The sequence below is a fragment of the Hyphomonas polymorpha PS728 genome (assembly GCF_000685315.1).
GTDB classification, from domain to species: domain Bacteria; phylum Pseudomonadota; class Alphaproteobacteria; order Caulobacterales; family Hyphomonadaceae; genus Hyphomonas; species Hyphomonas polymorpha.
This window is the reverse complement of record NZ_ARYM01000013.1, coordinates 1-56,655: the sequence shown is the minus strand read 5'-3', so window position 1 is coordinate 56,655 and position 56,655 is coordinate 1. Positions and strand designations below refer to the sequence as shown.

The 56,655-nt window shown below is 62.1% G+C and carries 51 protein-coding genes and 2 pseudogenes (1 of these 53 only partly in view); 18 read left to right on the top strand and 35 right to left on the bottom strand.

From position 1 onward, the window contains the following. Positions 1–307: the end of a TrmH family RNA methyltransferase gene (locus HPO_RS12000; protein WP_035599013.1), read on the top strand. 518 nt of this gene lie to the left of the window's left edge; only the last 307 of its 825 coding nucleotides appear in the window; its start codon lies off the left edge, out of view; its stop codon occupies positions 305–307. 123 nt (positions 308–430) lie between these two features. Here the strand turns inward: HPO_RS12000 and HPO_RS11995 are convergent, their stop codons facing one another. The 6 genes from HPO_RS11995 to cysG are packed head-to-tail and all read right to left on the bottom strand — an operon-like array spanning position 431 to position 5,713. Continuing rightward, a complete protein-coding gene (locus HPO_RS11995) occupies positions 431–1,165 on the bottom strand; it encodes a phosphoadenylyl-sulfate reductase (RefSeq protein WP_035599011.1) in 735 nt (244 codons plus the stop codon). A 22-nt stretch (positions 1,166–1,187) separates the two neighbouring features. Continuing rightward, positions 1,188–1,670, bottom strand: coding sequence for a DUF934 domain-containing protein (locus HPO_RS11990; RefSeq protein WP_035599008.1), 483 nt, complete (start codon positions 1,668–1,670; stop codon positions 1,188–1,190). Beyond that, a complete protein-coding gene (locus HPO_RS11985; RefSeq protein ID WP_035599005.1) occupies positions 1,657–3,315 on the bottom strand; it encodes a nitrite/sulfite reductase in 1,659 nt (552 codons plus the stop codon). The genes HPO_RS11990 and HPO_RS11985 overlap by 14 nt, the downstream gene beginning before the upstream one ends. Continuing rightward, on the bottom strand, positions 3,315–3,941 hold the full coding sequence (locus HPO_RS11980; RefSeq protein WP_035599003.1) for a glutathione S-transferase family protein: 627 nt from the start codon (positions 3,939–3,941) through the stop codon (positions 3,315–3,317). The genes HPO_RS11985 and HPO_RS11980 overlap by 1 nt, the downstream gene beginning before the upstream one ends. A 12-nt stretch (positions 3,942–3,953) precedes the next feature. Further along, on the bottom strand, positions 3,954–4,265 hold the full coding sequence (locus HPO_RS11975; protein ID WP_035599000.1) for a DUF2849 domain-containing protein: 312 nt from the start codon (positions 4,263–4,265) through the stop codon (positions 3,954–3,956). Next, on the bottom strand, positions 4,262–5,713 hold the full coding sequence (cysG, locus tag HPO_RS11970; RefSeq protein WP_035598995.1) for a siroheme synthase CysG: 1,452 nt from the start codon (positions 5,711–5,713) through the stop codon (positions 4,262–4,264). The genes HPO_RS11975 and cysG overlap by 4 nt, the downstream gene beginning before the upstream one ends. A gap of 109 nt (positions 5,714–5,822) precedes the next feature. Between cysG and gcvA the strand changes: the two genes are divergently transcribed. After that, positions 5,823–6,755, top strand: a complete 933-nt coding sequence (gene gcvA / locus HPO_RS11965; RefSeq protein ID WP_035598992.1) for a transcriptional regulator GcvA — start codon at positions 5,823–5,825, stop codon at positions 6,753–6,755. A gap of 9 nt (positions 6,756–6,764) precedes the next feature. Here the strand turns inward: gcvA and HPO_RS11960 are convergent, their stop codons facing one another. Together HPO_RS11960 and HPO_RS20540 are read right to left on the bottom strand one after the other, a co-directional pair. Continuing rightward, positions 6,765–8,780, bottom strand: a complete 2,016-nt coding sequence (locus HPO_RS11960; RefSeq protein ID WP_035598989.1) for a hypothetical protein — start codon at positions 8,778–8,780, stop codon at positions 6,765–6,767. Between the two features lie 81 nt (positions 8,781–8,861). Next, positions 8,862–9,005 carry a hypothetical protein gene (locus tag HPO_RS20540; RefSeq protein ID WP_157532803.1) on the bottom strand — a complete coding sequence of 48 codons (144 nt, stop codon included), beginning with the start codon at positions 9,003–9,005 and terminating at the stop codon, positions 8,862–8,864. 167 nt (positions 9,006–9,172) lie between these two features. Here HPO_RS20540 and HPO_RS11955 point away from each other — a divergent pair, with 167 nt between their 5' ends. Beyond that, positions 9,173–9,559 (top strand): Hpt domain-containing protein, encoded by a 387-nt coding sequence (locus HPO_RS11955; protein WP_035598987.1) that lies wholly within the window; start codon positions 9,173–9,175, stop codon positions 9,557–9,559. On the opposite strand, the gene HPO_RS11950 is transcribed toward HPO_RS11955, so the two are convergent. The 3 genes from HPO_RS11950 to yghU form a co-directional block, all read right to left on the bottom strand. Further along, a complete protein-coding gene (locus HPO_RS11950; protein WP_051612563.1) occupies positions 9,520–9,864 on the bottom strand; it encodes a chorismate mutase in 345 nt (114 codons plus the stop codon). The two genes, HPO_RS11955 and HPO_RS11950, sit on opposite strands and share 40 nt — an antisense overlap. Positions 9,865–9,941: 77 nt before the next feature. Beyond that, complete coding sequence (locus tag HPO_RS11945) at positions 9,942–10,919, bottom strand: hypothetical protein (protein WP_035598982.1); 978 nt, start codon at positions 10,917–10,919, stop codon at positions 9,942–9,944. 3 nt (positions 10,920–10,922) lie between these two features. Continuing rightward, a complete protein-coding gene (yghU, locus tag HPO_RS11940; RefSeq protein WP_035598979.1) occupies positions 10,923–11,795 on the bottom strand; it encodes a glutathione-dependent disulfide-bond oxidoreductase in 873 nt (290 codons plus the stop codon). A 155-nt stretch (positions 11,796–11,950) separates the two neighbouring features. Here yghU and HPO_RS11935 point away from each other — a divergent pair, with 155 nt between their 5' ends. Beyond that, entirely contained in the window at positions 11,951–12,658 is a 708-nt protein-coding gene (locus HPO_RS11935) for a class I SAM-dependent methyltransferase (RefSeq protein ID WP_051612562.1), read from the top strand. Here HPO_RS11935 and odhB read toward each other — a convergent pair. The 7 genes from odhB to HPO_RS11900 all read right to left on the bottom strand — a co-directional run bounded on the left by odhB (position 12,655) and on the right by HPO_RS11900 (position 22,747). Then, positions 12,655–14,196 carry a 2-oxoglutarate dehydrogenase complex dihydrolipoyllysine-residue succinyltransferase gene (gene odhB / locus HPO_RS11930; protein ID WP_035598976.1) on the bottom strand — a complete coding sequence of 514 codons (1,542 nt, stop codon included), beginning with the start codon at positions 14,194–14,196 and terminating at the stop codon, positions 12,655–12,657. The genes HPO_RS11935 and odhB overlap by 4 nt on opposite strands. A 29-nt stretch (positions 14,197–14,225) precedes the next feature. After that, on the bottom strand, positions 14,226–17,234 hold the full coding sequence (locus HPO_RS11925) for a 2-oxoglutarate dehydrogenase E1 component (RefSeq protein WP_035598973.1): 3,009 nt from the start codon (positions 17,232–17,234) through the stop codon (positions 14,226–14,228). A 154-nt stretch (positions 17,235–17,388) separates the two neighbouring features. Next, on the bottom strand, positions 17,389–18,291 hold the full coding sequence (sucD, locus tag HPO_RS11920; RefSeq protein ID WP_035598970.1) for a succinate--CoA ligase subunit alpha: 903 nt from the start codon (positions 18,289–18,291) through the stop codon (positions 17,389–17,391). A gap of 5 nt (positions 18,292–18,296) precedes the next feature. Continuing rightward, positions 18,297–19,490 (bottom strand): ADP-forming succinate--CoA ligase subunit beta, encoded by a 1,194-nt coding sequence (sucC, locus tag HPO_RS11915; protein ID WP_035599218.1) that lies wholly within the window; start codon positions 19,488–19,490, stop codon positions 18,297–18,299. A gap of 131 nt (positions 19,491–19,621) precedes the next feature. Beyond that, a complete protein-coding gene (locus HPO_RS11910; RefSeq protein WP_035598967.1) occupies positions 19,622–20,872 on the bottom strand; it encodes an MFS transporter in 1,251 nt (416 codons plus the stop codon). Positions 20,873–20,908: 36 nt separating this feature from the next. Beyond that, positions 20,909–22,132, bottom strand: coding sequence for an alkaline phosphatase D family protein (locus tag HPO_RS11905; RefSeq protein WP_035598965.1), 1,224 nt, complete (start codon positions 22,130–22,132; stop codon positions 20,909–20,911). Positions 22,133–22,201: 69 nt separating this feature from the next. Further along, positions 22,202–22,747 (bottom strand): DUF2306 domain-containing protein, encoded by a 546-nt coding sequence (locus tag HPO_RS11900; RefSeq protein WP_241767911.1) that lies wholly within the window; start codon positions 22,745–22,747, stop codon positions 22,202–22,204. A gap of 188 nt (positions 22,748–22,935) precedes the next feature. On the opposite strand from HPO_RS11900, the gene HPO_RS11895 reads away from it, so the two are divergent. Beyond that, complete coding sequence (locus HPO_RS11895) at positions 22,936–23,691, top strand: LytTR family DNA-binding domain-containing protein (RefSeq protein ID WP_051612561.1); 756 nt, start codon at positions 22,936–22,938, stop codon at positions 23,689–23,691. 2 nt (positions 23,692–23,693) lie between these two features. On the opposite strand, the gene HPO_RS11890 is transcribed toward HPO_RS11895, so the two are convergent. The 3 genes from HPO_RS11890 to rsfS all read right to left on the bottom strand — a co-directional run bounded on the left by HPO_RS11890 (position 23,694) and on the right by rsfS (position 25,913). Then, the gene (locus tag HPO_RS11890) at positions 23,694–24,989 is read right to left on the bottom strand and encodes a TAXI family TRAP transporter solute-binding subunit (RefSeq protein ID WP_241767910.1); all 1,296 of its coding nucleotides are present in this window, start codon (positions 24,987–24,989) and stop codon (positions 23,694–23,696) included. Between the two features lie 102 nt (positions 24,990–25,091). After that, positions 25,092–25,556, bottom strand: a complete 465-nt coding sequence (gene rlmH / locus HPO_RS11885; RefSeq protein WP_035598961.1) for a 23S rRNA (pseudouridine(1915)-N(3))-methyltransferase RlmH — start codon at positions 25,554–25,556, stop codon at positions 25,092–25,094. 3 nt (positions 25,557–25,559) lie between these two features. Further along, positions 25,560–25,913: a ribosome silencing factor gene (gene rsfS, locus HPO_RS11880; protein ID WP_114104676.1), complete on the bottom strand. Its 354-nt coding sequence runs from the start codon at positions 25,911–25,913 to the stop codon at positions 25,560–25,562. 281 nt (positions 25,914–26,194) lie between these two features. Here rsfS and HPO_RS11875 point away from each other — a divergent pair, with 281 nt between their 5' ends. From HPO_RS11875 to HPO_RS11865, 3 genes are all read left to right on the top strand, one after another. Beyond that, complete coding sequence (locus HPO_RS11875) at positions 26,195–26,890, top strand: BON domain-containing protein (protein WP_035598957.1); 696 nt, start codon at positions 26,195–26,197, stop codon at positions 26,888–26,890. Between the two features lie 67 nt (positions 26,891–26,957). After that, the gene (gene gshB / locus HPO_RS11870) at positions 26,958–27,908 is read left to right on the top strand and encodes a glutathione synthase (protein ID WP_035598953.1); all 951 of its coding nucleotides are present in this window, start codon (positions 26,958–26,960) and stop codon (positions 27,906–27,908) included. Between the two features lie 27 nt (positions 27,909–27,935). Continuing rightward, the gene (locus tag HPO_RS11865) at positions 27,936–28,349 is read left to right on the top strand and encodes a hypothetical protein (RefSeq protein WP_157532799.1); all 414 of its coding nucleotides are present in this window, start codon (positions 27,936–27,938) and stop codon (positions 28,347–28,349) included. A 12-nt stretch (positions 28,350–28,361) separates the two neighbouring features. Here HPO_RS11865 and mutS read toward each other — a convergent pair whose 3' ends face one another. Further along, on the bottom strand, positions 28,362–31,034 hold the full coding sequence (mutS, locus tag HPO_RS11860; RefSeq protein ID WP_035598948.1) for a DNA mismatch repair protein MutS: 2,673 nt from the start codon (positions 31,032–31,034) through the stop codon (positions 28,362–28,364). Between the two features lie 149 nt (positions 31,035–31,183). Between mutS and HPO_RS11855 the strand changes: the two genes are divergently transcribed. Next, positions 31,184–33,451 (top strand): NADP-dependent malic enzyme, encoded by a 2,268-nt coding sequence (locus HPO_RS11855; protein WP_035598945.1) that lies wholly within the window; start codon positions 31,184–31,186, stop codon positions 33,449–33,451. A 22-nt stretch (positions 33,452–33,473) separates the two neighbouring features. On the opposite strand, the gene HPO_RS11850 is transcribed toward HPO_RS11855, so the two are convergent. The 4 genes and pseudogenes from HPO_RS11850 to dusA all read right to left on the bottom strand — a co-directional run bounded on the left by HPO_RS11850 (position 33,474) and on the right by dusA (position 38,038). Further along, positions 33,474–35,210, bottom strand: coding sequence for an MFS transporter (locus HPO_RS11850; protein WP_051612560.1), 1,737 nt, complete (start codon positions 35,208–35,210; stop codon positions 33,474–33,476). Further along, on the bottom strand, positions 35,207–36,697 hold the full coding sequence (locus HPO_RS11845; protein ID WP_035598942.1) for an ATP-binding protein: 1,491 nt from the start codon (positions 36,695–36,697) through the stop codon (positions 35,207–35,209). The genes HPO_RS11850 and HPO_RS11845 overlap by 4 nt, the downstream gene beginning before the upstream one ends. 82 nt (positions 36,698–36,779) lie before the next feature. Further along, positions 36,780–36,935 (bottom strand): annotated as a pseudogene (locus HPO_RS21230) (magnesium chelatase subunit ChlI family protein); the annotation flags it as partial. Positions 36,936–37,051: 116 nt separating this feature from the next. Beyond that, positions 37,052–38,038 carry a tRNA dihydrouridine(20/20a) synthase DusA gene (gene dusA, locus HPO_RS11835; RefSeq protein WP_035598936.1) on the bottom strand — a complete coding sequence of 329 codons (987 nt, stop codon included), beginning with the start codon at positions 38,036–38,038 and terminating at the stop codon, positions 37,052–37,054. A 110-nt stretch (positions 38,039–38,148) separates the two neighbouring features. Here dusA and HPO_RS11830 point away from each other — a divergent pair, with 110 nt between their 5' ends. The 3 genes from HPO_RS11830 to HPO_RS11820 all read left to right on the top strand — a co-directional run bounded on the left by HPO_RS11830 (position 38,149) and on the right by HPO_RS11820 (position 40,440). Further along, positions 38,149–39,210 carry a site-specific integrase gene (locus tag HPO_RS11830; RefSeq protein WP_035598934.1) on the top strand — a complete coding sequence of 354 codons (1,062 nt, stop codon included), beginning with the start codon at positions 38,149–38,151 and terminating at the stop codon, positions 39,208–39,210. 163 nt (positions 39,211–39,373) lie between these two features. Further along, positions 39,374–39,838, top strand: coding sequence for a mobile mystery protein A (locus HPO_RS11825; protein WP_035598932.1), 465 nt, complete (start codon positions 39,374–39,376; stop codon positions 39,836–39,838). Positions 39,839–39,840: 2 nt separating this feature from the next. After that, positions 39,841–40,440: a mobile mystery protein B gene (locus HPO_RS11820; protein WP_035598930.1), complete on the top strand. Its 600-nt coding sequence runs from the start codon at positions 39,841–39,843 to the stop codon at positions 40,438–40,440. Between the two features lie 453 nt (positions 40,441–40,893). Here HPO_RS11820 and HPO_RS11815 read toward each other — a convergent pair whose 3' ends face one another. Further along, entirely contained in the window at positions 40,894–41,184 is a 291-nt protein-coding gene (locus tag HPO_RS11815) for a helix-turn-helix domain-containing protein (RefSeq protein ID WP_241767906.1), read from the bottom strand. A gap of 199 nt (positions 41,185–41,383) precedes the next feature. Here HPO_RS11815 and HPO_RS11810 point away from each other — a divergent pair, with 199 nt between their 5' ends. Continuing rightward, positions 41,384–41,668: a hypothetical protein gene (locus HPO_RS11810; protein WP_035598924.1), complete on the top strand. Its 285-nt coding sequence runs from the start codon at positions 41,384–41,386 to the stop codon at positions 41,666–41,668. Between the two features lie 193 nt (positions 41,669–41,861). Here HPO_RS11810 and HPO_RS11805 read toward each other — a convergent pair whose 3' ends face one another. From HPO_RS11805 to HPO_RS19790, 7 genes are all read right to left on the bottom strand, one after another. Then, positions 41,862–43,850 (bottom strand): heavy metal translocating P-type ATPase, encoded by a 1,989-nt coding sequence (locus HPO_RS11805; RefSeq protein WP_035598921.1) that lies wholly within the window; start codon positions 43,848–43,850, stop codon positions 41,862–41,864. 79 nt (positions 43,851–43,929) lie between these two features. Next, positions 43,930–44,343, bottom strand: coding sequence for a hypothetical protein (locus tag HPO_RS11800; protein WP_035598918.1), 414 nt, complete (start codon positions 44,341–44,343; stop codon positions 43,930–43,932). A gap of 121 nt (positions 44,344–44,464) precedes the next feature. Then, on the bottom strand, positions 44,465–47,686 hold the full coding sequence (locus tag HPO_RS11795) for an efflux RND transporter permease subunit (RefSeq protein WP_035598915.1): 3,222 nt from the start codon (positions 47,684–47,686) through the stop codon (positions 44,465–44,467). Between the two features lie 9 nt (positions 47,687–47,695). Then, entirely contained in the window at positions 47,696–49,027 is a 1,332-nt protein-coding gene (locus HPO_RS11790) for an efflux RND transporter periplasmic adaptor subunit (protein ID WP_035598912.1), read from the bottom strand. Beyond that, positions 49,024–50,280, bottom strand: a complete 1,257-nt coding sequence (locus HPO_RS11785) for a TolC family protein (RefSeq protein WP_035598909.1) — start codon at positions 50,278–50,280, stop codon at positions 49,024–49,026. The genes HPO_RS11790 and HPO_RS11785 overlap by 4 nt, the downstream gene beginning before the upstream one ends. A gap of 65 nt (positions 50,281–50,345) precedes the next feature. Continuing rightward, positions 50,346–50,711, bottom strand: a complete 366-nt coding sequence (locus HPO_RS20535) for a hypothetical protein (protein WP_157532797.1) — start codon at positions 50,709–50,711, stop codon at positions 50,346–50,348. 125 nt (positions 50,712–50,836) lie between these two features. Continuing rightward, entirely contained in the window at positions 50,837–51,430 is a 594-nt protein-coding gene (locus tag HPO_RS19790; RefSeq protein ID WP_051612558.1) for a methyltransferase family protein, read from the bottom strand. Between the two features lie 263 nt (positions 51,431–51,693). Here HPO_RS19790 and HPO_RS20285 point away from each other — a divergent pair, with 263 nt between their 5' ends. After that, positions 51,694–52,110, top strand: coding sequence for a MerR family transcriptional regulator (locus tag HPO_RS20285; RefSeq protein WP_084324291.1), 417 nt, complete (start codon positions 51,694–51,696; stop codon positions 52,108–52,110). Positions 52,111–53,062: 952 nt separating this feature from the next. Here HPO_RS20285 and arsH read toward each other — a convergent pair. Next, entirely contained in the window at positions 53,063–53,806 is a 744-nt protein-coding gene (gene arsH / locus HPO_RS11775) for an arsenical resistance protein ArsH (protein WP_277813435.1), read from the bottom strand. A 20-nt stretch (positions 53,807–53,826) separates the two neighbouring features. Between arsH and HPO_RS20280 the strand changes: the two genes are divergently transcribed. The 4 genes and pseudogenes from HPO_RS20280 to HPO_RS20995 form a co-directional block, all read left to right on the top strand. Continuing rightward, the gene (locus HPO_RS20280) at positions 53,827–54,189 is read left to right on the top strand and encodes an ArsR/SmtB family transcription factor (protein WP_084324290.1); all 363 of its coding nucleotides are present in this window, start codon (positions 53,827–53,829) and stop codon (positions 54,187–54,189) included. Continuing rightward, positions 54,186–54,905: an aquaporin gene (locus tag HPO_RS11770; RefSeq protein WP_084324289.1), complete on the top strand. Its 720-nt coding sequence runs from the start codon at positions 54,186–54,188 to the stop codon at positions 54,903–54,905. Before HPO_RS20280 ends, HPO_RS11770 begins: the two co-directional genes overlap by 4 nt. Continuing rightward, on the top strand, positions 54,902–55,321 hold the full coding sequence (arsC, locus tag HPO_RS11765; protein ID WP_035598907.1) for an arsenate reductase (glutaredoxin): 420 nt from the start codon (positions 54,902–54,904) through the stop codon (positions 55,319–55,321). The genes HPO_RS11770 and arsC overlap by 4 nt, the downstream gene beginning before the upstream one ends. Before the next feature lie 509 nt (positions 55,322–55,830). Continuing rightward, positions 55,831–56,639, top strand: a pseudogene (locus HPO_RS20995) (IS3 family transposase); the annotation flags it as partial. Positions 56,640–56,655: the final 16 nt, after the last annotated feature.

The following is a 56,655-nucleotide window of genomic DNA, read 5'->3' as shown; positions in this document are numbered from 1 at the left end:
TTCCGGCGCGGCGCTGTGGCTGCCCTTCAGCCAGGGCGGCACGGGCGGCGGACTGATCGAGGCGGCCGAAGCGGCCGATTATGAGGTGTGGGCACTGACGCCGCGCGCGAATGCCGCGCCCCTGCCCTCGCTGAAAGTACCGGCGCGCGTGGCGCTGCTGATGGGCGCAGAGGGACCGGGCCTGCCGGCGGAGATGATCGCGCGGGCGCGGCCGGTGCGCATTCCGATGACGGATGGGTTTGACAGCGTGAACGTGGCGACGGCCGCGGCGATTGCGCTGAGCCATGTGTTTGCGGCGCGGGGGTAAAGCTCACCCACTCTTATCCTTCGGCTTCGTTCAGGATGAGCTCAAATACGGAGCGCCCCACAAGCAAGGCGCAGGCGCAGCGGCGCTGAGCCCGAAGGGCTCAGCAATAGCGGCGAGCAATAATCAGAAAACCCTTGGCCGTTCGTTGCGGTCTACGTGGAGGCCGCATTCGGTTTTCTGCTGGCCGGCCCAGCGGCCGGAACGGGGATCGCTCGGGTCTGCGGCGGGTTTGGTGCAGGGCCAACAGCCGATGGAGGGATAGCCCTGGGAGACCAGCGGGTGGCGCGGCAGGTTTTTCTCGGCGAGGTAAGCGTCGACATCGGCCTGCGTCCAGCTGGCGAGCGGGTTCACCTTGTAGCGGCCATCGGCATATTCAAACACCGGCAGGCTCATCCGGGCGCCGCCATGGAAGCGTTTGCGGCCCGTGATCCAGGCGCCGAAGCCTTCCAGCGCCGGCTCCAGCGGGCGCACCTTGCGCAGGGCGCAGCAGGCGTCCGCATCGGACTTCCAGAGCATGTTCTTGGGATCGAGCACCTTGCGCTCGGTCTCGTTGGGCGTGATCTCGCGCACGCCGGTGAGGCCGAGGCCTTCGATGACCTCATCCTTATAGTCCAGCGTCTGGGGGAAATGCATGCCAGTGTCGATGAAGACGATCGGCAGGGAGGGGTCTACCTCGGCAATGAGGGAGAGCATGACGACGCTTTCGGCGCCGAAGCTGGACACATAGGTGAGCTCGCCCGGCCATTCGCGGGAAATGGCCGCGCGGAGGATTTCCTGGGCCGACGCCGTGCGCAGCTCTGCATTGAGGCGCGCGAGCCGGGCTGCGGGCTGCTCGGGAATCTCGGTTTCAAATGCCATGGGCCGGGGCCCTTCCTGGGGATCAACTGCGTCTGCGGAAGGCCGGGACCGAAGGGTCTGCTGCGGGCTGGTAGACCACGCTGTATTCGTTCAAGGCTTCCAGCACTTCAGATAGGCCAGCGCGGGCGGTCTCGTAAGCATCGAACCCTGAACGGTGCATGTAGAATATCTGATCCCTCAGCACATGGCCGACCGCGCGCAGCTCGCCCGTATACTGATAGCGGCGGCGCAAGAGCTGGGCATGGCTGTAGCCGCGCCCATCGGTGTATTTGGGAAAATCGATCTCGATGAGGGCGAGTTCCGCGAGGTAAGGCTCCAGATCCTCGGCCTTGTCTGCCGGGGAAAGGCGCACGCCATCGGGCAGCGGGCCGTTCTCCTGCCCCTGTTTCAGGGCGAGGAAACGGCCAAGAGATACAGAAAACCTACCGGTTTCCGGAAGTGGCTCGCCCTCGGCGACGAAAGCCCAGTCATTGGCGATCTCGGCGCCGTTCTTAATCAGCGGCATAGAGCGCCTCCTGGAAAGGCTGGTGGCCGAGGCGTTCCAGCGTGTCGATGAACTTCTCGTCCTTGGACGTGCGCTGGGCCCGGTAGAACTCCACGACGCGGTGGATGGCGCCGGGCACCTCTTCTGCCCTGAGGCCGGGGCCGACGATATTGCCGAGGGCGGCTTTTTCATCGGCGCGGCCGCCGAGGAGGATCTGGTAGAATTCCTCGCCTTTCTTGTCGACGCCGAGGATGCCGATATGGCCGACATGGTGGTGGCCGCAGGCATTGATGCAGCCCGACACGTTGATGTGCAGGCGGCCGATATCTTCCTCATAGGCGGGGTCTGCGAAGAGTTTCGAGACTTCCAGCGAGACCGGGATCGACCGGGCGTTGGCGAGGTTGCAATAATCGAGGCCGGGGCAGACGATCATGTCGGTGATGCGGCTTTCATTCGCCGTGCCAAGGCCGGCGGCGTCCAGCGCGGCGTAGATTTCCGGCAGGTCATCGAGCGCGACATGCGGCAGGATGAGGTTCTGCGCATGGCTGACGCGGATGTCTCCGTGGCCGAACTTTTCGGCGAGGTCTGCGACGAGTTCCATCTGGGTGTCGGTCGCGTCGCCCGGCGCGATGCCCTGCGGTTTCAGGCTGACGGTGACGGAGGCATAGCCCGGCGCCTTATGGGGGTGCAGGTTTACCCGCGTCCAGCGCGCAAAGGCCGGGTCTGCAGCCTTGGCCGCTTCCAGGCGTTCGGAGACGGCAGGTTTTGCGGCCAGCGCCGGCGGGGCAAAATAGGCATGAATGCGGGCGATTTCGTCCGCCGTCAGCGCAATTTTCTCGTGCGGGCGCTGGGCGGCAAACTCTTCCTCGACCTGGCGGATGTATTCGGTTTCGCCCAGCTCGGTGACGAGGATCTTGATGCGGGCCTTGTACTTGTTATCGCGGCGGCCATAGCGGTTATAGACCCGCATGATGGCTTCGAGATAGTCGAGGATCTCGCTTTCCGGCACGAAGGAGTTGACCAGCGTGGCAATGACGGGCGTGCGCCCCTGCCCGCCGCCGACCCAGACTTCAAAGCCGGTGACGCCATCTTTCTGGAGAATATGCAGGCCGACATCATGCACGCGAATGGCGGCGCGGTCATGCTCGGCCGCGGTGACAGCGATCTTGAACTTGCGCGGCAGGGCAGCGAATTCGGGATGGAAGGTGGACCATTGGCGGATGATCTCGCACCAGGGGCGCGGATCGAGCAGTTCATCCTGAGCGGCGCCGGCGAAATGATCCGTGGTCGTATTACGGATGCAGTTGCCCGAGGTCTGGATGGCGTGCATCTCCACCTCGGCGAGCTTTTCCAGCACGTCCGGAATGTCTTTCAGGGCGACCCAGTTGAACTGGATGTTCTGGCGCGTGGTGAAGTGGCCGAAGCCCCGGTCATAGTCGCGGGCGACCTCTGCCAGGCGGCGCAGCTGGCGGGGGGAAAGCTGGCCATAGGGAATGGCGATGCGCAGCATATAGGCGTGCAGCTGGAGGTAGACGCCGTTCTGCAGACGCAGGGGCTTGAACTCGTCTTCCAGAAGCTCTCCCGAAAGGCGGCGGGCTACCTGACCCCGGAACTGGGCGACGCGCTCGGCAACGATGCGGGCGTCGAACTGGTCGTATCTGTACATTAGACTAACAACTCCTGCGCATGGGGAATGCCCAGCGCATCTTCGGTGCGGGATACCCAGCGCGCGACTGCCGGGTAAAGTCGGATATCGAAGCCGCCCTCATGCGCCACGCGCGTGTAGGCGACAAGGGCAATATCAGCGATGCTGAGATCATTTCCGGCAAACCAGTCGCGCCCTTGGAGGCGCTGCTGCATCACGCCGAGGGCGTTGTTGCCGCGCACCAGCAGAGCGGGGTCGATCTCGGTGTCTGATTTCTTGAGATAATGCTTCTGGAACCGGCGGACGGCGATGGCGGTTTCATGGGAATATTGTTCCCAGAAGAGCCAGCTGAATGCCTCGGCGCGGGCAAAGCGGTCTTCCGGGATGAGGCGCGTGCCTTCAGCGAGATAGAGCATGATGGCGTTGGATTGGGGCAGCACGCGGCCATCGGGCCAGCGCGCCACGGGCACCTGGCCGGCCGGGTTGATGGCCAGGAATTCCAGCGTGCGGGTTTCCCCCTTCACCACATCCACATTCACCCAGGTGTAGGGAATGCCGAGCAGATCGGCGGTCCATTTGGGTTTGAGGCAGTTGCCGGAGACAGGGTCTCCATAGAGCGTGAAACCGCCGAGATCAGACGCTGACATGTGGCCCGTGCCTTATGCGTTTTCAGACGCGGCGAGGCCGCCTGCGGAGAACTGCGCGCGCAGCGACTCGCGCAGCGTTTCCCGGCCGGTGATTGCGCCCGTCTCGCTGACCTCCATGAAATAGGGATCGGTGACGAGGCCTTCCTGTTTCAGCGCGGCAGCAAGGGCGGCCTCAGCCGCCTCGCCGGTGAAGACGCCAAGCTGGGTGACATCCTCCGTCCACGATCCATCGGCTTTCAGCCAGACGGTGCGGCCCGTGGCGGTTTCCCAGGCGGTGATGGATTTGGGAGTTTCGGGCTTGAGCTTGGGGCGAACGGAGGTCATGCGGCGGACTCCTTGAAGGTGTGCTGGCGGGCGTCGGGGCTGAACCAGGCGAGGCCCGAGGCTTCGGTAACGATGGAGGCGATACGGCCCTGCTCTGCGGGCAGGCCGGCCACCTCCCCGATGATCAGCAGCGCCGGGCCGGCAATGCCTTCTTCCTCGACCAGGAATGGCAACTCGGCCAGCGTGCCGAAGACGCGCAGCTCGTCGGGGCGTGTCCCATTCTCGATGACGGCGACGGGCGTGGTGGGAGCGCGGCCGGCAGCGACGAGTTTTTCGGCAATCGCCGGCGCCGTGTCGACGCCCATGAAGACCACGACCGTCTGCGCGGGTCGCGCGAGGGCCTGCCAGTCAAGATCGGGCACGCCGCCTGCCTTGGCATGGCCGGTTACGAAGGTCAGCGTCTGTGCATGGTCGCGGTGGGTGAGCGGCACGCCGGCAGACGCGGCACATCCGAGGGCGGAGGAAATGCCCGGCACGACATGCACTTCAATGCCTTCGGCGCGGACGGCTTCAAGCTCTTCCCCGCCCCGGCCAAAAATGAACGGGTCGCCGCCCTTGAGGCGCACGACGCGCAGACCTTCGCGGGCCGAAGCGATGAGGCGCTCATGGATTTCGGTCTGCGGGACGGAATGATCGCCCTTGGATTTGCCGACGGGCACGCGGGCCGCGTCACGCCGGATGAGGCCGATGATCTCCGGGCTGACGAGACGGTCATAATAAACCACATCGGCTTCCTGGATGAGGCGCAAGGCTTTCAGCGTGAGGAGTTCCGGATCGCCGGGGCCGGCGCCAACGATATGCACGACGCCGCGGGCGCGTCCAGCGGCGCGGGCCTGCTGGCGCAGCAGGGCTTCGGCGCGTTCAAGGTCTCCGGCATAGGCAGCCTCTGCGGCGGGGCCGGAGAGGGCGCGCTCCCAATAGCGGCGGCGGGCGGATTTGTCGGGGATGGTCTCGCCCACGAAACCGCGCAGGGAGCGGGCAAGCGCGGCAAGGTCGCCGATGCGCTGGGGGAGCAGGGCCTCCAGCTTGGCGCGGATCGACTTGGCGAGCACGGGCGCGGCCCCGCCCGAACCGATGGCGGCGACAATCTCGCCCCGGTCGAGGATCGACGGGACGGTGAAATCGCAATCCTCGGGCTGGTCGACGACATTGACCGGAATATTGCGGGCGCGGACAGCGGCGAGCGCTTCGGCCCGGTGGGCGGGGCTTTCCTCCGCGATGATGGCGAGGCGGGCGCCTTCGAGGGCAGACGCGATCTGGCTGCGCGCGCGCGTATCCACCCAGTCGTCAAACTCGGCGGCCAGGGCGGCCTCGTCAAAGCCGCCAACAAGCACGACCTCTGCGCCCGAGGCATGGAAGAGGCGCAGCTTGCGCGCCGCTTCTTCGCCGCCGCCAAAGACGACGATCCGGGCACCTTCAAGGTTAAAGAAGGCCGGGAACTGGCGCATGGGCGCTATCTTTCTTATTAGTGACACTACAAGGACGGATATAGAAAACCTCCTTGACGCTTCAGACGCAACGGGCAACCCCTACAGCGATCATTTAGAGAAACTATTCATGTCCGACGCCTCAGATCGCCTCCCCCCGCTCAACGCGCTGCGCGCTTTCGAGGCAGCTGCGCGCCGCCTCTCCTTCACGCAGGCGGCCGAAGAATTGAATGTCACACCCGGCGCCATTTCCCAGCAGATTCGCCAGCTGGAGGACTTTGCCGGCACGCCTCTGTTCAAGCGTACGGGGCGTTCCGTTCTGCTGACCGATGCCGCGCAGGCGAGCCTGCCGCTGGTGCGCGAGGCGTTCGAGAAGATTGCCGAAGCGGGCCGCGTGATGCAGGCCCCTGCCCGCAAGGGGCGGGTGATGATCTCGTCTGCCCCCTCCTTTGCCGCCAAATGGCTGGCGCCGCGCCTGGAGAGCTTCCACCGCGCCAATGAAGGCATCGAGGCCTGGATTTCGGCGGACATGTCGCTGACCGATTTCAACACCGCCGATGCCGACATCGCCATCCGCTATGGCCGGGGCAATTATGAGGGGCTGAAATCGGAAAAGCTGCTCGACGAGATGGTGCTGCCGGTCTGCTCGCCGCGCCTGCTGGAAGGCCCGAACGCCATCCGCAAGCCCGAAGATTTGCGCCACCATACACTGCTGCATGATGAAAGCTCGGAGAATGACCCCTCCTGCCCGGACTGGGCAAGCTGGCTGAGGGCGCATGGCGTCAGCGGTGTGGATGGCAATCGGGGGCCGCGCTTCAATCAGGGCATTCTGGTGATCGAGTCGGCCGCTGCTGGCCGGGGCGTGGCGCTGGCCAAGCAGGCGATTGCGGCGGCAGACCTGGAAGCGGGCCGGCTGGTGGCACCCTTTGCCAATGGATCGATCCCGATCGATTTCGGCTACTGGCTGGTCTGGCCGAAGGGCCGGCATCTTTCGCCGGATGTGCGCGCCTTCATCAAATGGATCAAGGAAGAAGCCGCCGGCACGGAAGTCGTCGGCGTATAGCCTTCGCGCCTAGAGGGCGGCGTCCAGCATCAGGAAGGCAGCGAGGCGCGGGCTGGCATTGCGGCTGGTGCTCTGGGTCTGCTCGAGCGCGGCCAGGGCGTCTGTCCGCTCGAAGCGGACGAACTGTTTTGCCATGTCCATCAGGCGCGGATCGCCGCGCAGGCGCTGGACGACGCGGTCAAACTGCTTGCCGCCCTGCTCGATGGTGGCGGCGTGTCGGTCCTTCTCGCCGCGCTGGGCGGCTTCGGCGATGCGGCGCTTGGCCTTGGGCTTGAAAGCGTCCGACAGCGGAATACCGGAATTCTGCAGGCGCTCCACCACCGCTTCGGCGATGGTTTCCCGGTCTGCCTGGGGCGGAGCCTGATCCTTGCTGATATCGGAAATGATCTCGCGCCAGGGGGCCGGGCCGCCGCCATTGCCGGAGCTGTGGCCGTTGCCGTTATGGCCGTTGTTGTATCCACCTGCGCCATTGCCATTGCTGCCCTGGGAGGGCGGCGTGGGCGCATAGTCAGAGGCGCGGCGGCGCGGCGTTTCGGGCGGGGCATCATCGTGCCGGCGCCGCAGGGAAACCGGCGGGTCCGTATCCCGTTCCCGCGCGGGCGGGGCCTGGGATGGGCGGGCCGCGATGGAGGGGACAGGATCGAGGATATCGTGATCCTCATGGCCGCGCGCAGCGGCGATCATGGCTTCGGCGCTGGCCTCGAAGAGGTCATCATCCATGCTGGGGCGCGGCGGCGTGGCCGGCGGAGTGATCGCGGCATTTCCGTAGGCGGAGGGACGCGCTGACTGGGCCGGGCCATTCTGGAAGGGCTGAGCCTGCTGGAAAGGCTGGGGCGGCGCCGACGCAGAAATCGGTGTGCGGACGGCCGGCGGCGTCAGCGGGGCTGCGGCGGCGGCAGAGCCTGCCGGCATGTACGGCCCGGCCAGACGGTCGAGCGCTTCGCTTTCGAGACGGGCGGCAAGGCCGGCTGCGCGCAGGGCGTAAGCGGCCTGCTCACCGGTTTCACGCAGCTTGGTCAGCGAGCGGGCGGCCTCTTCGGCGGCGGCGCGGGTGGCGGCATTGATCTCGGCATTGGCATGGCGGGCGCCCTCGATGGCGGAGGAGACCGCATTCTTCAGCGCGTCGCCCGTGGTCGCCGCAGCCGCGGCCGCCACTTCGCTGGCGCGGACGGCCGCGTCCACCGTGCGGCGGGAGTGTTCGAGCTTGTCTTCCACGCGGCTGATCGAGAAGGTCAGCGCTTCGGTGCGGCCAGAGGCATCGCGCGCGAGATCATCCAGGGATTCCATCCGGCGGGTGAGTTCCTCACCGGCATGATGCATGGCGATCAGGCGCTGCTCCAGGGCCGCATCCGCGCGGCCGACTTCCTCGCTGGCGACACGGGCAGCCGACACCATCAGCTGGGCCTGGCGCGGAATGGCTTCATTCATCGCGGTGACCTGCGCGCGCAGATCCCGGGCCAGGGTTTCGAGGGCGTGACGCTCCTCACCCAGACGTTCTGCCAGGTCGCGCGCATTGTCTGCCGCCGCATAGGAAACAGATTCGAGCCGCAGCCGCTCATCCCCGATCTCGCCGGCCATGGCCTTCATGGCGGAGAGGGCGTGGGCCATCGCGTGATCGATCTCGGCGGCAGACTGTTTCATCTGCTCGGCAAAGGTGATGCCTTCATGGCCGGCTTCGCGCGCGGGGGCCATCAGGCGGGCGGCCGCTTCGAGCACCAGCGCATTGGCCGCAGCGGCGCGGCGATTGGCGCGGGCCATCTGGCCAGCCGTCACCATCAGCAGCGCGGGGACCACGGCGCCAATGGCGGCCGCGACAATCAGGGCGGGATGATACTGGCTGACAAAGCCGATGCCGCCGAGCCCGATCAGGGCTGCGCCGAGACCTGCGAGCCAGAGAAAAGCCGAGACATAAGCGAGCGTGACCATCCAGCCGCCACCATGTTGCGCAGTTTCAAAATTCTGCGAGGCCTCGTGTCGGACGAGGTCGTCCCGGCCGGACCGGCGCGCAGAGGGGGCTTCCGTCATAATATCTGTATAACCCGCCTTGCGGGTTCCTGCGAGTGCTGATTGCACGCCGACGGAGGGCTAATGCCCTGTTTTTTCGAGTCAGGGCAGCAGGGAGAGCGTTACCGATGAGTCACCCTTGTCCTCGGGTGCCTTTTCGGGCGTCTGCGGAGCAAACTGGAGACCGATCAGAGCGAAGATCGCGGCCAGCACAAGATTGCGGACGAAAATCAGAAATTCGGTCATGATCGTAAAACCCAATGGCGCGCGGCCGTTTTAACCCGTGCGGCGCTATTATCAGAAAGAGACAGGCCGGGCAATCTGCCCGGGTTGAAAGAAACTGCCCCAGCAAGCGAGGTTAACGCCCTGCTAACCGCGCCCGATCAGGTTGACCCGGCCCATAGGAGCCCCTGATGCCCGCTGACACGCCCCTGCCCGTTCTGGACCTTGCCCATCTGGCCGCGATGACGGGGAATGATACCGATCTCTCATTGGAGGTGATCGGCATCTTCCGGGAACAGGCCCAGCTCTGGTCGCGCCTGCTGGACCCGATGAGCGAGACGCGGCAATGGGCCGATGCGGCCCATACCCTGAAAGGCGCAAGCCTGGGCATCGGCGCGCTGAAGCTGGCAGCGGCCTGCGAGCGGGCAGAGAAGGCAGGGCGGGCAGAAGCCGCGCCCAGCAAAGCGCATGCAGCCGTGCTGCTCAGCGATGTGAAGGAAGCCCTTGGCGAGACGCTGGAAGCGGCCGCGCGCGCGGCTTACGATTTGGCCTCTGCCGCCAGACGCAGCGCGTCATAGCTTTCAAATTCATAGGCGATGCAGCGGTCGATCAGGGTGCGCCAGACCGGCTCTGCAATCGCAGGAGAAAGGCCGTGTCTTGCGCATTCGGCCTTCACCTTGGCCACAACATCCTCAATCCGCGCCCGGTCGTGCACGGCGGCGCGGGCGCCCTTGATGCGGGCAGCAGCGTCCATCATCGCCTGGCGCTCGGCCAGGATCTCGACCAGCAGGCGGTCGATCCGGTCGACCTCATAGCGAACATCCGCCATTGTCTCGGCGGTGTCGGATGTGTGCTTGCGCGCGTCGGAAGTATAGGTCGTCATGCGGCCTCTCAGTTCTTTCGCCCTGCCCTATATGGGCATCGGCCCCGCCGCAAGGGAACGGGGCGCTGCGCCGCAGCTCAGGCCTTGAGCTTTGGCAGGCCGGTTTCCGCGCGCAGCCGCGCAATCATGGCAGGTACATTGCGCCCGGCGATATAGCCCCAGGGCGTCTGGAAGGCCGTGGCGCCGATCGCCGAAAGGTGGGGCTTGAGGCGTGCCGTGTCCTTGAACAGGGCGAGCAGCACGGCGAAATTATTGTGCGCAAACCCGGCCTCGGCGAAGGACAGCTCCGGCCCCGCAGTAAAGCGCTGCCGGAAATGATCGTCGAGTTCGGCAATCTCCGCCCGGAAAGCAGCTGACTTCACCTTCTCTCGGAAGGCGGCGATTTCGGCCCCATCGTCATTCATGGCAGTCTGGTAGAGCCATTCCTCGATCCAGGCACGGGCCTTCAGCGCCAGAAAAGATGCATTCGGCGCCCCGTCCATGGCGTTTTCGGCCGCCGCGTGCATCTCGCCGACACTGCCATGCCATTTGGGGGCGAGGTAGTTCATCCGGGCAAGCTCGGCCAGCACATTGGCCTCGCCGGTGGCGCGCAGATCCGCTGTGGCCGCTTCAAAGCCACCCGCAGGGGCGCCGATGAGCATCATGGCGCGAAAGCGGAAGCCATGCAGCGCGCTGTCACCGGGCGTTGCTTCGGCAGCCGCTTCCAGCAGGTCTTCGGCGACGGCGGCCATCTCGGCCATGTCCATCACCTGCGTGTCGCTGGTGCGGTCTGCAGTGGCAAAGCCGCGCAAGCGGTGGGCCCAGACGTAATGCAGCGCCCCGGCGATGGCATAGAGCGCGGGATGATCGTTCAGCGCCGGCAGGGGCGCCCCGATCTCCGACAGCTGACCGAGCCCATCGAGGAAATGGATACGGTCTGGCGGCGGCAGGCCGGCATAAAGCTCAGCCAGCCCGCGCCCCTTCCCGGCCTCCAGCAAGGCAAGGCCCGGCGCAACATGGCGGTTACCCTCGGCGAGATCGAAGGCGGCTTGTTTCTTCCCGAACAGTCCGAACACGGCCTAGCTGCCAGGCTGCAGCTTGTCCTGCGTCTTGGTGTCGAAATCGCTGGCGTCATGGCGTTCCCAGAGCTGGGATTCCGGCTTGCCGTAGACGCGATTGACCATGCGGCCACGCTGGACGGCGGGGCGTTCGGCAATCTGCTTCGTCCAGCGCTGGACGTTCTTGTAGCTTTCCACTTCGAGGAATTCGCCCGCCTCATAGAGGATGCCCTGCGCCAAGGCGCCATACCAGGGCCAGATGGCCATGTCGGCAATCGTGTATTCGTCGCCCGCCATGTATTCATGATGGGCGAGGTGGCGGTCCAGCACGTCCATCTGGCGCTTGGTTTCCATCGCATAGCGGTCGATCGCGTACTGGATCTTGACCGGGGCGTAGGCATAGAAGTGGCCAAAGCCGCCGCCCAGGAAAGGCGCCGAGCCCATCTGCCAGAACAGCCAGCTCAGCGCTTCGGCGCGCTTGGGGTGAGACTTCGGCAGGAAGGCGCCGAACTTCTCGGCAAGGTACATCAGGATCGCGCCGGATTCGAAGACGCGCACGCCTGCCTCGGTGGAGCGGTCAAACAGCGCCGGGATCTTGGAGTTGGGGTTGATGTCGACAAAGCCGGAGGAGAACTGGTCGCCATTGCCGATATTGATCAGCCAGGCGTCATATTCAGCGCCCGAATAGCCCAGCGCCAGCAGTTCCTCGAGCATCACGGTGACCTTGACGCCATTGGGCGTGCCCAGGGAATAGAGCTGCAGCGGATGCTTGCCGACGGGGAGTTCCTTCTCATGCGTGGGACCGGCAATCGGGCGATTGATGTTGGCGAACCGGCCGCCCGCATCCTTGTTCCAGGTCCAGACTTTGGGCGGGATGTAATCTGAATCGCTCATGGCAGTCCTCCGATCGGGGCTTTGTTCTGTTGTTCCAAGGTCATGTTTAAACGGCATTTTACAAGGCCGAAACCTTCAAGCGCGCGATCAACCCTTGCCGGCGCCGGCAAAAGGCCATAGGGGAGGAGGATATTTCGTAACTAACGGAGTTTCGTATGAGCCCTCCCCGCCCGTCCCTGGCGCTCTCGGGCGCGTTCAGTGAAGACCATGCCAAGGCCTATGATACCCAATTCTCCGCGCTCAGCGGAATTCAGGCCTGTATGCACCTTCTGACCGATGCCTATCTCAGCCCGTTGCCGGAAGAGGCACGCATCCTGGTGGCCGGGGCGGGCACGGGCGCCGAAGTGCGCTATCTTGCCCCCCGCCATCCCGGCTGGCGCTTCACGCTGGTGGACCCTTCCGGGCCCATGCTGGCCATCGCCCGCCGCCATGCCGAGGCCGAAGGCTTTGCAGATCGTTGCAGCTTTCATGAGGCGTATGTGTCCGAAACACCGGTGGAGGCGCATGACGGGGCCACGAGCCTGCTCGTCTCCCACTTCCTCACCGATGCCGCCGCGCGCCAGGCCTATTTTGCAGACATTGCCGCCCGCCTGAAGCCGGGGGCCCGCTTCATCAATGTTGATCTCAGCACGGATGATAACGCGCCCAGCTTTGCAGGCGTCATGGGCCTCTGGATGGATATCTTCCGCCTTGGGGGGCAGACGGAGGAAAACCGGGCCAATTACCTGAACGCCTATGGCAAGCAGTTTGCCGCCCATGGGCCGGAACAGGTCGCCCAAATGATTGAGGCGGGAGGCTTCACGCCCCCCGCCCCGGTATTTCAGGCCGCGCTGATCCGCGGCTGGACGGCGACGCGCGCCTAGACTTCCAGCAGCATCCGCTCGGGATCTTCCAGCGCCTCTTTCACGCGGACGAGGAAGGTGACGGCTTCCTTGCCGTCAACGATGCGGTGGTCGTAGCTGAGGGCAAGATACATCATCGGCTTGATGACGATCTGGCCACCCCGGACGATCGGGCGGTCCTCGATGCGGTGCATGCCCAGCACGCCGGACTGCGGCGGGTTGAGGATCGGGGTCGACATCAGGGAGCCGTAGATGCCGCCGTTCGAGATGGTGAAGGTGCCGCCCTGCAGGTCGCCGATGGTGAGGGCGCCGTCGCGGGCCTTCTTGCCGAGATCGGCAATGCCCTTTTCGATTCCGGCCAGCGACATCTCGTCAACACCGCGCAGGACGGGCGTGACGAGGCCCTTCTCCGTGCCGACGGCAACGCTGATGTCGTAATAGTTCTTGTAGATGATGTCCTGGCCATCAATCTCGGCGTTGACTGCCGGAACTTCCTTCAGGGCGTTGGCCACGGCCTTCACGAAGAAGCTCATGAAGCCGAGCTTGATGCCATGGCGGGCGACGAAGGCGTCCTGGTGTCTCTTGCGCAGGTCCATGATGGCCGACATGTCGACATCGTTGAAGGTCGTCAGCATCGCGGCCGTATCCTGAGCTTCCTTCAGGCGGCGGGCGATGGTCTGACGCAGACGCGTCATCCGTACACGTTCTTCACGGGGGCCAGTTTCGCGCGGCGGCTTTGCAGCGGTGTCGGACATGGTCGAGGAGCTTGCTTTCGGTTGATTGACGTAGGCCAGGGCATCAGCCTTGGTGGCGCGGCCATCGCGGCCCGTGCCAGGAATGTCGGACGGGCTGACGCCGGCCTCGGCGGAAATGCGGCGCACGGACGGAGACACAGGACGGTCGCCCGTGGCAGCCGGCTGGGCAGCGGCCTTCGGCGCCTCGGTTTTGGCCGGGGCTTCAGCCGCCTTGGCCGGAGCCGCGCCAGACGCGCCGATCCGGGCAATGACGGAACCGGGGGTGACCGAGTCGCCTTCCTTCACCAGCCATTCGAGGATCACGCCGTCAGCGGGGGCGGGAACTTCCAGCGCCACCTTGTCGGTTTCGATCTCGGCGATGGTTTCGTCCTTCTTGACGCTGTCGCCGACCTTCTTAGCGAAGTTGGCGATCGTGCCTTCGGCAACGCTTTCACCCATCACCGGGACTTTGACATCCGTAGACGCACCACCTGAAGCCGCAGGGGTAGGCTTAGTTTCCGCCTTCGGCTCAGCCTTGGCTTCGGCCTTTGCCGGCTCCTTGGCCGGAGCGGGCTTGGACGCGGCAGCGCCGCCCGCATTCAGGCGGCCGAGCACGGCGCCGATATTCACGGTATCGCCCTCTTTGGCGACGATTTCGGAAAGGACGCCGTCTTCGGAAGCGGAAACCTCAACGGATACCTTGTCGGTTTCAAGTTCGACGAGGACTTCGTCCTTCTTCACCGCATCACCGGCCGATTTCAGCCATTGGCCGACGGTGGCTTCGGTAACGCTTTCGCCGAGTGTGGGAACAACGATGTCTGTCATGTGTCGTGTCCGTCTCTTCTTATGGATTATCAGGGAGAAACGATCCGGTCATCGACCGGGTCGGGCGAGAGGGCTGTCTTGATCAGGTTGGCCTGTTCGGCCTGGTGCTTGGACAGAAGGCCCGTCGCGGTCGCCGCAGAGGGCGGGCGGCCGGCATATTTCGGGCGCGGCTGTTTGTAGCCTGCCTGAGCGGCACACCATTCGATCTCATCACGGATGAAGGTCCAGCCGCCCATATTGCGCGGTTCTTCCTGACACCAGACGAGCTCGGCCTGCGGGAAGCGTTTCAGCTCGTTGATCAGCGACTTGCGCGGGACCGGATAGAACTGTTCCACGCGCAGCAGGTAGATGTCGTCCTGCCCCGAAGCCTCACGGGCCTCGAAGAGGTCATAATAGACCTTGCCCGAACACAGCACGACACGGCGCACCTTGTTGTCCTTGGCGAGCTTCACCTTGCCTTCACGGCCCGGCGTTTCAGCATCGTCCCAGAGGATGCGGTGGAAGGTGGACTTCGTGTTCATATCGTCCAGCGTCGAGGTGGCCAGCTTGTGGCGCAGCAGCGATTTGGGCGTCATGATGACCAGAGGTTTGCGGAACTCGCGGTGGATCTGGCGGCGCAGGGCGTGGAAATAGTTCGCCGGGGTCGTCAGGTTGCACACCTGCATGTTGTCTTCCGCGCACATCTGCAGGAAGCGCTCGAGGCGGGCCGAGGAATGCTCCGGACCCTGACCTTCATAGCCATGCGGCAGAAGCATCACGAGGCCCGACATCCGCAGCCATTTGCGCTCTGCCGAGGAAATGAACTGGTCATAATAGACCTGCGCGCCGTTGGCGAAGTCGCCGAACTGGGCTTCCCAGCAGACCAGCGAATTCGGATCGGTCAGCGAGTAGCCGTATTCATAACCCAGCACCGCCTCTTCGGAGAGCAGCGAGTCGATCACCTCATACGGCGCCTGGCCATCACGGATCTGGTTGAGCAGCGTGACGCGGTCGCCGGTCGTCTGGTCGACGATATGGCTGTGGCGCTGCACGAAGGTGCCGCGGCCGCAATCCTGGCCAGAGAGACGCACCGGGAAACCTTCGTCGAGCAGGCTGGCGAAGGCCAGATGCTCGGCGCCGCCCCAGTCAATGTCCTTGCCGGTCTCGTAGCTTTCGCGGCGGCGGGCGATAACGCGCTCCACCGTCTTGTGAACGTCAACGCTTTCCGGAATGCGGGTGATGGCGTCGCCCAGTTCCTTCAGGCGCGTCTTGGACACGCCCGTCTTGCCGCGGCGGTCATCATCCAGCGGCAGGCCGAAACCCGACCACTGACCTTCCAGCCAGTCTGCCTTGTTGGTTTTCAGCGTCTTGCCAGCGTCAAAGGCGCGGTCGAGGAAATCCTCGAATTCCTTCACCTGCGCGTCGACTTCGGCGGCGGTCAGCAGGCCCTCGGCGACGAGGCGCTGGGCATAGATTTCGCGCGTGGACGGACGATCCTTGATGACGCGGTACATGACCGGCTGGGTCATCGTCGGGTCATCGCCCTCATTGTGGCCGAAGCGGCGGTAGCAGAACATGTCGATGACGACATCCTTTGCAAACTTCTGCCGGTATTCGGTGGCAACCTTGGCGGCGTAGACCACGGCCTCCGGATCATCACCGTTCACATGGAAGATCGGTGCCTGCACCATCAGCGCCACATCCGAGGGATAGGGCGAGGAGCGCGAATACATCGGGCTCGTGGTGAAACCGATCTGGTTGTTGACGATGAAGTGGATGGTGCCGCCGGTGCGGTAACCCTGCAGGCCCGACAGCGCGAAGCATTCGGCCACAACGCCCTGCCCTGCGAAGGCAGCGTCCCCGTGCAGCAGCAGGGGCAGCTTGTGCGAGCGGTCGAGCTTGCCGGTCTGGCGCGATTCCATGAATTGCTTGGCGCGCGTACGGCCGAGCACGACGGGGTTGACCGCCTCAAGGTGGGAGGGGTTCGGGTTCATGGTGAGGTGAACGACATTGCCGTCAAACTCACGGTCAGACGAAGCGCCGAGGTGGTATTTCACGTCGCCCGAGCCGAATTCGCCGGCGCCCTGTGTCGAGCCGCCCTGGAATTCGTGGAAGATCTTCTCATAGCCCTTGCCCATGACGGCCGCGAGCATGTTGAGACGGCCCCGGTGAGGCATGCCGACGACGATCTCGTTCACGCCGAGGGCGCCGCCGCGCTTGATGATCTGCTCCAGCGCCGGAACGGCAGCTTCGCCGCCATCGAGACCGAAACGTTTCGTGCCCGGATAACGCTTGTGCAGGAAACGCTCGAAGCTTTCCGCCTCGATCAGCTTGCGGAGGATCGCCAGCTTGCCCTCGCGGGTGAAGGCAACGCCCTTGTCGGGGCCTTCGATCCGTTCCTGCAGCCAGGCTTTCTCTTCGGGATCGGAGATGTGCATGAACTCGATGCCGAGCGTCGAGCAATAGGTGCGGCGGAGAATGTCCAGCATCTGCGCCGGGGTGGCGTGTTCGAGGCCGAGATAGCCGTCGATATAGATGCTGCGGTTCATATCTTCCGGGCCGAAGCCGTAGCTGGCCGGGTCAAGTTCAGGCTGGTCGCCGAAGCCGGAGAGGCCGAGCGGGTCGAGCTGAGCGGCGAGGTGTCCGCGGATCCGGTAGGCGCGGATCATCATCAACGCGTGGATCGAATCGGTCACCGCGCGGGTGACTTCCTCAGCACCCATCGCAGGGCTGGCGGATTTGATCTTCTTTTCGAGCTTGGGCTCGATCAGCGCCCAGTTGCCATCAAAGGCGGCAATCTGCTCGCTGGCGGCCGGACGCGGCCAGTCCTTGCGTTTCCAGCTGGCGCCCTCTGCGTTCTGGGTGGCGCTTGCAGCTTCATCGCCAAGCTCAGCGAAAAAGGCGCGCCAGCTCTCAGGCACGGAATTGGGGTTTTTGGCGTAAGCCGCCTGCATCTGTTCCAGCCAGTGGGCAGAGCCCCCGTACAGGAACGCAGTATCCAGCATTGCCGCATTGCCCGTGCTGCGGGGACCATTCACCGGGCTGCCATCGTCGGCCATCTAATGTCCATCCTTCCAGAGTTGCCGCCCCCGGCGACTGATATAGGGACGGACCTTACCCCCTGCCCCTACGTGAAGCAGGTTATGCTGCAACGCCCGCCCCAGGAATACGCCGAGGGCGGGCGTCACGAATCTATAACACTATAGGGTCTTTCTAACCCTTTAGCACCTCGACAAGTGTGGTGCCGAGACGGGCCGGGCTGGGGCTGACGCGGATGCCCGCCGCTTCCATGGCCGCGATCTTCGACTCTGCATCGCCCTTGCCGCCGGAAACGATAGCGCCGGCATGGCCCATCGTGCGGCCGGGAGGCGCCGTGCGGCCAGCGATAAAGCCAGCCATTGGTTTCTTGCGGCCCTTCTTGGCCTCGTCGATCAGGAACTGAGCGGCTTCTTCTTCGGCAGAGCCGCCGATTTCGCCGATCATGATGATCGATTGGGTTTCGTCGTCAGCCAGGAACATTTCCAGGATGTCGATGAATTCGGTGCCTTTGACCGGGTCGCCGCCGATACCGACAGCCGTGGTCTGGCCAAGGCCGACATTGGTGGTCTGGAACACGGCTTCATAGGTCAGCGTGCCCGAGCGCGAGACGATGCCGACGGAGCCCTTCTTGAAGATGGAGCCCGGCATGATGCCGATCTTGCACTCATTGGCCGTGATGAGGCCAGGGCAGTTCGGGCCGATGAGGCGCGACTTGGACTTCGCCAGCTTCGCCTTGACGCGGACCATGTCCATCACCGGAACGCCCTCGGTGATGCAGACGATCAGCGGGATCTCTGCGTCGATGGCTTCCTCGATGGCAGCGGCTGCGCCGGCGGGGGGAACATAGACCACAGACGCGGTGGCGCCGGTCTTTTCCTTGCCTTCGGCGACGGAGGCGAAGATCGGGAGTTCCTGGCCGTTATCGGCCTTCCACATCTCGCCACCCTTCTTGGGGTGAATGCCGCCCACCATCTGGGTGCCGTAATAGCCGAGCGCCTGATTGGTGTGGAACGAGCCGGTGTTGCCGGTCATGCCCTGCGTCAGGACTTTCGTGTTCTTGTCGATCAGAATGGACATGGAACTTAACCCCGCACCGCTTTGACAATTTTCTGGGCTGCATCGTCGAGATCGTCGGCCGGAATGACGTTCAGGCCGCTCTCGCGGATGATCTTCTTGCCGAGGTCGACATTCGTGCCTTCAAGGCGAACCACCAGCGGAACCGCCAGGTTGGTCTCTTTGACGGCCGCGATCACGCCTTCGGCGATGACATCGCATTTCATGATGCCGCCGAAGATGTTCACAAGGATGCCCTTCACGTTGGGGTCCTTCATGATGATCTTGAAGGCGGCTGCCACCTTCTCCTTGCCGGCGCCGCCGCCGACATCGCAGAAGTTCGCCGGCTCTTCGCCGTAGAGCTTGATGATGTCCATCGTCGCCATGGCGAGGCCTGCGCCGTTGACCATGCAGCCGATGGTGCCGTCGAGGGCGACATAGGCGAGATCCCATTCAGCCGCTTCGAGCTCTTTGGAGTCCTGCTCAGTCTCATCCTTGAGGGCTGCGATGTCCGGGTGGCGGAACAGCGAGTTGCCGTCGAACGACACTTTCGCGTCGAGCACGCGCAGGTGGCCGTTCTTCATGACGATCAGCGGGTTCACTTCCAGCATCGCCATGTCTTTCTCGACAAAGGCTTTGTAGAGGATCGGGAACAGTTTGAGGCCGTCTTCAGCGGCCGAACCGGTCAGATTCAGGGCTTCGTTGATCTTGGCCGAATCAGCTGCCGTCACGCCGGTCAGCGGATCGATGCCGAGGGTCAGGATTTTCTCAGGGGTTTCATGGGCGACCTCTTCGATGTCCATGCCGCCTTCAGTGGAGACAACGAACGAAACTTTCGAGGTGGAGCGGTCGACGAGGATCGAGAGGTAGAGTTCTTTCTCGATGTCGGCGCCGTCTTCGATGTAGAGGCGGTTGACCTGCTTGCCGGCGGCAGAGGTCTGGGCCGTGACGAGGTGCTTGCCGAGCATCGCTTCGGCATGTTTTTTCACGTCTTCCTTGTTGAAGGCGAGGCGAACGCCGCCTTTTTCACCGGCTTCCGGCTCGATGAATTTGCCCTTGCCGCGGCCACCTGCGTGGATCTGGCTTTTCACAACCCAGAGCGGGCCGGGGAGCGTGTCGATTGCCTTCTGCACATCGGCGAGCGAAAGCACAGGCACGCCTTCTGCCACAGGCGCCCCGAAGGATTTGAGCAGCGCCTTGGCCTGATATTCATGGATGTTCATGGAGTGGTTTCCCTGTCCGGCCTCACGGCCCGCCAGCATTCCGCTGGTTACCGTTTCCGTTCCTCTTTGACAGGGCGGCTATATACACGCCTGAAATGATGCTGCAACAGGCTGAGTACCAAGTCGCGTACTTAGCTTTGCTCGCCTTCCGTGGGGTCACGGGGCACGATTTCAACACTCGCCAGCGGGCTGGGGAGGATGGGGCCGCGCTCGCCTGCCGGGGGAGACTCGGCCGGGGCGCGCTGGCGAACCCGCACGATCATGTAGACGGCCAACAGGCCCAGCATCACGCCGGCAAAACCAAAAAGGCCGACCGCGCCTGCCAGCCGCATCACGACGCCGGAAATCAGCGGCCCCGCAATCGACCCGGCAGCCCAGACAAATAACAGCCCCGACATGACCTGCGGCACCTGTCCCGGCGGGGTGCGGTCAATCGCATGGGAGACGCAGATGCCGTAAAAGCAGAGCGCCCCTGCCCCCCAGATGCCGATCAGCACGAGCACGCCGGTCTCGCCGATCACGGCGCCGAATACGGCAATCAGGATGGCCGCTGCCCCGGCGATGCCGGTAAGCCCTGCGACGACCAGCCGCCGGTCGATGATGTCGGAAAGGCGCCCGGCGGGCCATTGCACGATCAGGCCGCCGATCCATGCAATGGCAATCGCGATGGCCGCCGCTGCCGTGCCGCCGCCCGCCAGGTCGAATTTTTCGAAATAGACCGGCAGCAGTGCCAGCGTGCCCGTATTCACGAGTCCCGCGCCGACCACCCCGATCACGGCAGCGGGCGCGATGGCGAATAGCTGGCCCAGCGGCATGGCTTTCCGGTCTGGCGGCGGGGGCTCCTTCAGCGTCGTCAGGCAGGTGGGCACCAGCGCGAGGGCGAGGAAGACGCCCGCCCAGATGTAGGACCGGCTATCGAGGGGGGAGAGCCCGGCCAGGAAGAACGGCCCGACGATCAGCGAGAGCTTGGCGGCGGTGTGATAGATACCCATCACATTTCCGCGAGACCGGGCGGGCACCGCCTCCCCCAGCCAGCTTTCGATACTGGTGAACATATAGGCGAAGGCAATGCCTTGCAGCACGCGGATCAGCGCCCAGACGGGTGCCTCCTGGATCAGGGCCAGGGAAAGGATGCCCGCCGCGCTGACCCCTGCCCCGGCTGCGAAGAGGCGGATATTGCCGACCAGCGCGAGGGCCCGCGGCGAAGTCCACGCGCCGAGCATGAAGCCGGCCGCGTTCATCGCGGCGACAAAGCCGATCAGCGAAGCGTCCACCCCCAGCCGCTCAAGGCCGAGCGGCGTCAGGATGCCGGTCAGCCCGCCTGCCAGTTGCAGGATCATCACCGACAGGATCAGCGCAAGAACAGAGCGGGTGTCGGTCATGGCCTCGTCCCGGCGGGCCGGGCAGCGGCGCGCCTGTTACTCTCCGGCTGCGGCCCGGAACGGGGCAACCACTTGATTGACGGTTTCGCCGGTGTCGCTGTTGATGGCAAGACGGACCGTACCGCTTTCCCAGTCAATCTCGATGGCGCCGAAATTCTGCAGGGCATAGCCCGCCCCGATCTGTGCCCGGTCCATTTCCGAACTCGTTTGCGAGAAAGACGCATTCATCGAAGATGCCGTAATCTCGTAGGCCGGATAGGGCAGCACCGTCTCGTCCTTATAGAGAAAGGCCGTGTGGCGGTCGCCGGAAACAAACACCACGCCTTCCGCCTCCGTTTCGGCAACCAGGCTATAAAGACGCTCCTGTTCGGCCGGCAGGCGCGACCAGGCCTCAAAGCCGTGGCCATCGGTTGTCATCACCTGAATGGAGGAAACGATGAGGCGCAGATCAGCCTCTTCCTGAAGCTGGTTTTCCAGCCAGGTCCACTGGTCATTGCCCAGCATATCCTGCCCTTCCGAGGTGGACGGAACGTACCGCTCCTTACCTTTGGCGCCCCATTCGTCAGTCGGCTGGAGGGGAGAGCGGAAAAAACGGGTGTCCAGCATGATGATCTGGACGCGTTGGCCCTGCGGGCCAAAGCTGCGGGCATAATAAGTGCCGGGCCAGGCGCCGACATCCTCATTCTCCAGGCCCCAGAAGCGCTCATGAATACGCTCGGCCAAGCGGCGGAAGGGGAACTCGCGGCCCGCATCATTGGCGCCATAGTCATGATCGTCCCAGGCCACCATCATCGGATGTTTCGCCCGCAGAGCCTGAAATTCGGGGCGCGCAGCCAGATCGCTGAAACTTTCGCGCAGCTCATCCAGGGTCGCCTGATTGTTGACATAGGCGCGCCCGTTCATGTCGCCATAGACATTGTCGCCGATCATCAGGAAGAGGTCCGCCTCCTGCGCGGCGACCGTCGACATTGCCGTTCCGTCCGGCGTCTCCTCATTGAAACAGGAGCCGACGAGGATGCGCGTCAGCACATCCTGATCGCCGGGCAGCGGGAGACCTCTGGGCGCGCGGGGGAAGAAGTCTTCCGGCAGCGTGCGGTAATAGAGTTCCAGGGCCGCTTCGGCGCTGGCTGGAGACAGAAGCTCATCGGGCAGCAAGGCGACCTGGCTCGCCGGTATACCGGTGGCAGGTGGCGGCGTTTGACACGACGCCAGCGCCAGAATGGCGGCCGGGATGACCGCAAGTGTCCGAAACTGTCCCATATTCTCCTCCTGAAATCCCTCGGAGGAACTGTAACGGCGCTTCGTGACAGGTTTAAAGCGGCGATTGGCTCAGACGGCAAAGAAGAGGTGCCACATCAGCCGTCCGGGCAGAAAGCTGAACAGGCCGGCCACCAAAAGGCCCCCCACGAATATGCCCGTCATTTCTTTCCGGTGTTTGGCGATGTTCTTCCGCCGCGCAGCCGCCAGCCCCATTGGCAGGACGATCATGGTCCAGGCCGAGAGCGCATGAATGAGGCTGAAGCTGCCCGGATTGATGCTCTGCAGGAAGAAGGAGCTGAGGGCGGTCACAACCATGGCCGCCACCCAGACATAGCCCAGCGTGCGGTGCATGGCCCGCCCCTTCACGCCCGCCAGCAGAATGCAGCCGATGACGAAGGCCAGCGCGGCGCCCACCACATGGGCCTGCAGCACCAGCGGGGATTGCAGCAGCGGGGTGAGATCCACCCGGACCCGGACGGGCCCCTCCCCTTGCAGCATCATGTGGCTGATCACGGCATAGACACCCACCGCCACGCCGGCGGTGATCTTGTAGGGATGGCGCTGGCGCAGGCGGCGAAGGGCGTTTTCAGGTTTGGCGGCGGTAATCGAGATCATGGGGCGGGGCTCCAGAGGCAGGCTGTTTGGGCGGGATCAGCGCCGACGGGCATGGGCCGCCGGCTCTGATGCCTTCAATCTGCCGCCCCTTCCCGCTGCTGCCAGCGGGAGTGCGTGTCTGGTCTGGAATCCTTCGTGAAATACAGCCAGAACAGCTCACGAAGCGCGAAATGCGAGGGGGTTTTCGTTTGCAAAACGCGGGTGACTGGACGCGGCGCCTCAGGGAGATCGGCATCTATGCCGTGATCGGCGCGTTCCTCACCATCATCAGCCCGTATAACGGCTCCGGAAACCTGCCGCTCTGGGGCGCCTACCTTTACTGGACCGGCCTGGTGCTGACCGGCAGCCTCTCCGCTGAGGCCACCCGCACGTTGATGGAGCGCACGGGCCGGAAGTTTGGGGTGCCGGTGATGTTGGCGCTCATGTCCGTCACGTCCGCCCTGGCCGTCACCGCCATGATTATTCTGCTGGAAGCGCTGACCTCGGGCCGGTCCATTCCGCCAGGCTACCTGCCGCGCCTGTTTGGCCTCGTCTGGGTGATCGCCGCCGCCGTAACCGCTGTCGGTATCATGATCGAGCGCACGGTTCTGGCGCCGGTCACCGAACCGGTAAAAGGCGCCAGCCCCGAGGAAACCTTTCTGTCCCGCCTGCCGGTGAAATATCGCACCGCGGAGCTCTATGCCGTCAGCGCGGAGGACCATTACCTGCGCATCCATACCAGCCATGGCGAGGAGCTGATCCTGATGCGGCTGGCCGATGCGATGCGGGAGCTGGCCGGGGCAGACGGCCTGCAGGTTCACCGGTCCTGGTGGGTGGCAAAAAGCGCTGTGCGGGACACCCGCAAACAGGGCAGCAAGCTGAGCCTCGTGCTTCCTTCGGGCAAGGAAGCCCCTGTCTCCCGAACGTTTCAGGCAGAGGTGAAAGCTGCCGGCCTTTCGGCCTGACGCTACATCGTCACGCCGGTGACCGGCTCATGCGAAACCAGCAGCTGTTTGACGAACTCGATATGACTGCGCAGACGGTAGAGATCGTCGGTATAGGAGAGGGGCACTTCCAGCTTGCCCACCTCCACCTGAAGCCGCTCCAGCTGCTTTTCGACACTGATCCGGGCTGACCCCTTCGGCAGCGCCCTGCCCTGGGCTTCCAGCTCTCGCAGATCCTTGTACCAGACATAGATCTTCCGGCGCACGCGCCAGCGATAGATGGGCGGAGCGGCGCGCACCAGCGGAAAGGCCAGCGTCAGCAGCGGAATGGCCAGCACCCAGGCGCGGTCCAGGAAATTGGCTACGCTGAACGGGAAATACCGGCGCAGGAAAGACGGGCCATCCTGATAATAGCGGGCCACCTGCTTGCTGACCGGCAGGTCTACATTTGTCATGTTCGGGAACTGGCCGCCCTTGTTGAAGAGGCTGGGCTCCGAATGGATGAGCATGGCGGTATCAAGCAGCACCGCCTCGATGGCCGGGTGAATGTCTCTGTGGACCGTCAGCTGCGCGATGGCGGCCACCAGCGGCACGTCTCCGACGGGAATGTCAGCGCCGACATCGATCACGCCGCGGATCAGCGTCACCGCCGAGAGGGCTTCCTCCCGCCGCGCCAGCGCTTCGGCCCGGTCAAACGGCAACAGCCGCACCTCGCCGGAGCGCATCAGCGCCTGGATGTAGGCGGCGCCCGGAGAGGCAGCAAAGGCGGCCGCGTCAATCTCGCCCGCAAACAGCGCGGCCTGGGAATCTGTGCTGCCGAGCGACTGGCGCGCGGCCTCCGGCCAGACACCGCCATATTGCTGCTGGATCGAGAGGGCGAGGGCCCGCGTACCGGAACCTTCTGCCCCGATCGACAGGCGCGCGTCCCGCAGCTCCCCGAAACTCTGAGCGGGATGATCGGCGCGGACAAACACCCAGAAGGGCTCTTCAAAGATGCCGCCCGCGGAGCGCAGGAGCTCGGCATCCCTGGCCGTGGCCAGGCCGCCCTGAACGATGGCGACATCCACCTCCCCGGCTTCCAGCATCCGCAGATTGTCGATGGAGCCCTGCGTATCGACGAGGTGAACCTCTATCCCCTGCTCTTCGAGCAGGCGCTGATACCGTTCGGCATAGGCATAATAGGCCCCGCCCGGGGCGCCGGCGGCAAAGCGGATGGATTTGGGTGGGGCGGGGTCCATGGCCGACAGCGCCCAGATGAAACCGATCAGCGCCACGACAATCAACGGGCCGTAGATTTTCCAGAAGTCCCTGCCCGGCATTCGTCTTCCTGTCCCGCTCATGCTGATAGCCCTGTTCCAGCCGGGGCCATTAGAACCGGCAATGCCGCAAGCGCAACTACCGAAGCGGCCAGAACCGCGATCTCAGGCCTTGTGATAAGGCGTTCCGGCGAGGATCGTCATCGCGCGGTAGATCTGCTCGGCCAGCATGGCGCGCACCAGCCGGTGTGGCCAGGTCTGAACACCGAAGGCCAGCGTTTGCGGCGCAGCGGCGCGCACGTCTGCCGAGTAGCCCTCAGCCCCGCCGATCAGGAAACAGGCGTCGCGCATTCCATCGTCCCGCCAGCGGGCAAGGCGGGCGGCAAAGGCATCTGATGTGAGGTTCTCTCCGCCCTCATCCAGGCGGATGATACGGGCGCCTTCCGGGATACGGGCAAGCAGGCGGGCGCCTTCGGCATCCATCCCGCCGCCACTGGCCACCTCGGCCTCCTCCGGCCCCTTGAAGCCAAGGCCGCGCGCCATGGCAGCAGCCCGGCGGAGATAGTCATCCGTAAGGTCACGCTCCGGCCCGTCCTTCAGACGGCCGACGCCGAGTAACTGAAGGCGCATGCCTCAGGTCGCGCTGGCGCGGTGGGCCGATTTGTCGGAAACCCAGATCTTCTCGAGATTGTAGAATTCGCGCACTTCGGGACGGAAGAGGTGGACGATTACGTCACCGGTATCGATCAGCACCCAGTCGGCATTGGGCATACCCTCAACGCTGGGCTTGCGCCCGGTGAGCTTTTTCACTTCTTCAGCAACATGGCTTGCCAGCGCCGCCACATGGCGGCCCGAGCGGCCAGACGCGATGATCATGAAATCGGCGAGAGAGGATTTACCCTGAAGGTCGACCAGGATCAGGTCTTCGGCTTTGTCGTCTTCGAGGGCTTTGCAGAGCGCATCGGCGACCGATCTGATCTCTTCGATCGTGACGCTTTTCGGCGGCTGTGCGCGGGAGGGGGCGGATGACAGGGCGGGGGCTCCTTTGGCTGATAATGTCCTGAAACTACCATGTCAGGCGGGTTTCAACCAGCAAAAAGCCCATCTGGGCCAATCAGGGCAGCCAATCCCCCCGTCTGCCCGGTCCCGCAGCCTTAAGACCTCGTTCAGCAGGGATACAGGGAATTAAATATAGTTTGCCGGAAAATCGCCGTATCTTTCGGCAATGTAATCGGAAAATTCCGCTGCCAGTATCAGGATACCCCATTATGCGCGCCCCTTTTCTCCTTCTTCCGCTGATTGCCCTTCTGCCGCTTTCCAATTGCGCGGTGGCCGCTGTCGGGGCTGTGGGCGCGGCCGGTTTTGCCGCCTCCAAGGACCAGACCGTGGGGCAGACGATTGATGACATCGGCGCCTCCAACGAGATCAAGGCGCGGTTGCTGTCGGAAAGCTCCAGCCGGTTCGGCGAAGTGGCCGTGGAAGTTTCCGGCGGTCTGGTGTTGCTGACCGGCCGGGTTTTCTCGGCCGAGGACCGCACCCGCGCCGAAGGGATCGCCTGGACATCGGTTTACACCCAGGACGTCGCCAACGAGCTGGCCATCGAGCAGCCGGGCGGCTTCTTCGCCAATGTCGCCGATGAGATCATCAGCGCCCGGGTCCGCTCGCGCCTGATCGGCTCCAGCTCGGTGAAAAGCATCAACATCAATGTGGAGACCTATAACGGCGTCGTCTATCTGATGGGCGTTGCCCGTTCGGCCGACGAACTGCGCCGGGCCGCCGAGGAAGCCAGCGTGGTAGGCGGCGTGAAGCAGGTGGTTTCGTATGTGCGGCTGACCGAGGACAATCGCCGCCCGGCTGCCCCGACGACGCAGATGCCGGTTTCTCCTTCCCCCTCTTACCAACCGGCGCCGGACACGTCATATGACAGCCAGCCGCTGCCCGAACTTCGCGGCGTAAGCTATTAAACCGGAAACGGGCGGGGGCTGCGCGCTCCCTGCCCCACCTTCCGGCAACGCCGGAAGGAACTGACGCGTGACGCTTCGCATTGCCATCCAGATGGACCCGCTGGAACGGGTCAACATCGACGGGGATACAACCTTTGCCCTGGCCGAGGCGGCGCAGGCGCGCGGCGCCGAGATTTTCGTCTATGGCCCCAGCGACCTTTCCTTCCGCGAAGGCCGGGTGACCGCCTGGGCCCGGCCGGCAAAGGTTCAGCGCATACGCGAGACACCCGGCATTTTCGGGCCAGCCCAGACCCTGGATATTGCGCGGGATGTGGACGTGGTGCTGATGCGCCAGGACCCGCCCTTCGACATGGCCTACATCACCGCCTGCCATCTTCTGGAGATCGTCGCCAATCAGACGCTGGTGCTGAATGATCCGGCCGGGGTGCGCTCCAGCCCGGAAAAAATCTTCCCGCTGCTGTTCCCCGAAATCATGCCGCCGACGCTGGTGAGCCGTGACCGTCAGGTGATCGATGCCTTCCGCGAAGAATACCGGGACATCATCGTCAAACCGCTTTTCGGCCATGGCGGCGCCGGCGTTTTCCGCCTCCAGTATGAGGATTCCAACCTCGATTCCCTGCTGGAGCTGTTCTTTTCCCGCTCAGCCGAACCGGTGATGGTGCAGGCTTTCCTGCCGGCCGTCTCCGAAGGCGACAAGCGCATCATTCTGATCGATGGGGAACCGGTGGGCGCGATTAACCGGCGGCCAAAAGCCGGACAGGTGCGGTCAAACCTGGTCGTGGGCGGCACTGCGGAAGCTACGGAGCTCTCCGGCGCCGACCGGAATATCTGCGAAGCCATCGGGCCGGAGCTGCGCCGCCGGGGCCTGATGCTGACCGGGATTGATGTGATCGGGGGCCGCCTCACCGAGGTCAACGTCACTTCGCCAACCGGCGTGCAGGCGCTCAAGCGACTGTCAGGCATTGATGCGGCTGCCAAATTCTGGGACGTTGTGCAGGCAAAGCTTGCTGCGGGCTGACGCCTGCGGCATTTACGGAGAATGATCATGAAACCGCTGACCGCTGTGCTTCTCTTCTCCTTCGCCCTTACCGGCGCCGCCTGCTCGGACCCGGCAAAGTCCACCGCAGAGGCCGCACCGGCGGCGCCGGTGGAAGGGGAAACACTTCCCATCGATACCTCAACGGCAAGCGCCGGGGGCGAACTCAGCGGCACGCTGAACCTGAATATCGGACCGCAACAGGACAGCGGCACGCGTCTTCTGGGATCAGGCGGCCTCGGCGGCTCCGGACAGAGCAGCACCGTTCTGGGCGCCGGCGGACTTGGCGGTGGCAATTTTGGCGAAAGCCTCGATCTCGGCATCAACCTTGATGAACTCGAAGATCCTGCTGCGCCGCTGGCTGATCCCGCCCTGCCGGCCAAACCTTCCGATGAAGACGAGATCGTGCGCCTGCCCAACTGAGCGGGGCTGGCGTTAGCCGCCCCGGCTGAGTTCTTTCAGGCGATAGACAAGTTGCAGGGCCTCACGCGGCGTGAGGTTGTCAGGGTCTGCTGCGGCAAGCGCCTCAATCACGGCGGAACTTTCCTCTGAAAACTCCGGGGCCGGATCTTCGGCAACCATGGCAAAGAGCGGCAGGCTTTCTGCCGCAGCCGGGCCTGCCTCCAGTTTCTTCAGGATCTGGCCTGCGCGCGTCACTGCAGAGCGTGGCAGACCCGCCAGCCGCGCCACCTGCACACCGTAGGAGCGGTCTGCCGGGCCGGGCTGAACCTCATGCAGGAAGATCAAATCCTGCTTCCACTCGCGCGCCTTGAGGGACGCGTTGGCCGCTGCCGGCAACCGGGCGGCCAGATCTGTCAACTCGTGATAATGGGTGGCGAAGATGGCGCGGCATCTGTTCGTATCGTGAAGATGTTCAGCTGCCGCCCAGGCAATGGCGAGGCCATCCCAGGTGGCCGTGCCGCGGCCCACTTCATCCAGAATGACAAAGCTTTCCGGAGTTGCCTGATTGAGGATCGCGGCGGTTTCCACCATCTCGACCATGAAGGTTGACCGGCCACGGGCGAGATCATCCGAAGCGCCCACGCGGGAGAATACCCGGTCTGCAAGCCCCAGCCGCAAAGAGGCGGCTGGCACGAACGCTCCGGCCTGCGCCAGGATCACCGCCAGGGCAGATTGGCGCAGATAGGTGGATTTACCAGCCATGTTCGGCCCGGTGACCAGAAGGAAACGGGCGCCTTCGGTTCCGTCCGCATCCAGAACAAGATCATTCGCGGTAAAGCCCTTGCCTTCCCGGCGCAGCGCCGCCTCCACCACGGGGTGGCGCAGGCCCTTCGCCTCGAATACCGGGCGCGGATCAAGCTGCGGGCGCACGGCGCCAATCTCTGCGGCCCAGACGGCATGGCTGGCGGCAACATCCAGTTCGGCCAGCGCGGCCGCGATGATCGCCAGGGGCCCGGCGAGGTCCTCCGTCTTGCCGCAGAAGGCGTCAAAAATTGCAATTTCGCGCGCCTTGGCTTCGTCTTCTGCCCGGCTGATACGGCCGGCCAGATCGGCAAGTTCATGCGTGGAGAATCGCACCGCGCCCGCCATTGTCTGGCGGTGGATAAAGTCTGACGAGAGCGGCGCCCGCAACATCGGATCCGCCTTGGCCGCCGGCACCTCGATGAAATAGCCCAGCACATTGTTGAACTTGACCTTCAGGGCAGAAATGCCCGTCTGATCGGCATACTTCGCCTGAAGCTCGGCAATTACGCGGCGGCTGCCATCCCTCAGGGCACGGACTTCATCGAGACCCGCATCCCAGCCTTCAGCGACGAAGCCGCCATCGCGCGCCAGCATCGGGGGGGCTTCGGTCAGCGCGCGCAGCAGGTCCTCGGCAAAGGCACGCACGGACGGCGCCCCGGCAAGCCCCAGCGTTTCGGCCACATCTGCCAGGCGAGGCGGCAGCCCCTGCCCGAGAACTGCGGCAGCCTCTGCCCCGGAAAGCACCGCTTTGGAAATCGCCAGAAGATCGCGCGGCCCGCCGCGCCCAAGGCTGAGGCGCATCACGGCGCGCTCAAGATCGGGCGCCGCTTTCAGCCGTCCACGGACATCTTCAAGCAGGCCCGCATCGCCTAGCAGGTGGGAGACGGCATCATAGCGCGCGGTGATTTCCGCAATGCTTCGGGAAGGACGCGCAAGCCGCGACGCCAGCAGGCGCGCGCCCGGCGCCGTCACCGTCCGGTCAATTACCGCCAGCAGCGTGCCCTCGCGCCCGCCGCTGATGCTGCGGTCAATCTCGAGGCTGGCGCGGGTGGCCGGGTCGATCAGCAAGAGGCCGCCTGCATCGGGCCGGCGCGGGGCGCGCAGACGGATCGGGGCGCCCGCCTGGGTGAGCTTCACATAGTCTAGCAGCAGGCCCGCGGCGGCAAGTTCCACCCGGCTGAACTCTCCCAGAGAGTCCAGCGCGGCGATGCCGAACACTTCCTTGAGCAGGGCTTCGCCGGTTTTGGCGCTGGCCGCGCGGCCGGGACGCTCGGTAATCGGCGCGCTCAGAAATCCGCGCGCTTCCTGGATGAGCGGGCGGTCGGCATCCTCCAGCGCAATCACCAGCTCGCTCAGCGGCCAGGCGAGCAGCGCTTCGCCGAGCCGCGCGGCCGGGATCGCCGCCAGGTCAAACGCGCCGGTGGAGACATCGCACACCGCAAGCGCCGCCTCTCCCGTGCCGGCAAAGGCAATCGCCGCCAGCGCCTGGCCCTGGCGGGCGGGCAGAAGCGCGTCTTCGGTCAGCGTGCCCGGCGTCACGATCCGGACGACACCCCGCTGGACAATGGATTTGGAGCCGCGCTTCTTGGCTTCGGCCGGGGTCTCGATCTGCTCGCACACGGCCACCCGGCATCCGCCCTTGATCAGGCGGGCGAGATAGCCCTCTGCCGCATGATAGGGCACGCCTGCCATCGGAATGGGCTTGCCGTCATGTTCGCCCCGGGCCGTCAGGGTGATGTCCAGGATGCGCGCTGCCTCTACGGCATCGTTGAAGAACAGCTCATAGAAATCACCCATGCGGAAGAACAGGAGCGCATCGGGATGTTCTGCCTTGATCGACAGATACTGCGCCATGAAAGGCGTCGGTTCTGCGGCGGCGGGGGGGCGGGCGGTGTCTGGCATGGCGCGGCAAGCTAGCCCGCATCCCGCAGATTCGCAAAGCAGTGCGGCACCTGCGCACGCCATTTCACTGTTGGCAGGGCGTCCGGCGCGGCCTAGACGGGGATTGATAATGACAACAACAACAAAACAACCGTCCGAGCGAACCTGAGATGACCATGCAGCGCCCGAGCTTCACTGACCAGGAAGCCCTTGATTTCCACTCGCAGCCGACCGCCGGCAAGATTTCCATGGTGCCGACAAAGCCCATGGGGACCCAGCGCGACCTCTCGCTCGCCTACAGCCCCGGCGTGGCCATCCCCGTGCTGGCCATCGCGGAAAATGCCGACAGGGCTTATGACTATACCTCCAAGGGCAACCTTGTAGCGGTTATCTCCAACGGCACGGCGATCCTCGGGCTCGGCAATCTCGGGCCCATGGCCTCGAAGCCCGTGATGGAAGGAAAGTCTGTTCTTTTCAAACGCTTTGCCGACATCGACAGCTTTGACGTCGAAGTCGACACAACCGATGTCGAAGACTTCATCCGCACGGTGCGCAATATCGGCGCCACCTGGGGCGGCATCAACCTGGAGGACATCTCCTCCCCCGCCTGCTTCATCATCGAGAGCCGGCTGCGCGATGAACTGGACATTCCGGTCTTCCATGACGACCAGCATGGCACCGCCATCATTGCCGCCGCCGGCCTGATCAATGCCTGCCACATTACCGGCCGCGAGCTGAAAGATGTGAAGGTGGCCGTTTCCGGCGCGGGCGCCGCTGGCCTGTCGGTCGCCGGCCTCATCCGCCATCTGGGCGTGAAGCGCGAGAACATTCTGATCTGTGACACCGGCGGTGTGGTCTATGAGGGCCGCACGGAAAAGATGGACCAGTTCAAATCTGCCTTCGCGGTCAAGACAGCCAAACGGACCCTTGCCGAAGCCATGGACGGGGCCGATGTGTTCCTCGGCCTCTCGGTCAAAGGCGCGGTGACCAAGGAAATGGTCAAGTCGATGGCGAAAGATCCCATCATCTTCGCCATGGCCAACCCCGACCCGGAAATCACGCCGGAAGAGATCAAATCCGTCCGTAGCGATGCCATCATCGCCACGGGCCGGTCGGACTATCCCAACCAGGTCAACAACGTTCTGGGCTTCCCCTACATTTTCCGCGGCGCCCTGGATGTGCGCGCCCGCGGCATCAATGAGGAGATGAAGGTCGCCTGCGCCCGCGCGCTGGCCGAGCTTGCCCGTGAGGACGTGCCCGATGAAGTGGCTGCCGCCTATCACGGCGCCCGGCCGAGCTTTGGCCGCGAATATATCATTCCCAGCCCGTTCGACCCGCGCCTGATCAGCTTCATTCCGCCCTTCGTGGCGCAGGCCGCCATGGATACCGGCGTCGCCCGCAAACCGATTGCCGACATGGATGCCTACCGCCGTAGCCTTGTGCGCCGCGCGGATCCGTCTGCCGCCTTCCTGCAGGGCGTGCAGGCCCGCGCCCGCGAAACACAGCGCCGCATCGTGTTCGCCGAAGGCGAAGAGCCCGCTGTCGTGCGCGCCGCCTTCAGCTTCAAGAACCAGGGCCTTGGCCATCCGATCCTGATCGGCCGCGAGGCCCAGGTTGAGCGCGCGATGGAGCAGATGGGCATCCCCCTCGGCTCGCTCGACATCATCAATGCGCGCCTGTCAGACAAGAACCCGATCTATGTGGACATGCTGTATGCACGCCTGCAGCGGCAGGGCTATCTCAAGCGCGATGTCCAGCGCCTGGTGAACCAGGACCGGAACATCTTCGGCAGCTGCATGCTGAAGAATGGCGATGCGGACGGTATGGTGACGGGTGTGACCCGCAATTATGACGCCGCCCTGAAAGACGCGATGCTGGTGCTCGACCCGATCGGTGGCCAGGCCGTTATCGGCATGTCGATGGTGATCAATCTCGGCAAGACGATCTTCATTGCCGACACCAGCGTGCATGAACTGCCCGATGGCCCCACACTGGCGAACATCGCCCTGGAGGCAGCCCGCGCGGTGCGCGGTCTCGGCTTCACCCCGCGTGTCGCTTTCCTCTCCTACTCCACCTTCGGCAATCCGATGGGCGAGCGCGGAGACCGTGTGCGGGAGGCCGTTGCCCTCCTTGATCAGTGCACGGACGTTGACTTCGAATATGAGGGCGACGTCAATGCCGATGTGGCGATGAACCCGCATCACCGGCTGATCTACCCCTTCTCCCGTCTCAGCGGGCCGGCAAACGTCCTTGTCATGCCAGCGATCCATTCGGCATCCATCGCGACCAACCTTCTGGAAGCGATGAGCCGGGCGACCGTGATCGGGCCGATGCTGTTCGGCCTTGAAAAGCCGGTGCAGATCGCCTCGCTGGGCGCTACGGTCGGCGACATTGTCGACCTTGCCACCATCGCCGCCTACGACACCGACCGCGTCTAGGCGACCCGGAAAATTAAGACCTTCAGACTCCGGCTGCGTCCTGCGTGGCCGGAGTTTTCTGTCTGGCGATGCGCAGCCATTCCAGCAGGGAAAGGACAACCGCCACTCCGCCAAGCCAGAAGGTTACGATGAACACGGTATAATATCCGTGGACCTCGATCATCTCACCCAGCCAGGGCCGGCCCAGCGTGCCGATCAGCATGGTGAGCGAGCCGAGCAGCGCATACTGCACAGCGGCGAAGCGCGGGTTCACGACCGAGGTGAGATAGGCCACGACGGCAACACTGGCAAAACCACCCGCGATATTTTCTCCCCCGATGGCCAGCATCAGCCGCGCCATGCGGGCGCCAGCCTCAGCGCCCTGCCCTTCCGGAGAAATCGAGGCTGCCCAGCCGGCGAACATCCGGATCGGATCGGCAAGCCGCGTCCATTCCAGGAAGGCGTCAATCGCCATGCCTCCGCGCGCAAGGTCTGCGAAGAGGAGATTGGTGGCGGCCGCCAGGATGGCGCCAATCACCAGAACCGGCATCCGGCCGATCAGGCTGATCACCACCACACCGATCGCGGCGCCTGCCATGGTCATCAGCACACCGAAGAATTTCGACGCCACGGCCACATCCGCCATCGTGTGGCCAATCGCGCCATACTCGTCGCCGAGATAGAAGGGATAGGCGAAGGCGCCCCAGACGGCATCAGCGAACCGGTAGGTCAGCGCCAGAAGCAGCACCAGCAGCGCGCCCCAGCCGAGACGCCCGATCATTTCCATCAGCGGATCAAAGATCGCGCGGAAGAGAGAATTCAGCACGCGCGCGGCCTGTCCATCCTCTGGCCGGTTCGGCAAGGTGGCGCCCGGCGTGCGGCCATATTTCCAAAGCAGAACGGCGGCAAGCGCGGCCGGCAGCATCACCGTTAGCATCACAATCACCGGCCCCTGCTCGCGCACAAAGGCGCTGCCACTGGGCGGAGGCACCTGCGTTAGCGAGGCGAAGACATGCCAGGCAATCATGGCAATCGCGACGGCCCAGCCGATGGCCACCGCCAGCGTGAAACCGCGCAGGGCTTGCAGCGGAATGATGGACTGATAGCTCTCGCGCGCCTCTGCAGGTTTGCTGGACATTTCCGGTTCGGGCGCGATGAACGTGCCTGAAATGGCCAGAACCATCATCAGCGCGATCAATCCGTACACCATCTGCCAGCCGATGAATTCGGCCAGCAGCAGCGCCATGAACCCCGTGACAAACGTGGACGCCCGATAGCCGAACTGGTAGAGCGCGGCCATCAGATCCTTGTCTTCCTCGCTGCGTGCCACTTCGATCCGCCAGGCATCGAGCACCGTATCGTGCGTGGCCGAGAGCAGCGCCACGCCGAGGGCGACAATGGCGATCAGCCCGATCTGGCTGGCCGGATTGGAAAAGGGAAGGATCAGCAGCAGAACCGCAATCGGCACCTGCAGCGAAATCAGCCAGGTGCGCCGGGGCCCTAGGAAAGGCCTGGGATGGCGCGCTACCTGAAAGGCCGGCGACCAGAGATATTTGAACGCGTAGCCGAGCGTGATAAGGGAAAGCGTGCCGATGGTCGAGGGGGTGACCCCCTCCACCGTGAGCCAGGCATTCAGCGTACCGAGTACCGCCCCGAAGGGCAGGCCTGCGGCCAGCGACAGGAGCAGCATCGCCGCCATGCGCCGGTCGTTCAGCGCCCGCAGCGCGCGGATGAAGCGCGGCGTCTTGTCGGCCTCTGCGGCCTGCACGGCCTCTGTCATGCCGCCCCCGCAACGGCGCTGGAGCGGCCTGTCCAGCGCAGTGCCAGCTGGCGCAGCGCCTCGGCGTCGAGCGGCTTGGCGGCCACACCATCGGCGCCCGCATCCCGCGCCCGGCGCTCGATGTCGGGATTGATTTCAGCGGAGACGGCGATGATCGGCGCGGGAAATCCTTCGGCCCGCAGGCGGCGCATCGCCTCGAACCCATCCATTACCGGCATTCGCAGATCCATCAGCACCAAATCCGGCTCCATCCTTGCGGCAGCTTCCAGCGCTTCGCTGCCTGTTGCCGCAACTGTTACGGTAAATCCGGCCGATTCCAAGGCACGGCGCGCAATCAGCGCGTTTACAGGATTGTCATCTGCGATCAGCACGCGGCCGGCCCCGGCGACCGCTTCCTGCTCCTCAACCGCATCGGCGCCGGAGCGCGCCAGCAGGATGCGTTCGGCCACAGATCCCATGCGCAGCGGCCGGACAAGCCAACCTACACAGCCCAGGGCGCGGAAACGGGCTATGGCCCCGCGATCCTCCGGGCGCAGAACAACCAGAGAGGCAGTGCGCCGCGCGAGGGCTGCAACCACGCCCTCGGGCAGGTCGGCCCCGACGAGCAGGACATCAATCCCCTCCGGCATCTGCGCCGCGCCCGTATCGACCAGGAAGAGGTCCGCGCCCATCGCAGACAGGCTGGCGCAGAGGGCCAGGCTGGTCGCCGGCGGCAGCCCGGCCAGACCGACCCGGCCACCGATCATCGGCAGGGGCTCTGCCGGCGCCGCCCCGGAGCGCTGCAATGGCAGGAAGACGCTGAACCGCGCGCCCTCCCCCAGGGCGGAGGCGACTTCAACGCGCCCGCCAAGCAGATCTGTCAGCCGTTTGACGATGGCCAGGCCGAGGCCAACGCCGCCATCGCGGTAAGCATCCCCCGCGGCGGTCTGGCGGAACGCTTCAAACAGGCGCGCCTGATCTGCCGGCGAAATGCCCGGTCCGGTGTCGCGGATATGAAAGGCGAGCCCTTCCGGCACGATCTCGGCATCCACCAGCACCGCGCCGCGCGTGGTGAATTTCAGCGCATTCCCGACAAGATTGAACAGGATCTGCCGGATGCGGCCTGCATCGCCCAAAAACCCCGGCATCGGCGAGGGCAGAGACCGCACCGCCAGATCGAGCCCCGCTGCATGGGCGCGGGGGCTGAGCAGTTCGATCACCTCCCCGCAAAGCCGCGCGGGGCAGAACGCCTCTGCCTCGATCTCGACGGCGGAGGCGTCCAGGCGCGCATAGTCGAGCACATTGTTCAGGAGGTCGAGCAGCCGCGCGCCGGAAAGCCGGATTGTCTCGGCATATTCGCGTTGTGCTGGGGAAAGCTCTGTTTCCAGCAGCAGCGAAACCGTGCCCAGGATACCATTGAGCGGCGTGCGGATTTCATGGCTCGCGGTCGCGAGGAAGGTCTGTTCGGGCGTCTCGGCGCCGCCGGGGCGGTTGGAATCCTGGGTCATGGGCCGGTAACCTAGCCGAAAGCCTTAAGCAGAGGCTTAACCGGCGCCGCTCTTCGCAATCTACCGGGCGGGCGCGGCGGCGCCGGTAGCTGAGCGTTTTGGCGAGATGTACGCGGCGTATGCCATCTGCCCCATCCAGATCGGCAAGGGTGCGCGCGACTTTCAGAACGCGGGTATAGCCGCGCGCCGTCAGCCGCTCTTTCGCCGCATCCGAGAGAAGCAGGGCGCCCGCCGCGTCCCGGAGGCTCTCGATACCCTCGAATGCAAAGATGGCAACCCGGCAGACCATCCCGCGCCGCTTCTCCCAACTTAGCAGAAGGTTAACAGGGGCCCGCGAACAAAGAAGGAGCGAATTTAGCTCGCCAGCGCAGCGCCCTCAACCGCGCCGAGCGCTGCGCGCAGGACATCCAGCCCCGCCCCCTTCTTCACACCCTGCTCGGACAGAATGCGCCGCCACTGACGCGCGCCCGGCTGGCCGGCAAACAGCCCGAGCATGTGCCGGGTCATAGCATGCAGGCTGACGCCCTCGGCAAGGCGCGCGGCGATATAGGGCTCATAGGCGCGCACAGCGTCGCCCGGCGCGATGACCTCGCCTTCACCGAAGAGGGCCGCATCCACCTCTCCCAAAAGCCCCGGCGTCTGATAGGCAGCCCGGCCGAGCATGACACCGTCAAACCCGGCGACATGGTCCCGGCACTGATCAATCGTCGAAATGCCGCCATTGAGGATGATGGCAAGATCTGGCCGGGCTGCTTTCAGCTCCGCCACCAGGCCATAGTCCAGCGGCGGCACTTCCCGGTTCTCCTTCGGGCTCAGCCCTTTCAGCCAGGCTTTGCGCGCGTGTACGGTGAACACGGAGCATCCCGCCGCCGAAACCTTGTCCACAAAGGTAAACAGCGTCTCGCGGGCCGGCAAATCATCAATTGCGATGCGGTTTTTCACCGTCACCGGGATAGATACCGCCGCCCGCATCGCCGCCACACACTCGGCCACCAGATCCGGTTCAGCCATGAGGCAAGCGCCAAAAGCGCCCGATTGCACGCGTTCGGACGGACAGCCGCAATTGAGGTTCACCTCGTCATAGCCAAAGCCCTCGGCAATCCGCGCGGCTTCGGCAAGCTTGCCCGGCTCCGATCCGCCCAGCTGCAACACCAGGGGATGTTCCACCGCGCTATAGCCAATCAGACGCTCTCTCTGCCCGTGGATCACGGCGTCCGCCGTTACCATCTCCGTCCACAAGATCGCGCGTTTTGTCAGCGTGCGATGGAACGCCCGGCAATGCCGGTCGGTCCAATCCATCATCGGAGCGACTGAGAATCTATAGTCTTGTTTTTTCAACATTTTTTATGTACTATCAAGGGACTAAAGCACGAACATGTGCAGTCTGTGTGCACCGATTTGCACCCTTTTGTACCGGATTTGATCTGTCTGTGCACATGGAGCGCACATAAATGTCGAGCATTTTTAGACTTCCAAAGGGTGATTGGCGCGCCCAGGTGAGACGCAAGGGTCGATATGTCTCCCAGAGCTTTGTGCGCCGCAAGGATGCTGAAGAATGGGCGCTCAAGATGGAGCGCCGGGTCGACCGGGGTGAAAGCGTCTCGAAGAACATCCCGGATGATCTCTCGACCTTCTCTCACCTGATCGACCTGCACATCGCAGACATGCTGGAAGTCGGCAAGGCATTGCGCCGGTCCAAGACCTACACGCTCGAAAAGCTGAAGGAGAAAATTGGTACTGTCAGGTTCGACCTTCTCGACCGTGAACGGATCATCCAGTTCGCGCGTGAGCGCCGCGCCGAGGGCGCAGGTCCGCCCACCATTTCGGCTGATATCTCTTATATCAAGACCATCCTCATCCACGCCTCGGCGGTCCACGGCATATCTGTCAGCCCCGAGCAGGTTGACCTTGCACGCGTCGCCCTGAAACGGCTCGGCCTTGTCGGCAAGGCGCAGGAGCGCGACCGAAGGCCAACGCAGGAGGAGATTGACCAGCTCATTGCATACTTTGATAGCAACTCCCGGCAGAAGTCTCCGATGTCACGGCTTGTGAAGTTCGCGGTCGCGACGGCGATGCGCCAGTCGGAGATCTGTTCCATCGAATGGCCTGACATGGACGAACGCCGACGCACGGTGACCGTCCGTGACCGCAAGGATCCGCGTAACAAGGACGGCAATGACCAGCGCGTACCGCTCGTTGACCTGACCGGATATGATGCCTGGGAGTTATTGATGGAGCAGCGCCGGAGCACGACGAACAAGGGACGTATCTTCCCCTACAATCCCCGCTCCATAGGGACTGCGTTCCACCGGGCCTGCATGGAACTTGGGATTGAAGACCTTCACTTCCATGACCTTCGCCATGAAGGCACCAGCCGCCTCTTCGAGGCCGGGTTGCAGATTGAGCAGGTTGCCCTCGTCACCGGTCACAAGGACTGGAAGATGCTGAAGCGCTACACCCACCTCTCCCCCGACACGATTGTTCGCATAGCCCGGGACAGGAAATTGGGATGACATGTGCCTGGATATGCCGCTCGTGCGTAGCTCCGAAAGTCATTTGTCTATAAATATAATGACAAATTTCGAAATTAGTCTATATTTTTATAGACATAAAAACTATATTCGTCTATATATAAGTAGACAATATCGTCGAAACCGTCTGCATATATATAGACAAATGAGCGTCAAAGACACGGCCCGCCGCCAGATTGCCCGCAAGATCAGCGAGTCAGCGCGCAATCCCGCAAACACATTGAGAACCCCGCCTGGGGGCTGGATTGCCAATGTTCGCAAAGCCCTCGGCATGTCCGGAACGCAGCTGGGCAAACGGCTTTCCCTGACACGTGGGCGCATTTCGCAAGCCGAGCTTGCCGAAGCCGAGGGAGGCGTGACGCTCCGCACGATGCAGGACATGGCGGAAGCCATGGGCTGCCGATTTGTCTATGCAATTGTCCCGGCGAGCGGCGAGTTGGATGACCTCATCGAAGCTCAGGCTCGCCGAAAGGCGACCAGGATCGTCAGCCGGGCCGCGACACATATGGCCCTTGAACAGCAATCGCTTAGTGCGGAGCAGAACAAGGCTGAGATTGATCGGCTCACCCGCGCGCTCGTTGCCGATCCCCCTTCTCACTTCTGGGACTAGCCATGAACGGGATCATGGATGAACCCGAAGGCGCGACGCCGCTCGATCCGGATGAACTGGAAGGTTTGAGACAGAAGCACATCACCACGCGTGGAGAGCTGAACGAACTCGAACAGGCCAATATCGAAACCGGGCTGCTCTGGCTCGCCGGCAGGCGCCAGACCGCAATCCTGACAGACGAGTTCCTGCGGGAGCTGCACAGGCGCCTGTTCGGCGATGTCTGGCGCTGGGCGGGCACCTACCGGCTGCGTGAGAAGAACATTGGGATCGATCCGCGCTTGATCAGCGTTCAGGTCCGCCAACTCCTGGGAAACGCGCAGTATTGGGCGGAAAACAAAGTCTATGCACCATTGGAAGCTGCCGCCCGGCTCCACCACGAACTTGTCAGGATCCATCCGTTCCCAAACGGAAATGGCCGTCACGCGCGCATCAGCGCAGACATTTTCCTCGCTGAGGCATTTGATCATCCGCCGGTCGACTGGGCGCGTGGCGCCGACTTAGCGAACAACAGTGCAAGGCGCACCGCATACATCGCTGCGCTGCGAGCAGCGGATGCGAATGATTTTGATCCCATACTGAACTTTGTGAATGCCTCGATGTGATGACGCAAAGTGGTAGCGTCCGGCGATATCCATCTCCGTTGATTCTGGTCACGGTATCCATGTTCACAACGGCAGGTGTTCACACCACCGAGGCTTTAATCCCATCCGGAGGAAAGTTCAGTGGCAGGCCGCGACATCGAGCAACTCATCGCGTTGGGCATCCTGCAAAAAGACGAAGCTGGCGGGCGCAGCACATCCTACTCGCCAGGCGCAGAATAGAGATCCTCCCGATGCCGCTCATCCAAAGACAGAATCAAGGTTGACGATTCTTGAAGCGGCGTTCATTCCGCCGCCTCCACATAGCAAGGCGGCATGAACGCCGCGAGCAGGATGGCTTTGCGGCAGCTAGCACTACCTGGAGCGCGCGCAATCAATCGGCGCTGAGTACTGACGGCTTGCTTCGCCTCAGACCTTTGCCTTGTTCAGCTCACGGAGAAATGGACTGCGGCACCACTATTTTTTCCGGAGCCGAACCCCATGCGCATCGCCGTTCGTGAACTCGATGCCTTCTTTGGCGAAAGCCTTGGTGATTGCGCTCAAGGTCGAAACCTTTGTCGCATCCAGACTACCTTCCATCCTCTCCAAGCGTTTGATCGTCTCGACGGACAGCTCCGCCCGTCTGGCGAGTTCCGACTGACTCCAGTTGAGCATCGCTCGGGCAGCTCGCAATTGCGCAGGGATCATAACTACCCTTTTTATGTCTTTTGTTGCACTATTTAGGTTGACACTTTCAGGGCGTTTCATTACCCATAAAGTGTAACGCCATTGCTAACAGATTCTGGTCGCGCGGACCAGTTTTCATGCACGCCTTCGGTTGTGCACGAAGTCATCGCCGACCGGGCTGACCGCACGATCAGACAGGCAGCCGCAAGCGCACGTTTTATCCGCCCGAGTGCTGCTCGGTTTTAAATGATGACTGCCAAAAGTTCGCAGGAGAATTCAGATGGCAAGGAAAGCATTGAACAAGGCCCAAGAGCCGCCGGAGCCAGCCAGAACATTCGACGACATCAGCTCAGACGCCGGGGATGCCCTGATTGATCTTAGCGGAGCACTGACGGCCGGCAGGGCCCTGGTGGACCTCACACTTGCTGATGGGGGCTCCGCAGATGCTCCTGTTCTCTACAAGAGACTGAACGCCTTGGAGTTCGTGCTGCGCCAAGCAGGTCGTGCAGAAGACATCCTGTGGGTCGCTATCGACAAAATGAGCATGTCATTCGAAGAGAAGTAGTGTGACCACGTTTCTCAAATCGCTCAGTAGTCACTCTCCAGAATTGATGAATGGCGCATCGCAAACGCAGTCACCTTCTGATCACAATAACTAATCTCCATCAACTCTACCCCCAGCTTTGTGCAGATCCTTTACGCGAAGGCGCCAACACATTTGGAAGAAACGGCACCGGTTGCTTGGACCAATCCTAGGGTCAGCTCGATCCTGACGCGGGCCGATAGGCGAGCAATCGAAGGGCGTTCCCTACCACCAGAAGAGTAGAACCTTCATGCACGAACACAGCAGGGCCGATCCCAAGGCCCAGCAACGTAGCCGGAATGAGCACCGCAACGATACCAAGGCTCACCCAGAGGTTCTGCCTTATAATTCGCCGCGTCGAACGACTAAGCCCCACAGCAAAAGGCAAGGTGCGCAAGTCGTCTCCCATGAGTGCCACATCCGCCGTTTCGAGAGCAACGTCCGATCCTGCCGCCCCCATCGCGATGCCGACTGTTGCATTCGCCATCGCCGGCGCGTCATTGACGCCGTCTCCCACCATCGCCACACCGCGACCTGCTGAGAGCTCTGCAATCTTTCGGACCTTGTCTTCTGGCATCATGTCGCCAAATGCCACGTCCAACCCGACATGTTTGGCAACCGTATCGGCAACAGCCTGATTGTCGCCGGAAATCATCATCATACGGGAAACACCCAACTGCCGAAGCTGCTCAATGACAGGCCCAGCTTCCGGTCTCGGCGTATCCATCAGGCCGATCGCTCCAAGGAAGCGTTCCGCCTTGAGAACGACCATCATGGTTTGCCCTTTTGCCACCATATCGGCCACATCTGCGGCCAGTTTTGACGGCATCTCGGGCGTATCAATGCCATCAAACATCGAAGGCTTGCCAATGATAACAGTCTCGCCGTTGACCGACGCCGATACGCCGCGTCCGGTAAGGCTCTCAAACTTTTCGGCAGTGAAAGGCCTGCTACCTAGGCGCTTCTCCGCATCACGTGCAATTGCGCGGGCCAGCGGATGATCACTCAGAGCTTCGACGGCGAGCGCTATCCCGAGCAGCTCGTCTTCAGAAACACGCTCATTGAGAGTGATATCCACCAACCGAGGCCGTCCCTCAGTAAGCGTGCCGGTCTTGTCGAAAGCGATGGCATCCAGAGCGCCAAGCGACTCCAAGGGTGCGCCGCCTTTCACAAGCACACCGCCGCGAGCGGCGCGCGCCACTCCGCTCAGAACCGCACTGGGTGTCGCGATTGCCAAGGCACACGGACTGGCGGCAACCAGAACGGCCATCGACCGATAGAAGCTCTCGCTGAAGCTTTCATCAAATACGAGCCAGCTGAATGAAACGACCAATGCCAGCAGTATTACAGCCGGCACGAAGATCTTCTCGAACTTTTTTGTAAAACTCTGAGTAGGTGACTGCCGGGTTTCAGCCTCACTCACCAATTTTACAACACGGGCCAGCGCTGTCTCGCTTGCCAGACGCGTCACCTTGATTTCAAGACTGCCGGATCCGTTGATCGAGCCGGCATAAACCCGGTGTTCAGACGGGACATTGTCGGAATTTTGTTCCGCAACCGGAATAGGTCTCTTGTCGACGGGAACACTCTCACCTGTTATTGGCGCCTGATCGACGCTGCTCTCTCCGGCAATGACGACTCCGTCCGCAGCCAATCGCTCATTGGAGCGCACGATCACGATGTCGCCCAGACCCAGCCTTGCGACCGGGATTTCTTCCTCACGGCCAGCACGTCTAATACGCGCCGTCTCAGGAGCGAGTTTTGCCAGAGCTGTAATCGCGTTGCGCGCACGGCTCATTGCATAATTCTCAAGCGAATGCCCGATACTGAACAGGAAGAGAAGCAAAGCACCCTCTGCCCACTCCCCCAGCAGGGCGGCACCAGTTGCAGCAACAAGCATCAGAAAGTCTATTTCGAACTGCCCCTTCACGAGCTTTCCGACGACTTCCCGGAGAGCGTAGTAGCCTCCAAAAAAATAGGCCATGACATAGCATGTCAGGCTGAACATTTCCCCAGAACCGGCGAACACCTTGGGCACAATCCAGCCCACCAGGAGCAACACGCCGCACGCAAGTGAAAACACCAGCTCAGCGCGCCCGGCCAACAAGCCATTGAAAAAATCGCTGTGAGCGTGATCATCGTTGTGTGAACTAGACATTCTCATTCTCCGCTAGGCCCCGCGGGTCGCCCTTCTGGGACACTCCGTACTCTGAACGCTTCTCTTGCCACCAGATCTCCTTAACCTAGTGGCCGCCGTGCGCTTCGCCATGCCCGATTTCAATGTCACTGCACCGCACACGCGCGCGCTCCTGGCCTTCTGAATTCCTGGTCGTGAAAACCGTGTCACTGAGTTTCACAACCTCCAAACTGATCGCAGGTTTTGACTCCCCGGAGGCCGTGAGGGGAAGATCATTGTGCGTCATCGTCAACGTGCTGCCGTCCATGGCCCAAACTCCAAGCGAATGCAGATCTCCGCTTTCTGAGGTGAAGATCGCGACCACACCGTCAGACATGAACAGCGTGAGAGGGCCACGTGCACAATTAGCAATATCATCGCCGCCAACCCATACGCCGACAGGTGAGGAAGCAGGCTGAGCCTGCGCCGCCAGAGGTGCGAAGCCTGTACCGAGAAGTGCAAACATGTATGCGAGTTTCATAGTGCCATTGTCTCCTGATTGATGAGCCCCAGCTGAATGAATACAGATCGGGCCAGCTGAACACTTGAGATGCAGACAGGCCGGAAGCGACTTTGCTACCGGCCTGCCGCCATGTGAAAGTTTACTCCTCCAGCCCCTCTGATCTGTACCGCATCGTCCTTGAAGCAAACGTCGGCAGGACAATCAGAGTGAGCAGTGTTGCTGTAATTAGGCCGCCGATCACAACGGTTGCGAGAGGTTTCTGGACCTCAGCGCCAGCACCGTGTGCAATGGCCATCGGGATAAACCCGACAATAGCGACCATGGCTGTTGTCAGCACCGCCCGAAGTCTGCTGGATGCCCCCTCAAGCGCCGCCTCCATTGGAGACTGGCCTTCCTGCAACCTTTCCCGGATTGCCTGCATCAGTACGAGACCATTGAGGGTCGCAACACCCGACACCGCAATGAATCCGACTGCAGCAGAGACCGAAAATGGCATTCCACGCAGCCAAAGTGCCAAGGCTCCCCCAACAAGAGCCAATGGGACACAAGCGAAGACAAGGCCGGCCTCGCGGAACGAGCCCAGTGCCATGAACAGCAGTACACCGATCATGACAAACACTGCAGGTGTCACTACACTGAGCCTTTGCTCCGCACGCTTCAGGTTTTCAAACTGGCCACCCCATTGAATGGAGTAGCCGGCAGGCAAAGTGACAGCCTCGGCAACCTTGGCCTGTGCCTCGGTCACAAAGCCACCCAGATCCCTGCCTCGAACGTTGGACTGGACCACCATACGGCGGCTGCCATTGTTGCGGCTGATCTGATTCTGACCCTCGGCCACCTGAATATTGGCGACGGATGACAAAGGCACCACAACGCCGCTTGCCGTGACAATTGGCAGGGACGCCAGGACTGCAGGGTCGTTGCGGTCGTTTTCCGAGAGACGAACCATCACGTCAAAACGCCGGTCTCCTTCGAAGATCTGACCTGCCTCACCTCCGCCAACTGCAATGCTAACGACCTCGCTGACGTCGGCTGCTGAGAGACCAAAATTGGCTGCAGCAAACCGATCCACTGAGATCGTAAGTGTGGGCATGCCTGACGCCTGCTCAACCCGCACATCAGCTGAACCATTTATAGACCGCAGTACGGCGGCCACCTGGTCTGCAGAGCGTTGCAGCTGCGCAAAATCATCGCCGTAAACGAGAACGGCGAGGTCCGTGCGCACACCCGAAATGAGCTCATTAAACCTCAGCTCAATCGGCTGACTGAACTCATAGGCATTGCCAAGCTGTTGGGAGGCTGCCTTGTCGATTCGCTCAATCAGCTCCTCTTTGGGCAGCTTCGGATCCGGCCACTCCTTCCGGTCCTTCAGCTTGATTACCGCGTCGGAGATATTGGGAGGCATTGGATCAATAGCCGCCTCAGCCGTACCCGTACGTGCAAATACGGTTTCAACTTCCGGCATTTCCAAGATGGCACGCTCAAGAGCGGTCTGCATGATCTTCGATTGCTCGAGAGACGTCGATGGAACGCGCAGAGCCTGCATGGCGATGTCACCTTCGTCCAGGGTCGGGATAAATTCCCTGCCCAGGCTCATGAACGCAGTGGCGCCCACAGCGAGAGCGGCAATCGCCGCGACAAACACTGTCACGGGCCGATCAACCGTCTGCCGTATCACCGGCACTATGCCCCTGCGAGCAATGCGGATGAGGAAGGTTTCATGCTCTTCGGCTTCACCCTGCGCGTTGATGTGAACGTTCTTCGGCTCCCGCACCATCAAAGCTGTCATTGCGGGCACGAAGGTGAAGGAGAAGATGAAGGCACCGACGAGGGCGAGCATGACTGTCGCACCCATCGGAATGAACGTCTTGCCTTCCACGCCTTCCAGCATGAGCAGTGGTGTAAAGACCAGAAGAATGATGATCTGGCCGAACGCTGCCGGTTTGATCATCTTGCGTGCAGCCGCGCCAGCGACCTCCAGGCGTTCCCTGGCCTTGAGAGTACGTCCCAGCTCTACTCGTTTCTGACCAAGCATCAGGAGCGTATTCTCGACAACGACAACAGCGCCATCGACAAGCAGACCGAAATCCAAAGCCCCGAGGCTCATGAGATTTCCGCTTATGCCGAACTTGTTCATCCCGATGACCGCAAAGAGAAAGCTGATCGGGATCATCAGAGCTGTAATTGTTGCTGCACGGATGTTTCCGAGGAGCAGAAACAGGACCGCGATGACCAGAAGCGCACCTTCGGTAAGGTTCTTCGCGACCGTACTGATAGTAGAGTTCACAAGAACACTGCGGTCCAGAACGGGCTCAGCCACAATACCCGGTGGCAGGCTGGCGCCAACTTCCTCCAGCTTCTGTGCCGCCGCCTGAGCCACTGTCCGGCTGTTGCCACCAGCAATCATGAGGGCGGTGCCGACAACGGCCTCGTGACCATCATGGCTGGCAGCGCCGAGTCGAGGAGCCTGACCAACAGCGACGGTTGCGACATCAGCGACGCGGATAACCAATCCGTTGCGATTGGCTACTGGAGCCTGGGCAAGGTCTTCAGTCGTATATGCAAGCGCATTGCTGCGTACCGTCAACGCCTCCCCTGCTCTCTGGATGAACCCGGCACCGGATTGGGTATTGGCCCGCTCGAGAGCCTGTACCAGTTCAGCAAAACTCAGTCCGTAGCTGGCAAGTCGCGCAGCATCCGGCTGTACGGCATACTCCTTGACATAGCCTCCATTGACATCAACCCCGGCAAGGCCCTTTGCCGTGCGCATGCGCGGCGTGATGATCCAATCCTGTACGGTGCGCAGGTAAGTCGCGCGGTCGAGTTCAGTCGCAAGACGATCACCCTCCGGCGTCAGGTAGGCACCGTCCGATTGCCAACCCGGCTGCCCGGGTTCTGCAAGCTTGCGCCCAGCTTCCTTCTCAAAATCGACTGTCCACATCAGGACTTCGCCGAGCCCCGTCGTGATGGGCGAAAGAGCAGGCTCCACACCTTCAGGCAAGCTTTCCCTTGCCTGTGTCATGCGCTCGGATACCTGCTGGCGCGCAAAGTAGATATCGGTCTGGTCGGTGAATATTACCGTGACCTGACTAAACCCGTTCCGAGTGAGAGAGCGAGTGCTCTCAAGGCCGGGAATTCCAGCCATCGCCGTTTCCAGAGGGAAGGTTACCTGCCGCTCCATCTGTTCAGGCGCGAGCGCCGGAGCGACCGTATTGATCTGAACCTGCCGGTTGGTGATATCCGGGACAGCATCAATTGGGAGGCGCAGGAGTTCAGACAATCCGAACCCGGCGACCATAAGCGTGATGAGTACGACGAACCAGCGGAACTGGACCGACGCCTCAATGAGGGATTTGAACATCGGTATCTCCTAGTGTGCGTGGTCCGCCTCGCCTTTGGCGAGTTCGGCCTTGAGAAGGAAAGCATTCTTGCCGGCAATTTTCTCACTGCCGGTAAGTCCCTTGACGATCTCGGTTCGGCCACTGGCCTGACGACCGAGAAGGACCGGAACTGCCTTGAAGCCTTCTTTGGTTTGCACAAATACTGCAGAACTACCGTTCACGGTCTGCACGGCGTCGCTGGGAACAAGAATACCCCCATCACTGCCCCCGGTGACTATCGACCCGGTCACAGGTGACCCGGAAGGAAGCAGCTTGCCCCCCTCTGCACGTGCGCGAACAATAGCAGCACCGCTCTGTCCTGCTCCCGCGTCGGCGGCAATGCCGGTCACAGTCGCATTGAATTCACCGGCAGGACCAGTGACCCGCATCGTGGATCCGACCTTCGCAGAGCTGACGAGCAACGGAGGCGCACTGAATACGAGTTCAACGCGCTCCGGATTGGTCACCTCGGCAACAACGCTGCCCTGTGCAAGAAAGCCACCTGGCCCCACCTGAACAGAACTGACCACGCCCGAAATGGGGCTGACAATCCGCAGTCGCCCGGATGCGTCCGGCTTTCCCGCTGCTGCCGCGCGCGCTTCAGCCGCCCGCGCTACCGCGTCAGCACTTGCCGACTCCGCTGTGAGCGCTTCGACTTCCTGACGCGCAACAATGCCCTGATCGTAGAGGTTCTGGCTACGTTGAAGCGCCTGGCGTGACGCCTGTGCCAAGGCACGCGCGGCATCTACGTCTGCTCTTACGGCGGCGGCATCACCACTGATGACGATCACCAGAGGCTGCCCCGCCTTGACAGAGTCCCCCGGCGCAACAAGCACGCGCTCAATCAATCCATTTACAGACGCGCCAACCGCCGCCCTTGCATCAATCATCGGGGTTACCCGGCCGGAAAGACGAGTTTCTGCGCCCCCACCAAGCGAGATGGATACGACTTCAATCCCGGCAGCCTGCATTTGGGCTGGCGTCAGGTGAACAGCGCCTTCCTCATCGCCCTCCTCCCCCTCAGCATGACCATGGCCGTCATCCTCCGCCTTTTCTGCAGGCTCAGGTTTTTCGTCGTGGTCATGGTCATCATGGTCGTCGTGAGCGTCTGCGTTTTTGTCGGCTGCAACAGCGCCAGCACTCTTCTTTCCTTCGCCATCATGGTCATGATCGTGCTCGTGTTCATCCTTGGCAGGACTGTCCTGCGTCACTGCGGAAGCGTCCTGACCGGAACCGCATGCCGCGACACTCCCGAGAAGCACCACGGCGGCTGCCGCGCTCATCAGGAAGTACTTGTTGGTGAAACCTGCTGGTTTGGTCATTTTTGATCCCCTTCAAATGGAGTGCGCCCTTCAAGTCGGGCAAGGTCTATTTCTGCGCCAGCGCGGGCAAGACGGGCATCAACCGCCGCCGTCCGCGCACTGATGAGTGCTGACCGCGATGTAAGGAGTTCGAGTTGCGAAATGCGACCGGACTCAAAGCCAATCCGGGAAAGCTGGTAGGCTTCTTCTGCGGACGCGACCCCGGCATCTGCGGCGGAGACACGGCTGGCGGAAGCTTTTAGCCTGGCAACGGCTGCTCCCTGCTGGGCGCGAACATCCTGTCGTGCTGCTTCGAGCCGAGCTTCCGTTGCTCGCAATTCCGCTTGGGCAGCCTGAATGTTCCCACGGTTTTGATCAAAGAATGGAAGTGGCAAACTGAAGCCAAGCGTGAACGATGTTGCATCATCCATTTGCGAACGGCGAACACCGACATTCGCCGTTACGTCGGGGCGACCGAGCGAGCGCTCGACCCTTATACGCCGCTCTGCTGCCAGCCGTTCCGCTTCGGCAGCCTTGATTGCCGGCGCTTGCTCATTGGACGGAGCAGTCAAGACTTCCGTCCGATCAAGAAGGCTATCGGCTACAGCGGTCACCGGAGAGGACAGCATGGCCATGACCGTCAAACTCACAAAGGCTGCATCCATATCTGCACGCGCTTCATCAAGCGTTGCCCGTGCCGATGCAGCCTCCGCTTCGGCCTGAACCGCGCGGAGCCGAGGCTGGCGCCCCTCCTCCACCTGAGCGAGCGATGCGTTGGTGTCTGCGAGCGTAAGTTCCAAGGCCTCTTCAGCGAGCTGGAAACGGCGCTGCGCGGCCTCGGCCTCGGCATAGACTGTTGCGAGCCGTCCGACAGCGTCTGTAACAGCAAGATCGCGCCGGACAGCTGCTGCATCCGCTTCAGCCCGCGCCGCGCCAATACGAACGCCGCGACGATTCCAGAGCTCAAGATCCTGCGACACCGAAAGGGTTGTTTCTGCGTTGCTGAACCCGGAGTAAAGCCCGGACCCGAGCACGTTCTCCGTCTCTATCCCGATGATAGGGTTTGGGCGCGCGCGCGCCTGCAAGACACGTGCACTGGCAGCGTCCTCCAGCGCAGCCGCTTCACGGCTGGCTGGGGCCTGCTCTATCTGCTCAACGAGCTGCGCGAACGGCGGAGCCGGTTCAGCCCATGCGGGCCCCATGGTTGCGGCCATCAGGCCCGCCCATGCACAGCTCACCGCGAGGCGCGGTGGCCGCATAATTTTGAATGACATGAAATTCTATTCCCAGAAAGTTGACACGAGAAGACAGCGCCGCACATCGCAGCGCAGCAATCGCGTCAGGCTCTGGGGGGCCTCTCAAGGCCATCTGGTACAAAGTGTGACCAGCTACCTGCGTACCCAATTCTGGGCATTCCTGCGTCCACAATCAGAAGCGCAAATGCAGTATCACTATCAACACGCCAAGCCATGTTGGTGTGGCTATGACCGTGGTTGCAAAGACCGTGCTTCGCCTCGCTGTCACCATGAACGCGAATGCCAGCATCCGCCCTTTCATCGGCAACCACTGCATGTGCCTGCTGGCCACCTGACACAGCTTCGGAAGAACACGCCAAGGCATCGGCTGCCGGTGCAATCACCAGGGTAGCCGCAATCATGACAATAAGAGCCATGAAAATGTTGGGCATTTTATCGAAGAACGCCATGTTCCCGATGACCTTCACAAAGACGAGTATATCGGATGTAGCACTTCATTGGTTAGCTTTCAATTTAACCGATCTGCTTCAATTCCGCACAATCAATTCATTGTCAGAGACTGGCATCTGATTGCTTACGCTTCATCTATGCGGCCTCCGTGGCGCCGTCCGAACCATCGTCCCACTTTCGCGACATACCGCTCGTAGGCATCCCCGTGTGCTGCCGTCAAAGCCTCCTCCTCGATACGGACTTGCATCATTGTCAAAGTCCAACCGGCCGCCAGGACTGCTGCGGACATAACTGTGGGGCTCCAAAGAAGTAGCGCGATCAATGCCAAGAGCAGCCCAACGAAAACCGGGTTGCGCGACCAGCTAAACAAGCCATGCGTCACGAGTTTGCCGAGCCCCTCTTCGGGCACGCCCACACGCCATGACGTTCCCATCTGCGTCTGAGCGATAGCAACAATTGCTACAGCCACAGCGAACAACACGGCAGAAAGCCATCTGACAGGTGCGGAAGAGGCCCAGTCCGCTCGTCCAAGTACGTCTTCCCAGTGCGGGACCTGCCAAGCAATTGTTGCAAGAACCAATGCGGAAATCACTGTGATCCGCCAAATCCGCTCCGCGACACCTTGGATCTCCGCATGGCGGCCAAAGCTGTAGGCATCATGGCCGGTATGACGCTTAACTGTCCTAAGCCGCAGCGCTGACATTCCGATGATCAGCATCAACCCTGCAATTGGAATCCATGACGGGGGCATTCGAGAACTCACGATTGAACGCCGCCGTCCTAAATCCTCCAGTAACTAGAGGATCAAGCGCTATTTGTAGTTTTTCCTCAAGTCGTTTCACACGAGTATTATGCTAATTCATGCTGGGGCTTTCTCGCGAACTCTCAATTGCGGATGCAGAATAGCTGCGCCATATCCCTAGCCTTGCAGATATCTGCAATCGTCGAATTCTGGTCAATCGCTGCCAAGGGAGTTGGCCGATGTTCACCATTGGTGAAGCTGCTCGGAAGACAGGGCTCAAGGTGCCAACGATCCGATTTTATGAGCAGGAAGGCCTTATCAAGCCACCGGCGCGGACAGAAAGCGGGCGCAGAGTGTACTCTGATCGTGACTTGCGCCGCCTGTCCTTTGTTCGGCACGCTCGCAAACTCGGCTTCGAGTTACCCGATATCCGTTCTCTCCTGAACCTAGCTGACCATCCCGAGCGCCCCTGCCATGATGCAGATCGTCTGGCACAGCAAAACCTCGAAGCCGTACGTCAACGGATAGAACAACTTCGAGCGCTTGAGCACGAACTAACTCGAATGGTGAGCTCCTGTGCTGGCGGCACCTCTGCGGATTGTCAAATCATTGAGTCGCTGAACGATCACACTCTCTGCTCTCGCGACCACGCTTGACGCGTCGTTGTCTCCGGACATGATTCTGGAACTCAGCCCGCCAGATCGTCCGATTGGGATAGAGTTCCAAAGCAGCTCAACAGAACTGATGCACTGGGACGATATCTTGCCGCGGCTCACCCACCTTTGCGCCCTGTAGGGCGTACTACCTCCACGCTCGCTCGCAGCACCACTTCTCAGGTCACGATGGAGTGGTCGTCACGAACGGCATCTGCATACCTCTCCTGCGTTACGCAGTACCCGCCCGCCTGCCGCAGATACGCTGAATCACAAAACCATGAAGAGCACAGCCCCCCCGCCCGCTTAGAAGATGGATACACCGTCAATGCAGAACAAAGTCAGGTAGCGTTCGTCGGCACCCCCAAAAGGGATGGCGCCAGCCGAAGCTGCAGCAAATGCTACGGGATGCGCAAAACCCGGCGTCTCGAAGCCGTACAACGGGCGCCGAAAAATCGATGTGCAGACAAGGCGTTACCCAAGGGGTGGCGCCATTGCTTTTATCTTGCCCTACCGGGTCCGCCACCAACCCTGTTGCCGCTTACTGCACCGCATTGCGCGAACTTGCGGCGTCGCACATTTCTAAACGTCTGTAGGCCGCTGGAATCCATCGCCCTATTCTCAGACAATTGCTGACAGAAACACAATCATCAATCAGCTGAAGTGTGAGGCGCCCAAGGACTGCTAAAGCTCCTTCAAAGGGCAAAGTTTGCACAAGGAAGGATGAAAGAAATTGCGCTACTTTTGAAAGTACTCAATGCCGTACAATGCCGCCAGATTGTCGCGAAAAACACAGAAATTTTCGTGGGAGAGCTGTCAAATCTCCCCGCTATGACCAGCCTAATCAAAATGATTTTGCCCTTCAAATTCTGAGCGCGCATACAACTTGCCACGAGAAGGGAATGCCTTCTTTATCGGAGCTCAGGACAACAGAATCATGGTTTACGGGGCACAGTCATTTGGTGCTTAGTGCTGCTTCGACATGTTGCGATCCGTGTACGGGACGATCGTGCGCTTTGCGTTCGCTATAGCGATCCACAAGATACTCGCTATGATCCCGCGTCATCAGCGTGAACTTGAAAAGCTCCTCCATTACATCGACGAGCCGCTCATAATAGCTAGAAGGCTTCATTCGTCCGTCGGCATCAAATTCCTCATACGCCTTGGCCACGGATGACTGATTGGGAATGGTGATCATCCTCATCCAACGCCCCAGAACTCGCAGCTGATTGACCGTGTTAAATGACTGGGACCCAGCATTGACCTGACAGACCGCGAGCGTGCGTCCCTGGGTCGGACGGACACCACCGCTCTCAAGCGGGAGCCAGTCAATTTGCGATTTGAATACACCGGTCATGGCGCCGTGCCGTTCCGGACTGCACCAAACATGTCCCTCGGACCACAGCGAGAGCTCGCGCAGTTCGGCCACTTTGGGATGGCTACTTTCAGCCCCATCCGGCTGCGGCATGCCGCGCGGATCGTAAATCCTAGTCTCCCCGCCCATTCGCTCAAGCAGCCGTGCCGCTTCCTCAATCAACAGGCGGCTGAATGAGCGATCGCGCAGCGAACCGTAAAGCAGCAAAAATCGCGGGGGATGACTTGAAACGCGAGCGGGTTGCAAAGTGTCCAAGGTCGGGCGGTCAGCAAATCGACTATCAAGGGCAGGAAAATCTGACATAGGCTCTAGCTTCACTTTCATATTTCGATACTACTGGAAATATGGAAATTAAATCTGCCGTCAACTCCCTGTCTGCACTGGCCCACGAAACTCGGCTGTCAGTCTTTCGCGCATTGGTTCAAGCTGGTCCCGAAGGCTTGGCGGCAGGCGAACTGTCACGTCGTCTCGGGGTGCTGACGAATACGATGTCCGCACACCTCAATGTGCTTGATAATGCCGGTCTGGTCCGGTCGCGACGCGCCGGGCGCTCCATCATCTACTCAGCAGCGTACGACAAGATGAGCGGACTGCTCGCATTTCTGATGGAAGATTGTTGCGGCGGTTCGCCTGAAGTCTGTGCGCCGCTGGCCACGGTCGTTAATGAGGCTATGTGCTGTCCGAGTCCTCGGAGCAACGCTCAATGACAATCCAAGCCCGATTGTTGGACCCCGTGAAAGATGTACCGAGGCCGCCTTCAAGTATTGGCCGACAACTGGCCAGCGAAGCGCTGGGCACGGCGCTTTTGGTCGCCATCATCATTGGTTCGGGTATGATGGGCGACCGTCTGGCTGGCGACAACGTGGCCATTGCCCTGTTGGCCAATACAGCTGCCACAGGCGCAGGACTGGTGGTGCTAATTACTGTTCTAGCTCCGATCTCTGGCGCACACTTCAATCCGGCTGTGACGCTGGCGTTAGTTCTTCGCAGAGAGATCGCAGCTCGCATTGCGGCGGCTTATGTTTGTGCCCAGCTGGCCGGCGCCATCCTCGGAACCTGGACAGCCCATGCTATGTTCGGCGAACCAACTTTGCAGTTCTCGGGGCAGCTTCGTGAAGGGCCCGGACAAATCTTTTCAGAAACGGTCGCCACGTTCGGTCTGGTACTCATGCTATTGGGGGCGAACCGTTTTCGGCCCACGGCAACTCCGATAGTTGTCGGCTTATACATCTGCGCTGCCTATTGGTTCACCGCCTCAACATCTTTCGCCAATCCGGCCGTTACAGTGGCGCGAGCATTTAGTGACACATTTGCGGGCATCGCCCCCTCCTCTGTTCCCGGATTTCTAACTGGCCAGCTCAGCGGCGCCATTCTGGCGGTCGCCCTAGGTGAGTGGCTTTTCAAGCAGGACCGCACACCGTGAACAACGACTTTCCTATCACCATCTTTCACAATCGCGATTGCGGCACATCTCGCAACACGCTCGCAATGCTTCTGGCAGCCGGATACGAACCAAATATCGTTGAGTATCTTTCAGCCGGCTGGACCCGCGCTCAACTTGAAGGCTTGCTGGCGGATATGAACCTCACACCCCGCGCGCTTCTACGCGATAAAGGTACGTCAGCTGCAGAGTTGGGCTTGCTCGGCAATGATGCGCAGGATGATGCGATCCTCGATGCGATGATCAGGCATCCGATTTTGGTCAACCGCCCAATCGTCGTCACTCCCAAGGGAACGAAACTTTGCAGGCCGTCGGAAGTGGTGTTCGTGTTGCTTGATCGCGTCCCGGAGAGCTTCACCAAGGAAGATGGTGAAGTAGTGCGGCGAGATGGGTATTGAAGCACTGATCCTCTCGTCCCATTGAGTTAAAGCCCCCTCTTCTCGACACTGCCCTTTCAAACGTGCAAGAAATGATGCGGACGGCACTACGGCGTGGAGCGCAACACTTCCCGAGAATAGCAATTGCGGGAATGTTCACGACCAAATCGTCTTTCGACGGACTGAAACTCCAGAAGTGAAGCAAGCGGACGAGGTTAGGCCTCCGTCGTTCTCGCTGGTCAGAAACAAAAGCTACCAAATCCGCAGCAGCCCAGTACCGATTTGAGCGAGAACACCCCCAACGCGCTGCCACGATGCTCCTGCCTGCGAGAATCTGCAAATCGCATATTCGGAATTGTCGGCCCTTCCCATTCGCAAGGAGCAGCTCCGAACAATAAGATCATAAGCCCCAACTGCAGATTGGATTGGCGCTATGCATTCGGTGCGGGTCTGCCTAATGTACTGGATGACCCAGCCCCCGAAATTCCGGCCATGAATTTGCAGACTCTCTCGATTAGAGAGGATGACACATGCGCAAGAGCAGATTCACAGACGAGCAGATCATCGCGATGATCCGGGAGCACGAGAGCGGTGTGAAGACGGCAGACATTTGCCGGAAGTACGGGCTATCGGATGCGACCTTCTACAAGCTGAAGGCCAAATTTGGCGGGATGACGGTGTCGGACGCCCAGCGGCTGCGGACGCTGGAGACCGAGAACAGCAAGCTGAAACGCCTGCTGGCCGAGGCGATGCTGGACAATGCAGCGCTGAAGGATATTGCCTCAAAAAACTTCTGACGCCCGATGTCAAACGCAAGGCCGTGCAGCACCTGATGGAGGTGCATGAGCTGAGCGAACGTCGGGCCTGCAAGCTGGCTGAGCTGGATCGATCAACGTTCCAATATGAGAAAAAGGACGGCGATGATGCTGTCATGCGGGAGCGTCTGCGGGCGCTGGCTGCGACGCGCCGCCGGTTTGGTTACCGCCGGCTGGGCATTCTGCTCGACCGCGAGGGCCTGGGTGCTAACCACAAGAAGGTCTTCCGGATCTACCAGGAGGAAGGTCTCGCCGTGAAACGCCGGCGCGGCCGGAAACGCGCAGTCGGTACCCGCAGCCCGATGCACCTCCCCGAAGGGCCGAACCAGAGATGGAGCCTCGACTTCGTCTCCGACGCCCTGAGCGATGGCAGGCGGTTCAGGACGCTCTGCGTCGTCGATGACTTCACACGCGAAGCCCTGGCGACGGTTGTCGATGTATCGCTGTCGGGCATCCGTGTGGCCCGGGAACTCTCCCGTCTGATCGACCAGCGTGGCCGTCCTCAGATGATCGTCTCCGACAACGTCCTATGAAAGGAAC

Coding starts and splice junctions, on each gene's coding strand:
- HPO_RS11995 (WP_035599011.1), bottom strand. CDS start 1,165: ATGGCATTTGAAACCGAGATTCCCGAGCAGCCCGCAGCCCGGCTCGCG.
- HPO_RS11990 (WP_035599008.1), bottom strand. CDS start 1,670: ATGCCGCTGATTAAGAACGGCGCCGAGATCGCCAATGACTGGGCTTTC.
- HPO_RS11985 (WP_035599005.1), bottom strand. CDS start 3,315: ATGTACAGATACGACCAGTTCGACGCCCGCATCGTTGCCGAGCGCGTC.
- HPO_RS11980 (WP_035599003.1), bottom strand. CDS start 3,941: ATGTCAGCGTCTGATCTCGGCGGTTTCACGCTCTATGGAGACCCTGTC.
- HPO_RS11975 (WP_035599000.1), bottom strand. CDS start 4,265: ATGACCTCCGTTCGCCCCAAGCTCAAGCCCGAAACTCCCAAATCCATC.
- cysG (WP_035598995.1), bottom strand. CDS start 5,713: ATGCGCCAGTTCCCGGCCTTCTTTAACCTTGAAGGTGCCCGGATCGTC.
- gcvA (WP_035598992.1), top strand. CDS start 5,823: ATGTCCGACGCCTCAGATCGCCTCCCCCCGCTCAACGCGCTGCGCGCT.
- HPO_RS11960 (WP_035598989.1), bottom strand. CDS start 8,780: ATGACGGAAGCCCCCTCTGCGCGCCGGTCCGGCCGGGACGACCTCGTC.
- HPO_RS20540 (WP_157532803.1), bottom strand. CDS start 9,005: ATGACCGAATTTCTGATTTTCGTCCGCAATCTTGTGCTGGCCGCGATC.
- HPO_RS11955 (WP_035598987.1), top strand. CDS start 9,173: ATGCCCGCTGACACGCCCCTGCCCGTTCTGGACCTTGCCCATCTGGCC.
- HPO_RS11950 (WP_051612563.1), bottom strand. CDS start 9,864: ATGACGACCTATACTTCCGACGCGCGCAAGCACACATCCGACACCGCC.
- yghU (WP_035598979.1), bottom strand. CDS start 11,795: ATGAGCGATTCAGATTACATCCCGCCCAAAGTCTGGACCTGGAACAAG.
- HPO_RS11935 (WP_051612562.1), top strand. CDS start 11,951: ATGAGCCCTCCCCGCCCGTCCCTGGCGCTCTCGGGCGCGTTCAGTGAA.
- odhB (WP_035598976.1), bottom strand. CDS start 14,196: ATGACAGACATCGTTGTTCCCACACTCGGCGAAAGCGTTACCGAAGCC.
- HPO_RS11925 (WP_035598973.1), bottom strand. CDS start 17,234: ATGGCCGACGATGGCAGCCCGGTGAATGGTCCCCGCAGCACGGGCAAT.
- sucD (WP_035598970.1), bottom strand. CDS start 18,291: ATGTCCATTCTGATCGACAAGAACACGAAAGTCCTGACGCAGGGCATG.
- sucC (WP_035599218.1), bottom strand. CDS start 19,490: ATGAACATCCATGAATATCAGGCCAAGGCGCTGCTCAAATCCTTCGGG.
- HPO_RS11910 (WP_035598967.1), bottom strand. CDS start 20,872: ATGACCGACACCCGCTCTGTTCTTGCGCTGATCCTGTCGGTGATGATC.
- HPO_RS11905 (WP_035598965.1), bottom strand. CDS start 22,132: ATGGGACAGTTTCGGACACTTGCGGTCATCCCGGCCGCCATTCTGGCG.
- HPO_RS11900 (WP_241767911.1), bottom strand. CDS start 22,747: ATGATCTCGATTACCGCCGCCAAACCTGAAAACGCCCTTCGCCGCCTG.
- HPO_RS11890 (WP_241767910.1), bottom strand. CDS start 24,989: ATGCCGGGCAGGGACTTCTGGAAAATCTACGGCCCGTTGATTGTCGTG.
- rlmH (WP_035598961.1), bottom strand. CDS start 25,556: ATGCGCCTTCAGTTACTCGGCGTCGGCCGTCTGAAGGACGGGCCGGAG.
- HPO_RS11875 (WP_035598957.1), top strand. CDS start 26,195: ATGCGCGCCCCTTTTCTCCTTCTTCCGCTGATTGCCCTTCTGCCGCTT.
- HPO_RS11865 (WP_157532799.1), top strand. CDS start 27,936: ATGAAACCGCTGACCGCTGTGCTTCTCTTCTCCTTCGCCCTTACCGGC.
- mutS (WP_035598948.1), bottom strand. CDS start 31,034: ATGCCAGACACCGCCCGCCCCCCCGCCGCCGCAGAACCGACGCCTTTC.
- HPO_RS11855 (WP_035598945.1), top strand. CDS start 31,184: ATGACCATGCAGCGCCCGAGCTTCACTGACCAGGAAGCCCTTGATTTC.
- HPO_RS11850 (WP_051612560.1), bottom strand. CDS start 35,210: ATGACAGAGGCCGTGCAGGCCGCAGAGGCCGACAAGACGCCGCGCTTC.
- HPO_RS11845 (WP_035598942.1), bottom strand. CDS start 36,697: ATGACCCAGGATTCCAACCGCCCCGGCGGCGCCGAGACGCCCGAACAG.
- dusA (WP_035598936.1), bottom strand. CDS start 38,038: ATGTTGAAAAAACAAGACTATAGATTCTCAGTCGCTCCGATGATGGAT.
- HPO_RS11830 (WP_035598934.1), top strand. CDS start 38,149: ATGTCGAGCATTTTTAGACTTCCAAAGGGTGATTGGCGCGCCCAGGTG.
- HPO_RS11825 (WP_035598932.1), top strand. CDS start 39,374: ATGAGCGTCAAAGACACGGCCCGCCGCCAGATTGCCCGCAAGATCAGC.
- HPO_RS11820 (WP_035598930.1), top strand. CDS start 39,841: ATGAACGGGATCATGGATGAACCCGAAGGCGCGACGCCGCTCGATCCG.
- HPO_RS11815 (WP_241767906.1), bottom strand. CDS start 41,184: ATGAAACGCCCTGAAAGTGTCAACCTAAATAGTGCAACAAAAGACATA.
- HPO_RS11810 (WP_035598924.1), top strand. CDS start 41,384: ATGGCAAGGAAAGCATTGAACAAGGCCCAAGAGCCGCCGGAGCCAGCC.
- HPO_RS11805 (WP_035598921.1), bottom strand. CDS start 43,850: ATGAGAATGTCTAGTTCACACAACGATGATCACGCTCACAGCGATTTT.
- HPO_RS11800 (WP_035598918.1), bottom strand. CDS start 44,343: ATGAAACTCGCATACATGTTTGCACTTCTCGGTACAGGCTTCGCACCT.
- HPO_RS11795 (WP_035598915.1), bottom strand. CDS start 47,686: ATGTTCAAATCCCTCATTGAGGCGTCGGTCCAGTTCCGCTGGTTCGTC.
- HPO_RS11790 (WP_035598912.1), bottom strand. CDS start 49,027: ATGACCAAACCAGCAGGTTTCACCAACAAGTACTTCCTGATGAGCGCG.
- HPO_RS11785 (WP_035598909.1), bottom strand. CDS start 50,280: ATGTCATTCAAAATTATGCGGCCACCGCGCCTCGCGGTGAGCTGTGCA.
- HPO_RS20535 (WP_157532797.1), bottom strand. CDS start 50,711: ATGGCGTTCTTCGATAAAATGCCCAACATTTTCATGGCTCTTATTGTC.
- HPO_RS19790 (WP_051612558.1), bottom strand. CDS start 51,430: ATGCTGATCATCGGAATGTCAGCGCTGCGGCTTAGGACAGTTAAGCGT.
- HPO_RS20285 (WP_084324291.1), top strand. CDS start 51,694: ATGTTCACCATTGGTGAAGCTGCTCGGAAGACAGGGCTCAAGGTGCCA.
- arsH (WP_277813435.1), bottom strand. CDS start 53,806: ATGAAAGTGAAGCTAGAGCCTATGTCAGATTTTCCTGCCCTTGATAGT.
- HPO_RS20280 (WP_084324290.1), top strand. CDS start 53,827: ATGGAAATTAAATCTGCCGTCAACTCCCTGTCTGCACTGGCCCACGAA.
- HPO_RS11770 (WP_084324289.1), top strand. CDS start 54,186: ATGACAATCCAAGCCCGATTGTTGGACCCCGTGAAAGATGTACCGAGG.